The sequence below is a fragment of the Billgrantia antri genome (assembly GCF_019430905.1).
In the GTDB taxonomy this organism is placed as follows: Bacteria; Pseudomonadota; Gammaproteobacteria; order Pseudomonadales; family Halomonadaceae; genus Halomonas; species Halomonas antri.
Genome location: NZ_JAHYCA010000003.1, coordinates 167,414 through 223,000, shown reverse-complemented (window position 1 = coordinate 223,000; position 55,587 = coordinate 167,414). Strand labels below are relative to the sequence as shown.

General features: G+C 65.3%; 53 protein-coding genes and 1 pseudogene (1 of these 54 running past the window's edge). 24 read left to right on the top strand and 30 right to left on the bottom strand.

The window, feature by feature from the left end:
* The 5 genes and pseudogenes from KPL81_RS09110 to KPL81_RS09095 all read left to right on the top strand — a co-directional run.
* A protein-coding gene (locus KPL81_RS09110) for a DNA glycosylase AlkZ-like family protein (RefSeq protein WP_219791563.1) crosses the window boundary here: on the top strand, window positions 1-64 show its final stretch. Its footprint begins 968 nt before the window's first position; the window shows 64 of its 1,032 coding nt (coding positions 969-1,032); its start codon lies beyond the left edge, outside the window; it ends in the stop codon at window positions 62-64.
* Window positions 65-324: 260 nt separating this feature from the next.
* Window positions 325-2,310 (top strand): annotated as a pseudogene (locus KPL81_RS20600) (type VI secretion system Vgr family protein); the annotation flags it as partial.
* Between the two features lie 75 nt (window positions 2,311-2,385).
* On the top strand, window positions 2,386-6,105 hold the full coding sequence (locus tag KPL81_RS20595; RefSeq protein WP_240549183.1) for an RHS repeat-associated core domain-containing protein: 3,720 nt from the start codon (window positions 2,386-2,388) through the stop codon (window positions 6,103-6,105).
* A gap of 25 nt (window positions 6,106-6,130) precedes the next feature.
* On the top strand, window positions 6,131-6,658 hold the full coding sequence (locus KPL81_RS09100) for a hypothetical protein (RefSeq protein ID WP_219791560.1): 528 nt from the start codon (window positions 6,131-6,133) through the stop codon (window positions 6,656-6,658).
* 326 nt (window positions 6,659-6,984) lie between these two features.
* Window positions 6,985-7,362, top strand: coding sequence for a hypothetical protein (locus KPL81_RS09095; RefSeq protein ID WP_219791558.1), 378 nt, complete (start codon window positions 6,985-6,987; stop codon window positions 7,360-7,362).
* A 105-nt stretch (window positions 7,363-7,467) separates the two neighbouring features.
* On the opposite strand, the gene KPL81_RS09090 is transcribed toward KPL81_RS09095, so the two are convergent.
* From KPL81_RS09090 to KPL81_RS09065, 6 genes are all read right to left on the bottom strand, one after another.
* A complete protein-coding gene (locus KPL81_RS09090; RefSeq protein ID WP_219791556.1) occupies window positions 7,468-8,367 on the bottom strand; it encodes a hydroxymethylglutaryl-CoA lyase in 900 nt (299 codons plus the stop codon).
* 165 nt (window positions 8,368-8,532) lie between these two features.
* A complete protein-coding gene (locus KPL81_RS09085; RefSeq protein WP_219791555.1) occupies window positions 8,533-10,572 on the bottom strand; it encodes an acetyl/propionyl/methylcrotonyl-CoA carboxylase subunit alpha in 2,040 nt (679 codons plus the stop codon).
* Window positions 10,569-11,396: an enoyl-CoA hydratase-related protein gene (locus KPL81_RS09080; protein ID WP_240549149.1), complete on the bottom strand. Its 828-nt coding sequence runs from the start codon at window positions 11,394-11,396 to the stop codon at window positions 10,569-10,571. The genes KPL81_RS09085 and KPL81_RS09080 overlap by 4 nt, the downstream gene beginning before the upstream one ends.
* 178 nt (window positions 11,397-11,574) lie before the next feature.
* Window positions 11,575-13,182 carry a carboxyl transferase domain-containing protein gene (locus tag KPL81_RS09075; protein ID WP_219791554.1) on the bottom strand — a complete coding sequence of 536 codons (1,608 nt, stop codon included), beginning with the start codon at window positions 13,180-13,182 and terminating at the stop codon, window positions 11,575-11,577.
* 9 nt (window positions 13,183-13,191) lie between these two features.
* Window positions 13,192-14,361: an isovaleryl-CoA dehydrogenase gene (locus KPL81_RS09070; protein ID WP_209472364.1), complete on the bottom strand. Its 1,170-nt coding sequence runs from the start codon at window positions 14,359-14,361 to the stop codon at window positions 13,192-13,194.
* A 228-nt stretch (window positions 14,362-14,589) separates the two neighbouring features.
* The gene (locus tag KPL81_RS09065) at window positions 14,590-15,531 is read right to left on the bottom strand and encodes a sodium-dependent bicarbonate transport family permease (RefSeq protein ID WP_219791552.1); all 942 of its coding nucleotides are present in this window, start codon (window positions 15,529-15,531) and stop codon (window positions 14,590-14,592) included.
* A 132-nt stretch (window positions 15,532-15,663) separates the two neighbouring features.
* On the opposite strand from KPL81_RS09065, the gene KPL81_RS09060 reads away from it, so the two are divergent.
* The gene (locus KPL81_RS09060; RefSeq protein ID WP_219791551.1) at window positions 15,664-16,632 is read left to right on the top strand and encodes a LysR family transcriptional regulator; all 969 of its coding nucleotides are present in this window, start codon (window positions 15,664-15,666) and stop codon (window positions 16,630-16,632) included.
* Window positions 16,633-16,635: 3 nt separating this feature from the next.
* On the opposite strand, the gene KPL81_RS09055 is transcribed toward KPL81_RS09060, so the two are convergent.
* The 4 genes from KPL81_RS09055 to KPL81_RS09040 are packed head-to-tail and all read right to left on the bottom strand — an operon-like array spanning window position 16,636 to window position 20,432.
* Window positions 16,636-18,141: a tripartite tricarboxylate transporter permease gene (locus KPL81_RS09055; RefSeq protein ID WP_209472358.1), complete on the bottom strand. Its 1,506-nt coding sequence runs from the start codon at window positions 18,139-18,141 to the stop codon at window positions 16,636-16,638.
* Window positions 18,142-18,155: 14 nt separating this feature from the next.
* Complete coding sequence (locus KPL81_RS09050) at window positions 18,156-18,635, bottom strand: tripartite tricarboxylate transporter TctB family protein (RefSeq protein ID WP_219791549.1); 480 nt, start codon at window positions 18,633-18,635, stop codon at window positions 18,156-18,158.
* Window positions 18,636-18,658: 23 nt separating this feature from the next.
* Complete coding sequence (locus KPL81_RS09045; RefSeq protein ID WP_219791548.1) at window positions 18,659-19,618, bottom strand: Bug family tripartite tricarboxylate transporter substrate binding protein; 960 nt, start codon at window positions 19,616-19,618, stop codon at window positions 18,659-18,661.
* Window positions 19,619-19,673: 55 nt separating this feature from the next.
* Complete coding sequence (locus tag KPL81_RS09040; protein ID WP_219791546.1) at window positions 19,674-20,432, bottom strand: GntR family transcriptional regulator; 759 nt, start codon at window positions 20,430-20,432, stop codon at window positions 19,674-19,676.
* 203 nt (window positions 20,433-20,635) lie between these two features.
* Between KPL81_RS09040 and KPL81_RS09035 the strand changes: the two genes are divergently transcribed.
* Complete coding sequence (locus KPL81_RS09035) at window positions 20,636-21,433, top strand: amidohydrolase family protein (protein WP_219791545.1); 798 nt, start codon at window positions 20,636-20,638, stop codon at window positions 21,431-21,433.
* 82 nt (window positions 21,434-21,515) lie between these two features.
* Here the strand turns inward: KPL81_RS09035 and KPL81_RS09030 are convergent, their stop codons facing one another.
* From KPL81_RS09030 to KPL81_RS09015, 4 genes are all read right to left on the bottom strand, one after another.
* Complete coding sequence (locus tag KPL81_RS09030) at window positions 21,516-22,772, bottom strand: NAD(P)-binding domain-containing protein (protein WP_219791544.1); 1,257 nt, start codon at window positions 22,770-22,772, stop codon at window positions 21,516-21,518.
* Window positions 22,769-23,329, bottom strand: coding sequence for an OsmC family protein (locus KPL81_RS09025; RefSeq protein WP_219791543.1), 561 nt, complete (start codon window positions 23,327-23,329; stop codon window positions 22,769-22,771). The genes KPL81_RS09030 and KPL81_RS09025 overlap by 4 nt, the downstream gene beginning before the upstream one ends.
* 106 nt (window positions 23,330-23,435) lie before the next feature.
* On the bottom strand, window positions 23,436-23,987 hold the full coding sequence (locus KPL81_RS20830) for a DUF4242 domain-containing protein (protein ID WP_219791542.1): 552 nt from the start codon (window positions 23,985-23,987) through the stop codon (window positions 23,436-23,438).
* The gene (locus tag KPL81_RS09015; protein WP_219791541.1) at window positions 23,984-26,236 is read right to left on the bottom strand and encodes an ATP-binding protein; all 2,253 of its coding nucleotides are present in this window, start codon (window positions 26,234-26,236) and stop codon (window positions 23,984-23,986) included. Before KPL81_RS09015 ends, KPL81_RS20830 begins: the two co-directional genes overlap by 4 nt.
* A 120-nt stretch (window positions 26,237-26,356) precedes the next feature.
* On the opposite strand from KPL81_RS09015, the gene cysK reads away from it, so the two are divergent.
* On the top strand, window positions 26,357-27,847 hold the full coding sequence (gene cysK / locus KPL81_RS09010; RefSeq protein ID WP_219791540.1) for a cysteine synthase A: 1,491 nt from the start codon (window positions 26,357-26,359) through the stop codon (window positions 27,845-27,847).
* Window positions 27,848-27,862: 15 nt separating this feature from the next.
* Window positions 27,863-28,447, top strand: coding sequence for a peroxidase-related enzyme (locus KPL81_RS09005; RefSeq protein WP_219791539.1), 585 nt, complete (start codon window positions 27,863-27,865; stop codon window positions 28,445-28,447).
* Window positions 28,448-28,457: 10 nt separating this feature from the next.
* Here the strand turns inward: KPL81_RS09005 and KPL81_RS09000 are convergent, their stop codons facing one another.
* The 7 genes from KPL81_RS09000 to KPL81_RS08970 all read right to left on the bottom strand — a co-directional run bounded on the left by KPL81_RS09000 (window position 28,458) and on the right by KPL81_RS08970 (window position 36,480).
* A complete protein-coding gene (locus tag KPL81_RS09000; RefSeq protein WP_240549148.1) occupies window positions 28,458-28,811 on the bottom strand; it encodes a Na+/H+ antiporter subunit G in 354 nt (117 codons plus the stop codon).
* Window positions 28,808-29,077, bottom strand: a complete 270-nt coding sequence (locus KPL81_RS08995) for a K+/H+ antiporter subunit F (protein ID WP_209472345.1) — start codon at window positions 29,075-29,077, stop codon at window positions 28,808-28,810. Before KPL81_RS08995 ends, KPL81_RS09000 begins: the two co-directional genes overlap by 4 nt.
* Window positions 29,074-29,583, bottom strand: a complete 510-nt coding sequence (locus tag KPL81_RS08990; RefSeq protein ID WP_219791538.1) for a Na+/H+ antiporter subunit E — start codon at window positions 29,581-29,583, stop codon at window positions 29,074-29,076. The genes KPL81_RS08995 and KPL81_RS08990 overlap by 4 nt, the downstream gene beginning before the upstream one ends.
* Window positions 29,580-31,103, bottom strand: a complete 1,524-nt coding sequence (locus KPL81_RS08985; protein WP_219791537.1) for a monovalent cation/H+ antiporter subunit D — start codon at window positions 31,101-31,103, stop codon at window positions 29,580-29,582. The genes KPL81_RS08990 and KPL81_RS08985 overlap by 4 nt, the downstream gene beginning before the upstream one ends.
* Window positions 31,100-31,438, bottom strand: coding sequence for a Na+/H+ antiporter subunit C (locus KPL81_RS08980; protein ID WP_219791536.1), 339 nt, complete (start codon window positions 31,436-31,438; stop codon window positions 31,100-31,102). Before KPL81_RS08980 ends, KPL81_RS08985 begins: the two co-directional genes overlap by 4 nt.
* The gene (locus KPL81_RS08975) at window positions 31,438-34,230 is read right to left on the bottom strand and encodes a monovalent cation/H+ antiporter subunit A (protein ID WP_219791535.1); all 2,793 of its coding nucleotides are present in this window, start codon (window positions 34,228-34,230) and stop codon (window positions 31,438-31,440) included. Before KPL81_RS08975 ends, KPL81_RS08980 begins: the two co-directional genes overlap by 1 nt.
* A 270-nt stretch (window positions 34,231-34,500) precedes the next feature.
* Window positions 34,501-36,480: a sigma-54-dependent Fis family transcriptional regulator gene (locus KPL81_RS08970; protein ID WP_219791534.1), complete on the bottom strand. Its 1,980-nt coding sequence runs from the start codon at window positions 36,478-36,480 to the stop codon at window positions 34,501-34,503.
* Window positions 36,481-36,804: 324 nt separating this feature from the next.
* On the opposite strand from KPL81_RS08970, the gene KPL81_RS08965 reads away from it, so the two are divergent.
* The 11 genes from KPL81_RS08965 (at window position 36,805) to KPL81_RS08915 (ending at window position 45,226) form a co-directional block, all read left to right on the top strand.
* Window positions 36,805-37,314: a twin-arginine translocation signal domain-containing protein gene (locus tag KPL81_RS08965; RefSeq protein WP_219791533.1), complete on the top strand. Its 510-nt coding sequence runs from the start codon at window positions 36,805-36,807 to the stop codon at window positions 37,312-37,314.
* 61 nt (window positions 37,315-37,375) lie between these two features.
* Window positions 37,376-38,956, top strand: coding sequence for a GMC family oxidoreductase (locus KPL81_RS08960; RefSeq protein ID WP_219791532.1), 1,581 nt, complete (start codon window positions 37,376-37,378; stop codon window positions 38,954-38,956).
* A 13-nt stretch (window positions 38,957-38,969) separates the two neighbouring features.
* Window positions 38,970-39,968: a thiamine pyrophosphate-dependent dehydrogenase E1 component subunit alpha gene (locus KPL81_RS08955; protein WP_219791531.1), complete on the top strand. Its 999-nt coding sequence runs from the start codon at window positions 38,970-38,972 to the stop codon at window positions 39,966-39,968.
* Window positions 39,965-41,053, top strand: coding sequence for a 2,3-butanediol dehydrogenase (locus KPL81_RS08950; protein ID WP_276314034.1), 1,089 nt, complete (start codon window positions 39,965-39,967; stop codon window positions 41,051-41,053). The genes KPL81_RS08955 and KPL81_RS08950 overlap by 4 nt, the downstream gene beginning before the upstream one ends.
* Entirely contained in the window at window positions 41,050-42,087 is a 1,038-nt protein-coding gene (locus KPL81_RS08945) for an alpha-ketoacid dehydrogenase subunit beta (RefSeq protein WP_219791530.1), read from the top strand. Before KPL81_RS08950 ends, KPL81_RS08945 begins: the two co-directional genes overlap by 4 nt.
* Window positions 42,088-42,098: 11 nt before the next feature.
* Window positions 42,099-42,335: a biotin/lipoyl-containing protein gene (locus tag KPL81_RS08940; RefSeq protein ID WP_209472336.1), complete on the top strand. Its 237-nt coding sequence runs from the start codon at window positions 42,099-42,101 to the stop codon at window positions 42,333-42,335.
* A 10-nt stretch (window positions 42,336-42,345) separates the two neighbouring features.
* Window positions 42,346-43,116 (top strand): 2-oxo acid dehydrogenase subunit E2, encoded by a 771-nt coding sequence (locus tag KPL81_RS08935; protein ID WP_338035601.1) that lies wholly within the window; start codon window positions 42,346-42,348, stop codon window positions 43,114-43,116.
* A gap of 14 nt (window positions 43,117-43,130) precedes the next feature.
* Complete coding sequence (locus KPL81_RS08930) at window positions 43,131-43,856, top strand: lipoate--protein ligase family protein (protein WP_219791529.1); 726 nt, start codon at window positions 43,131-43,133, stop codon at window positions 43,854-43,856.
* Window positions 43,853-44,209, top strand: a complete 357-nt coding sequence (locus KPL81_RS08925; protein ID WP_219791528.1) for a TfoX/Sxy family protein — start codon at window positions 43,853-43,855, stop codon at window positions 44,207-44,209. Before KPL81_RS08930 ends, KPL81_RS08925 begins: the two co-directional genes overlap by 4 nt.
* A gap of 100 nt (window positions 44,210-44,309) precedes the next feature.
* Window positions 44,310-44,753 (top strand): antitoxin Xre/MbcA/ParS toxin-binding domain-containing protein, encoded by a 444-nt coding sequence (locus tag KPL81_RS08920; protein ID WP_209472333.1) that lies wholly within the window; start codon window positions 44,310-44,312, stop codon window positions 44,751-44,753.
* Window positions 44,753-45,226, top strand: a complete 474-nt coding sequence (locus tag KPL81_RS08915) for an RES family NAD+ phosphorylase (protein ID WP_219791527.1) — start codon at window positions 44,753-44,755, stop codon at window positions 45,224-45,226. The genes KPL81_RS08920 and KPL81_RS08915 overlap by 1 nt, the downstream gene beginning before the upstream one ends.
* A 63-nt stretch (window positions 45,227-45,289) precedes the next feature.
* Here KPL81_RS08915 and KPL81_RS08910 read toward each other — a convergent pair whose 3' ends face one another.
* Window positions 45,290-45,874, bottom strand: a complete 585-nt coding sequence (locus tag KPL81_RS08910; RefSeq protein ID WP_219791526.1) for a VOC family protein — start codon at window positions 45,872-45,874, stop codon at window positions 45,290-45,292.
* 298 nt (window positions 45,875-46,172) lie between these two features.
* Between KPL81_RS08910 and corA the strand changes: the two genes are divergently transcribed.
* On the top strand, window positions 46,173-47,258 hold the full coding sequence (gene corA, locus KPL81_RS08905) for a magnesium/cobalt transporter CorA (protein WP_219791525.1): 1,086 nt from the start codon (window positions 46,173-46,175) through the stop codon (window positions 47,256-47,258).
* A 17-nt stretch (window positions 47,259-47,275) separates the two neighbouring features.
* Window positions 47,276-47,509 carry a cupin domain-containing protein gene (locus KPL81_RS08900; RefSeq protein ID WP_219791524.1) on the top strand — a complete coding sequence of 78 codons (234 nt, stop codon included), beginning with the start codon at window positions 47,276-47,278 and terminating at the stop codon, window positions 47,507-47,509.
* Window positions 47,510-47,834: 325 nt separating this feature from the next.
* On the opposite strand, the gene KPL81_RS20880 is transcribed toward KPL81_RS08900, so the two are convergent.
* The 6 genes from KPL81_RS20880 to KPL81_RS08875 form a co-directional block, all read right to left on the bottom strand.
* Window positions 47,835-48,185, bottom strand: coding sequence for a DUF6647 family protein (locus KPL81_RS20880; RefSeq protein WP_422674118.1), 351 nt, complete (start codon window positions 48,183-48,185; stop codon window positions 47,835-47,837).
* 197 nt (window positions 48,186-48,382) lie between these two features.
* Window positions 48,383-49,444: a patatin-like phospholipase family protein gene (locus KPL81_RS08895; protein ID WP_219791523.1), complete on the bottom strand. Its 1,062-nt coding sequence runs from the start codon at window positions 49,442-49,444 to the stop codon at window positions 48,383-48,385.
* A 63-nt stretch (window positions 49,445-49,507) separates the two neighbouring features.
* On the bottom strand, window positions 49,508-50,098 hold the full coding sequence (locus KPL81_RS08890; RefSeq protein WP_219791522.1) for an NADPH-dependent FMN reductase: 591 nt from the start codon (window positions 50,096-50,098) through the stop codon (window positions 49,508-49,510).
* Window positions 50,099-50,145: 47 nt separating this feature from the next.
* A complete protein-coding gene (locus tag KPL81_RS08885) occupies window positions 50,146-51,087 on the bottom strand; it encodes a pirin family protein (RefSeq protein ID WP_219791521.1) in 942 nt (313 codons plus the stop codon).
* A gap of 135 nt (window positions 51,088-51,222) precedes the next feature.
* A complete protein-coding gene (gene ycaC, locus KPL81_RS08880) occupies window positions 51,223-51,843 on the bottom strand; it encodes an isochorismate family cysteine hydrolase YcaC (protein ID WP_219791520.1) in 621 nt (206 codons plus the stop codon).
* A 70-nt stretch (window positions 51,844-51,913) separates the two neighbouring features.
* Window positions 51,914-52,783 carry a pirin family protein gene (locus KPL81_RS08875; RefSeq protein WP_219791519.1) on the bottom strand — a complete coding sequence of 290 codons (870 nt, stop codon included), beginning with the start codon at window positions 52,781-52,783 and terminating at the stop codon, window positions 51,914-51,916.
* A 124-nt stretch (window positions 52,784-52,907) separates the two neighbouring features.
* Here KPL81_RS08875 and KPL81_RS08870 point away from each other — a divergent pair, with 124 nt between their 5' ends.
* A complete protein-coding gene (locus tag KPL81_RS08870) occupies window positions 52,908-53,855 on the top strand; it encodes a LysR substrate-binding domain-containing protein (protein WP_219791518.1) in 948 nt (315 codons plus the stop codon).
* A 12-nt stretch (window positions 53,856-53,867) separates the two neighbouring features.
* Here KPL81_RS08870 and KPL81_RS20735 read toward each other — a convergent pair whose 3' ends face one another.
* On the bottom strand, window positions 53,868-53,993 hold the full coding sequence (locus KPL81_RS20735; protein WP_276314033.1) for a hypothetical protein: 126 nt from the start codon (window positions 53,991-53,993) through the stop codon (window positions 53,868-53,870).
* A complete protein-coding gene (locus tag KPL81_RS08865; RefSeq protein WP_219791517.1) occupies window positions 53,990-55,198 on the bottom strand; it encodes an MFS transporter in 1,209 nt (402 codons plus the stop codon). Before KPL81_RS08865 ends, KPL81_RS20735 begins: the two co-directional genes overlap by 4 nt.
* Window positions 55,199-55,364: 166 nt before the next feature.
* Here KPL81_RS08865 and KPL81_RS08860 point away from each other — a divergent pair, with 166 nt between their 5' ends.
* Window positions 55,365-55,544 carry a hypothetical protein gene (locus KPL81_RS08860; protein ID WP_219791516.1) on the top strand — a complete coding sequence of 60 codons (180 nt, stop codon included), beginning with the start codon at window positions 55,365-55,367 and terminating at the stop codon, window positions 55,542-55,544.
* Window positions 55,545-55,587 lie beyond the last annotated feature (43 nt).

The following is a 55,587-nucleotide window of genomic DNA, read 5'->3' as shown; positions in this document are numbered from 1 at the left end:
TGCGGCGTTCGAGCCCGCGTTGGAAGAAGAACGGGCGCGCTTCGAACGGTTTCTCGGGCTGTAAGCGCTTCGGCGACGGGCTGAGCGTCGGGTCTTGGGCTGACTAACATCTCCAGAGCCCCCGAGCCTCATCAGGCTCGGGGGCTTTTCGTTTCCGAGTTAGTGGGGGGCAGGCTGTCCGCCTCCTTTGTAAGTCTTTTCTTACACGTTTATCGGCGATGTGCCACAGATGCCCGCCGCTGCGCTTGGTATCCTCTCTGCGCGAGAAATTGCGATTCCCCTAATGGATTAATAAGAGCAATACCTTTCACGCAGGGAGGCACCATGGCCGATGCAAGCGGATGGCAATTCACCCTGGCCCTGGCCGGGGCCGACGACCTGGCGGTCATCGAATTCACGCACAAGGAAGCGCTGTCCCAGCCCTTCGAACTGACGGTGCGCTTCGCCAGCCGCGACGGCAGCCTCTCCGCTAGCGATATCCTCGACCGCGAGGCCACCCTGACGATCTGGCAGCAGGGCGAGGCGCTGCGCCGCGTCCACGGCATCGTCAGCGAGTTCGCCCGCGGCGATCGTGGCCACCGCCGCACCTTCTATCGGGTGACGATCCAGCCCGCGCTGTGGCGCCTCTCGCTGCGGCAGAACTCGCGCATCTTCCAGGAAGTCTCGCCGCTCACGGTGCTCAATACCCTGTGCGACGAACACGACCTCACCGATATCGCCTTTGCCGCCACCCGGGAACCCGAGTCCCGCGAGTACTGCGTGCAGTACCGCGAGACCGATCTCGCCTTCGTCCAGCGCCTGGCCGCCGAAGAGGGCCTGTTCTACTTCCACGAGTTTTTCCAGGTCAGCGGTGAAGAGGGCGCCAGCGCCGCCCATCGCCTGGTCTTCGCCGACGCCCCCCAGGTGCTCACCCACCTGGGCAGCCGCAGCTACCACAGCCGCGCCGGGGGCACGCCACCGCGCCGCCACGTGCGCAAGCTGCAGCAGCACGCCCGTGTCGCCCCGGCCTCGACCACGCTCAAGGACTACTCCTTCAAGCGCCCGGCCTACGGTCAGCTGCACGGCCACCTCGCCGACGGGCTGGAAGAACACGCGCAAAGGGTCGACTACGAACACTACGACTACCCCGGCCGCTACAAGGCCGACGCCTCCGGCCAGGCCTTCACCCGCATTCGCCTCGAATCCCTGCGCCGCAGCGCCAACACCGCCGACGCCGAGAGCGACCTGCCCGAGCTTGCCCCGGGGCTGCGCTTTACCCTGACCGATCACGATCTCGACGAGCTCAACCAGGACTGGCAGGTGCTCGGCGTGGTGCACCACGGCAAGCAGCCCCAGGCCCTGGAAGAGGACGGCATCGTCCAAAGCCAGACCGAGGGCGGGAACAGTGGCGGCATGACCACGTACCACAACGACCTCGTGCTCATGCCCGCCGACCTGGCCTGGCGCCCCGAGCCCAACCCTCGGCCCCGCGTCGACGGCCCCCAGGTCGCCTTCGTCGTCGGCCCCGAAGGCGAGGAGATCCACTGCGACGAGCATGGCCGGGTCAAGGTGCAGTTCCCCTGGGATCGCTACGCCGAACCCAACGAAACCGCCAGTGCCTGGCTCCGAGTCAGCCAGGACTGGGCCGGCGGTGGCTACGGCAGCATGGCGATTCCGCGGATCGGCCACGAAGTGATCATCAGCTATCTCGAAGGCGACCCCGACCAGCCGCTGATCACCGGGCGGGTCTACAACGCCGTCAACACGCCGCCCTACGAGCTCCCGGCCCACAAGACCCGTACCGTCATCCGCACCCAGAGTCACCAGGCCGAAGGCTTCAACGAGCTGCGCCTGGAAGACCAGGCCGGCCAGGAACAAATCTGGCTGCACGCCCAGAAAGACCTGGAACTGCTGACTAACAACGACCGCACCGAAGAGATCGGCAACGACAGCCACCTCACCGTGCACCATAACCGCATCAGCGAGATCCACAGCAACGATCACCTCACCGTACACGGCCAGCGGCATACCCAGGTCGACGGCGACGACCACCTCATCGTCGGCACCACCCGCCACGAGAAGACCGCCCGCGCCCAGCTCGTCGAAGCCGGCCAGGAGGTGCACCACAAGGCCGGCAGCAAGACCGTAATCGACGCCGGCGCCGAGATCACCCTCAAGGCTGGCGGCAGCTTCCTCAAGCTCGACCCCAGCGGCATCACCATCGTCGGCGCCCAGGTCAGGATCAACTCCGGCGGCAGCCCGGGTTCGGGAAGCGGGCAGGGGGCGGTGACGGCGCTGCTGCCGGGTGCCGCCACGCCGGAAGCGAGCGAGGACTTGACGCTCAAATCGATCGGCGCGGGCCTGTTTTCTCAGCTAGGTAAGCTGCTAGATCTCAACAACCCCGCCATGCTCGATGGACTGGCTAACCGTTGCAGCGCCTGCGAGCCTGCCGTGGGCAGTCCGGTCAATCCGCTGCTGGGCGCCAAGCTGCTGCCCGCCGAAACCGACTTTGCCCTGCCGGCACCGCGGCCTTTCGTGTTCTCGCGCGGCTACCTCTCCGCCAATGCCCGTATCGGCGTGCTGGGGCAGGGGTGGTCGGTACCCGGCGATGAACTCTCGCTCACTCTGCGCGACGATGCCTGTGTGATCCACGATGCCCAGGGCCGCGACATCACCTTCGGCGCCCTGGCGCCGGGTCAGTCGCGTTACTCGCCCACCGAGCAGCTTTGGCTGCGGCGCGGTGGCGAGCCGGCCGAGGATGGTAGGGATGAGTTAGGCAAGGATGGCGAAAGCGTCCGCTGGCAGGCCTTGCCCGAAGCCCTGCGCCACGACCCGCAGACCATCGTGCTGAGCGATGCCGGTGGTCTCTACTACGTCTTCGCACCGATGCAAGAGGCATCGCCCACCTGGCGCCTCGCCCAGGAACTGGACCGCAACGGCTATGCCACCACCTACCGCTGGGAAGCCGAGCTGCTCGTCCAGGTCGAGGACAGCGCCGGGCGCCACTTCCACTTCGACTACGAAGCGCTGTCGCCGGCGGGCGAGGGTGACAGCGGCCAGCGCCTCAGCGGCGTACGCTTGGTGCGTGAGGCCGATGGCAGCGCCCAGGACAACTGGCTGGTGCGTTATGCCTACAGCGAGGAAGGCGATCTGATCAGCGTGCGGCTGCGTCATGGCGAGGTCGTACGCGAGTTCGAATGGCAGAACCACATACTCACGGCCCACCGCGTGCCCGGCGGTATCGAAGCCCGCTACACTTGGGATCGTCATGCCCCGGAGGGCCGGGTCATTGCCCAGGAGGAGAGCGGCGGGCTAAAGCGTACCTATGCCTACCATCCGGACCACACCCTGGTGACCGACAGCCTCGGCCGCGAGGAGCGCTACCACTTCAGCGGCACTGGCCCCGGCCAGCGTTGGACGGCTCACACCCGTGCCGATGGCTCGGTCATGCAATACCGCTACGATCACGCCGGGCAGCGCATTGCCACCGTCGATCCGCTCGGCCGAGAGACAGCGCTCGAAAGAGATGAAAGCGGGCAGGTCATCGCCCAGATAGGCCCCGACGGCAGCCGCTGGGAAATCACCCGCGACGCCCAAGGGCAGCCCATCGCCGTGGCCGGCCCGGAAAACCATCGTTGGCAGCTCGAGCGCGATGCCCGCGGCAACCTCATTCGTGTCACCGGTCCCGAGGGCACCGCCACCTTCGCCTTCGAGAATGAAGCGCTACCCGATCGTCCTACCGCCGTCACCGACGCCGGTGGTAGCACCCGCCGACTCGAATGGAACGCCCTTGGCCAGCTCGTTTCCGAGACCGACTGCTCCGCCCAGACCACCCGCTACGACTACGACAGCCGTGGCCACCTGCTGGCCGTGACCAACGCTCTGGGTGAAACCACCCGCACCACCCACGACGAGATGGGCCGGCGCATCGCCACCCAACTGCCTGACAGAAGCCGCTGGCAGCATCACCACGACCGGCAGGGCAGGCTAGTCGAGCAAGAGGGACCGCAAGGCTACCGGCATCAACTCCACTACGACGCCCACGGTCGTCCTGTACTGCGAATCGACGCCGACGGCGGCCGCGAGCATTACGCCTACGACGAAGCTGGCCGACTCAGTGAACTGACCCTTGCCAACCGCGCCGGCTACCGATTCGAGTACGACGAGATGGATCGTCTCGTCAGCGAGACCGGTCCGGACGGCCGCGAGCAACGCTACGCCTACGACGCTGCAGGCCAACTGAGTACTCGTACCGAAGCCCACCGGCTTGGTCCCGACGGGCAGCCGCTCGCCATTCGTTATGACTACGATGCCAATGGTCGCCTCGCTGCCCGGCACCTGCCCGCAACCGAGTCGGCCCCGGCCAGCACTGAGCGCTATCAGTGGCGCGCCGATGGCCAGCTCAGCGGTGTCGTCAATCCTGAGAGCGAGGTCACCTTCGCTTATGACACTGCCGGTCGTCCCATTGGCGAACGGCAGCGCCATCATGCCGATGGCGACATCGCTGCCTGGCAATGGCAGCACCAGCAGCGCCTGACCGCCACCGGCGCGCCCCAGGCCAGCCGCTATGGCGATCTGCCCGAACTCGCCTGGCACACCTACGGCAGCGGCCACCTGCACGGCCTCAGCGCTCCCGGGTTGGGCCTCGAACTCGCCCTCGAGCCCGACGCCCTTCATCGTGAAACCGAGCGGCGCCTGAGCAGCGCCGATCAGCCCCAACCGCTGATCCTCGAGCGAGGCTACACGGCACTTGGCCAACTGGATCATCTCAGCCTGCGTGGCCCCGGTAGCGCTCAGAACGAGCAGCACTATCGCTACGACGCCCTCGGCAGGCTCAGTTTCCGCAGCTCAGGGCAGGGCAGTGGCAGCCCGATCATCGCCTACACCTATGACGCGTCAGGGCGCCTGATCGCCAGCCAGCACGGCGACAGTGCCCACCGCTACCCGGTGGACGCGGCTGGCAATCGACTAAATGCCCAGCCGGGTGAATCTACACGCCCGAACGCCGCCAACCAGCTCAGCGAACTCGACGGCAGCCGCTACCGCTATGACGGCGCCGGCAACCTGATCGAGCGGGAACAGCCCAATGGTGAACTACTCCACCTCGGCTACGACGGCGCCAACCGCCTGGTGCGGTTGACCCGTACCAGCACCCAGGGAGCTACCGAAGAAGCCCGCTACCGCTACGACGCCCTGGGGCGGCGCATCAGCAAGACCGTCCATCACGCCAACGGCACCACCGCCACCACCCACTACGGCTGGGATGGCGATCGGCTCGTGCACGAAGCGAAAGAGCGCCACCAAACCACCGTGGTCTACGAGCCCGGCAGCTTCGTACCCATGTTCCGAATCGACCAGGCCGGCGATGGCGCAGCCAAGCAGATCAGTGCCTATGTCACCGATGCTCTCGGCACACCCATGCAGCTCGTCACGCCACGGGGCGACACCCTGTGGCAAGCCCAGCCCGACGACTGGGCCGCGGTAACCAACGAGCAGGGTAGAACAGCACAGCCCATCCGCTTCCAGGGCCAGTGGTACGATGAAGAGAGTGGTCTGTACTACAACCGCCACCGCTACTACGACCCGCAGCAGGGCCGGTACATCAGCCAGGACCCGATTGGTCTGAAGGGTGGCAGGAATCTGTATGGTTATGTCAGCAACCCGACCGGGATGGTGGATCCGCTGGGGTTGTTTGAGTGTACCAATGACCGACCTGCAGATGATGGTTTCATTTCAGGGCTTTGGAGGAGTTCAACGTCGTGGCACTTCGCAGGGAGAGCATGCAATAATATTGGCTTGCCTGATTATTCCGAAGTAAATGCCCACAACTCCGAGTGGCAGCTTTTGAGCCCTGCACAATCTATTTTTCATGACAACGGAATTGGGTTGCCAGAGCAGAAGTTTATCCACCCGGATGGAAGAGAAGTGGTCTTTGATGGGGATACCCTTGAAATTATCACTGATCCCAGGTATGTCGGAACATATAATTACGTTAATCCTGCACCCATTCCAAATGAATGGTATGACGTTAAGGGTTGGGGGGCTTGGGCTGGAAAAGGCCTAGGGCATGGTGTTTTAGACGTTTTGCCGTATGCACTGGGAGGTAATGTGAGAGGTCCCCACTAATGGACATGACCGATGAGGTTAGAGGATGAATATGAGGTTCTTATTTATGGCTGGTTTTTTTTCTATTATTATGAGTTCGCTCACTGGCTGCAAGACCGCAGAAATAGTTCATTATGAGCACCGTCCCTCTAAAGATTTTTATGACGAGTTAAATTTTGATTCACATGAGCTTGAAGAATATAAAGATGGGGAGGTTCTCTTTACTATTTCTGTAAAGCAGGCGTCGTTTGAGGAGTATTGGGCATGGTTGGGGTTGTATGCAGAGGAGGTGCCTGATATACCTATCTATGTGTTGGGGGCTAATTTTCTCGGAGATGGGTGGGAGGAGAACTACCAAGTCGATAGTGAGGCTTTGTTGAGGGAAGAAGTTGCTGGTAGTGGGCTGGTGACGGAAGGGGTGTTGCTTCACAAAATAAATGGTGAGCTGTTAAAGCGCTTCGAGAAAGCATCAGCAATAACATTGGAAGTGATTTATTCAATAGATGGTGAGGAAAAAGTAATGCATTTTCTTCTAGAGCGGCGAGTGGAAAGGCAAACGGTTTTTCCAACTTGATTCGGTTTGTTATATTTTTTGTTTTTATTGCATATGCTACGGGTGTAATGGCCTCTCCTCTGGATGATAGTCGAGAGGCGCGATCTGAATCTGGAGGCATGGAAGGCTGGCGAGGGTGCAGATCACCTCAAGGCGCAGATTGACTTCCCCTGGTCCCGTCAGCGCTGCCAGCTCACCCCCCAGCTCGGCAAGGTGGAGATGACTACTTACCGTGAGCAGCGGGAGGCTGCAGTGGCATGAGGGAAGCGGTTACTACTTACTATTGAGCCCGGTTTAACTGGGATCATCCCACGGCAAGAAAGAAAAATGGATTATAGGAGATATCCATGCGTGACTTCATCGCCATGACGTTCGGTGGCCTTTCGCTGCGCTACTTCCTGCGTCAGCTATTCTTCGGTGCCGGTATGTCGGCTCTGATCGTATTCATGGTTGTGCAGGGAGACGCGCAGCTACGAATGGATCAACTGGTGCTGCTGATGGTAAACGCCTTGCTGTACCCCTATTCACGCTTCGTCTATGAACAGGTGATAGGCTTCTTGATAGGAGACAATGTGTTCTTCGTCAATGCCGTGATGATGCTGGTCGTCAAGATGTTCACCATGACGCTCTGCTGGGGCTTCGCAATTTTCATTGCACCGCTGGGGCTTGCATATTTGTACTTCTACCATCGCCGGGCGCAGAGGCAGGAAAACCTCGAGGGGTAAGAAAAACCAGGGAAGCCATAGCAAGCCCACTCCCAGCGCCGCCCACAATTAAGGAGCCCCTGAGCCAGTCACCTGGCTCAGGGGCTTTCCGTTTCTACCACCTACTTACTTCGCTGCCAGCGCCACGCCTACCTTCGAGCGGTTCGGTCGGCCGATGGTGCGGGTAATCCAGGTGCCGGTGTCGGCGAGCTTGTCGAGGTCGATGCCTGTCTCGATACCCAGGCCGTTGAGCAGATAGACCACGTCTTCACTTGCCACGTTGCCGGAGGCGCCCTTGGCGTAGGGGCAGCCGCCGAGGCCGGCGACGGAGCTGTCCACCACGCTGATGCCTTCTTCCAGCACGGCGTAGAGGTTGGCCAGCGCTTGGCCGTAGGTGTCGTGGAAGTGGGCGGCGAGCTTTTCCATGGGGATGTCGCGGCTCACGGCTTCGATCATGCGCTTGGCGGCGAGCGGGGTGCCGACGCCGATGGTGTCGCCGAGCGAGACTTCGTAGCAGCCCATCTCGAACAGCGCCTTTGAGACTTCGGCCACCTTGGCCGGGGCGATTTCGCCCTCGTAGGGGCAGCCGAGCACGCAGGAGACGTAGCCGCGCACGCGCAAGTTGGCCTCTCTGGCTCGCTCCAGCACGGGGGCGAAGCGCTCCAGGGATTCGGCGACGGAGCAGTTGATGTTCTTCTGCGAGAAGGACTCACTGGCGGCGCCGAATACCGCCACTTCCTCCACGCCGCACTCCAGCGCCGCTTCCAGCCCCTTGAGGTTGGGGGTGAGGGCGGCGTAGGTCACGCCCTGGCGGCGCGTGAGGCCGGTCATCACTTCACGATGGTCGGCCATCTGCGGCACCCACTTGGGCGAGACGAAGCTGGCCGCTTCGATGTAGCTGATACCGGCGGCGCCCAGGCGGTCGATCAGTTCCAGCTTGGTGGCCGTGTCGATCGGGTTGGGTTCGTTCTGGAGCCCGTCGCGGGGCCCGACCTCGACCAGGCGCACATGCTTGGGAAATGCCATCTTCTACACTCCTATCCTGTCTCGGCCGTGGTCATGATCCGCGGCTGAACCGTCGACAGGTCTCCGAGGGGGCGCTGTAAACCCATCCTTGGGCGCTACCGATGCCATCCCTGGCATCGGACCCCCTCAACGACCTGTCCCCGGCGCCGCTCGCCATGGCTACTGTTACTCTACCGGGGCGAATTCGAGCAATACGTCTCCCTGTCCCACCGTATCGCCGGCATTGAAGTGGAAGCTTTCCACGTGGCCGTCGGCGGGGGCGGTCATGGTGTGTTCCATCTTCATGGCTTCCATGACCATCAGCGGCATGCCTTTCTCCACCTTCTGGCCGGCTTCCACCAGCAGCGCGACCACGGTGCCGTGCATCGGCGCGGTGAGGGTCGATTCGGCTTCGTGGTGGCCATGGTCGATGGCGTCGATGCGGCGCCAGAACAGGCGGGTTTCGCCACGCGGGTCGACCATCACGACGACGTTGCCGTCACGCCGCGCCTGCAGGCGGCGGCGGTGGCCATTGAGGGTGACGGCCACGGCGTCGCCTTCAAGGTGCTGCAGGCGGGCGGTGAGCGTCTCGCCGCCGATGGTCAAATCCCACGGGTCGGCGCCGCTGGCGCGGGTGCCTTCCACGACTACTACGCTCGCTTCATCTTGCACGTGCGCAGGGTCGCAGAGCGAGATGCGGATGGTGTGCGGGGCGTTGAGGCGGAAGCCGTCGTGGCGGTCCCACGGCGAGTCGCTCTCGCACTCGCGGGCGAGCTGGTTGAGGCCGATCAGCGCGGCACCGGCGTACTCTTCGATGCTGTACTGCTTGGGGGCGAAGAGGGTGGCTTCATTCTTCTCGATGAAGCGGGTGTCCAGCTCCGCGTTGCGGAACGCCGGGTGGGTGGCCAGCCGCTGCAGGAAGGCGCGGTTGGTCACCACACCCTGGACGTCCAGCGCCGCCAGTGCCCGGTTGAGGGTGGCCAGGGCCTGCTCGCGGTCGTCGCCGTGGACGATCAGCTTGGCCAGCATCGGGTCGTAGTGCATCGAGACCGCGTCGCCGGTTTCCACGCCGCTGTCCAGGCGTACTTGACGCGGGTCGAGTCCGGCACCCTTGAGGTCCATGGCGAAGCGCTCGAGCTTGCCGGTGGCGGGCAGGAAGTCCTGCTCCGGGTCTTCGGCGTAGAGGCGCGCCTCGAAGCTGTGACCGGTGATAGTCAGCTCGTCCTGCTGCAGCGGCAGCGCTTCGCCCATGGCCACGCGCAGCTGCCATTCGACCAGATCCTGGCCGGTGATCATCTCGGTGACGGGGTGCTCCACCTGCAGGCGGGTGTTCATCTCCATGAAGTAGAACGAGCCGTCCTTGTCGAGCAGGAACTCGACGGTGCCGGCGCCGACGTAGCCGATCTCTTTGGCGGCGCGCACGGCGGCTTCGCCCATCTCGCGGCGCAGCTCGGCGGTCATGCCGGGGGCGGGGGCTTCCTCGAGTACCTTCTGGTGGCGGCGCTGCACGGAGCAGTCGCGCTCGAACAGGTAGACGCCGTTGCCGTGGCTGTCGCAGAACACCTGCACTTCGACGTGACGCGGCTGGGTCAGGTACTTCTCGATCAGCATGCGGGTGTCGCCGAAGGCGGCCTGGGACTCGCGTCGGCAGCCGTCCAGTGCGGCCTGGAACTGCTCAGGGGCTTCGACCACGCGCATGCCCTTGCCGCCGCCGCCGGCACTGGCCTTGAGCAGCACCGGGTAGCCGATCTTGTCGGCCTCGGTCTTGAGCAGGGCGTCGTCCTGGTCGTCGCCGTGGTAGCCCGGCACCAGCGGCACACCGGCGTTGGCCATGCGCGCCTTGGCGGCGGACTTGTCGCCCATGGCGGCAATCGCCGAGGCGGGCGGGCCGACGAAGGTGATGCCCGCGGCGTCCAGCGCTTCGACGAAGGCGCCGTTCTCGGAGAGGAAGCCGTAGCCGGGGTGAATGGCACCGGCGCCGGTGCGCTTGGCGGCTTCCACCACCGCTTCCACCTTCAGGTAGCTCTCGCGGGCGGCGGCCGGGCCCAGGCGGACGGCCTCGTCGGCTTCGCGCACGTGTCGGGCGTTGGCGTCGGCATCCGAGTAGACGGCCACGGTGCGCAGGCCCATGGCGCGGGCGGTACGCATCACGCGGCAGGCGATCTCGCCGCGGTTGGCCACCAGCAGGGTGTCGAAGGGCGTGGTGCGGGAATCGTTCTGACTCATGAGCGGCGCTCCGAGGAATTCGTGTTGTCGTCGGCCCAGGCGGGGCGGCGCTTCTCGAAGAAGCTGGCGAGGCCTTCCTGACCTTCGGCGCTCACGCGCAGCTCGCTGATCACACGGCAGGTATGCTCGCGGGTGGCCTTGCTGTCGGAGTCGCGGGCCACTTCGGCCAGCAGCGCCTTGGTGGCGCGCTGGGCCTGGGGTGAGCCGGCCAGCAACGTCGCGATCATCTCTTCGACCGCCTCGTCGATGTGGTCGTGGCCGACGATCTGGTGGGCCAGGCCCAGTTCCAGCGCCTGATCGGCGTCGATCACTTCGGCAGTCAGCGCGTAGCGGCGCATCTGGCGCGCGCCCAGGGCGCGCTGCACATAGGGGCTGATCACCGCCGGGGAGAGGCCGATCTTCACCTCGGAGAGGCAGAACCTGGCCTTCTCGCTGGCGATCACCACGTCGCAGCAGGCGGCCAGGCCCACGGCACCGCCGAAGGCAGCGCCCTGCACGCGACATACGGTGGGGCAAGGGAGGGTGTCGAGGCCGTGCATCAGCTGCGAAAGCTTGCGCGAGTCGGCCAGGTTGCCCTCGAAGTCGTACTCGACCATGCGCTTCATCCAGCCGAGATCGGCCCCGGCGGAGAAGCTCTTGCCCTCGGAGCCCAACACCACCACGCGCACCTCGCCGTGGCGGGCGGCGTCGTGCAGCTTGTCGAGGTGCTCGTTGAGCTCGGCGATCAGGCTGTCGTCGAAGGCGTTGTGCACGTCGGGACGATTCAGCGTCAGCCGGGCGACGCCGCGGTCATCAATGCTTAGCTGTGAATAGGTTATTGCCATTTCACTGCCTCATGAATTCGGTTCTGGGTGGCTTCCCGCGGCTCTCCGCAGGCAGAAAACGCGAAGACGCTGTAAACCCTTCCCTGGGCGCTCCATTTTTCTATCCCTGAAAAATGAGCTTCGCTTGTTTCTGCCCCGGCGCCGCTAACGCCGGTTACCCTTCAGGCCGTGAAGCCGTTTACATTCTAAATACGCCGAAGCGCGTCTCTTGAACCTCGGCGTTCATGGCGGCGGCGAGCGAGAGCCCCAGCACGTCGCGGGTCTGGGCCGGGTCGATCACGCCGTCGTCCCACAGCCGGGCGCTGGCGTAGTAGGGGTGACCCTGGCGCTCGTACTGCTCGCGGGTGGGCTGCTTGAAGGCTTCTTCCTCTTCCTTGCTCCACTCGCGGCCTTCGCGCTCGTACTGCTCGCGCTTGACCTGGGCCAGCACGCCGGCGGCCTGTTCCCCGCCCATCACCGAGATGCGCGCGTTGGGCCACATGAACAGCAAATTGGGATCGTAGGCGCGACCGCACATGCCGTAGTTGCCGGCGCCGAAGCTGCCGCCGATCAGCACGGTGAACTTGGGCACCTTGGCGCAGGCCACGGCGGTGACGAGCTTGGCGCCGTGCTTGGCGATGCCTTCGTGCTCGTACTTGGAGCCGACCATGAAGCCGGTGATGTTCTGCAGGAACACCAGCGGGATCTTGCGCTGGGCGCACAGCTCGATGAAGTGGGCGCCCTTGACGGCGGATTCGGAGAACAGCACGCCGTTGTTGGCGACGATGCCCACCGGGTAGCCGTGGATGTGTGCGAAGCCGGTGACCAGGGTGTCGCCGTAGTAGCGCTTGAACTCGTCGAAGTCGGAGTCGTCGACGATGCGGCCGATCACTTCGCGCACGTCGAACGGCTTCTTGAGGTCGGTGCCGACGATGCCGTAGAGCTCGCTGGGGTCGAGCTTGGGCGGCTTGGGTTCCTGCATCTTGAGCTGGCCGCGCTTCTGCCAGTTGAGCCGCGACACGCAGGCGCGGGCGAGCTGCAGGGCGTGGGCGTCGTTCTCGGCGTAATGGTCGGCCACGCCGCTCTTCTTGGCGTGCACGTCGGCACCGCCCAGGTCCTCGGCGCTGATGCTCTCGCCGGTCGCAGCCTTCACCAGCGGCGGGCCGCCGAGGAAGATGGTGCCCTGCTGCTTGACGATGATCGACTCGTCGGCCATGGCCGGCACGTAGGCGCCGCCCGCGGTGCACGAGCCCATCACCACGGCGATCTGAGGAATGCCTTCGGCGGAGAGGGTGGCCTGGTTGTAGAAGATGCGGCCGAAGTGTTCGCGGTCGGGGAACACTTCGTCCTGGCGCGGCAGGAAGGCGCCGCCGGAGTCGACCAGGTAGATGCACGGCAGGCGGTGCTTACGGGCGATCTCCTGGGCGCGGATGTGCTTCTTCACCGTCAGCGGATAGTAGGTACCGCCCTTGACGGTAGCGTCGTTGGCGACGATCACGCACTCGACGCCACTGACGCGACCGATACCGGTGACCACGCCGGCAGCGGGTACGTCGCTCTCGTAGACCTCATGGGCGGCCAGCGCCGAGAACTCGAGGAACGGCGAACCTTCGTCGATCAGGTGGTCGATGCGGTCGCGCACGAACAGCTTGCCACGGCTCTCGTGGCGGGTGCGGGCCTTCTCGCCACCGCCCTGGCTGATCGCCGCGGTCAGCTCGCGCAGCTTCATCACCTCGTGGCGCATGGCCTTGTCGTTGGCCTGGAAGCCGTCGCTGCGCGGATTGACTTGTGTCGTCAAGGTAGCCATGGGTTCCCCTTATTTCGACTCGGCAAAGATTTCACGGCCGATCAGCATGCGGCGAATCTCGCTGGTGCCGGCGCCGATCTCGTAGAGCTTGGCGTCGCGCAGCAGGCGGCCGGTGGGGTACTCGTTGATGTAGCCGTTGCCGCCGAGCAGCTGGATGGCATCCAGCGCCACTTGGGTGGCCTTCTCCGCACAGTAGAGGATCACCCCGGCGGCGTCCTTGCGCGAGGTCTGGCCGCGGTCGCAACCGGCTGCCACGGCATAGAGATAGGCGCGGCAGGCGTTCAGCGTGGTGTACATGTCGGCGATCTTGCCCTGCACCAGCTGGAACTCGCCGATGGACTGGTCGAACTGCTTGCGCTCGTGAATGTAGGGCACGACGACGTCCATGGCTGCCTGCATGATGCCGATGGGGCCGGCGGCGAGTACGGTACGCTCGTAGTCCAGGCCGCTCATCAGCACGCGCACGCCCTTGCCTTCGTCACCCAGCACGTTCTCGACCGGCACTTCGCAGTCCTGGAACACCAGTTCGCAGGTGTTGGAGCCGCGCATGCCCAGCTTGTCGAGCTTCTGGGCGGTGGAGAAGCCGGGCATGCCTTTCTCGATGATGAAGGCAGTGATGCCCTTGGAACCGGCATCCGGGTCGGTCTTGGCGTAGACCACCAGCACGTCGGCGTCGGGACCGTTGGTGATCCACATCTTGTTGCCGTTGAGCACGTAGTGGTCGCCTTCACGCCGTGCGCGCAGCTTCATCGAGACCACGTCGGAACCGGCGCCCGGCTCGGACATGGCCAGCGCACCGACATGCTCGCCGCTGATCAGCTTGGGCAGGTACTTGGCCTTCTGCTCGGCATTGGCGTTGATCTTGAGCTGGTTCACGCACAGGTTGGAGTGGGCGCCGTAGGAGAGGCCCACCGAGGCGCTGGCACGTGAGATTTCCTCCATGGCGATGCAGTGGGCGAGATATCCCATGCCGGTGCCGCCGTCCTCCTCAGGCACGGTGATACCGAGCAGGCCCATGTCGCCGAACTTCCGCCACAGGTCGTTGGGGAACTCGTTCTTCTCGTCGATCTCGGCGGCGCGCGGCGCGATCTCGTCGCGGGCGAAGGCGTTTACCTGATCGCGCAGCATGTTGAGTTCGTCGTCGAGGCCGAAGTCGAGGGGCTTGTAGGACGTGAACATGGCGGCGGAACTCCCTAGTGTCAGTGGTAGACCAGCTGTCGGGTGATGCGGGCAAGCAGTCTCGATCCCGCAGAGTCGTCAAGATGCTACAAGACTAGGCGAGGTTGACGTTAACGTAAAGTGCAGCTTTGGGGCGTTCTACGAATGTCGAACAACAAGGGGCAGGGGGCCGTGAGCCACAGCAGGGCACCACCGAGAAGCTGGTGGCACCCTGTGACAGCGGATCGCCTAGAGGGCGATCCATTCGATGATCTGGTGGTAAAGCGGAATACCGACGATCACGTTGAGTGGGAAAGTAAAGCCGAGGGAGGCGAGCATTGCCAGGCCGATGTTGGCCTCCGGAATGGCGGTACGCATGGCCGCCGGCGCGGCGATGTACGACGCACTGGCGGTCAGCGCCGTGAGGATCAGCACCGAGCCGGTGGGCAGGCCAAGCAACAGGCCGACCGACATCCCGACCAGTGAGAGCACCAGCGGCGCGATCAGGGCGAAGGTGAGCAGCCGCCAATGGAACCAGGGAATGGGGCGCAGGGTGTCCGCTGCGGTCAGGCCCATCTGCAGCAGGAACAGGGCCAGTACTGCATGGAAGGCGCCCATGAACAGCTCGGTGACCTTGGCTCCCTCGCCGGGGCCGTACATGGCGCCGATCACCGCGCCGCCGGCCAGCAGGATCACGCCGCGGTTGGTCAGTGTCTCGTGCCAGATGCCCTGCATGGCCTCGCCGGAGTTCTTGCCGGCGTGGCGCCGAAACAGGGCGATGGCGACCATGATGGCCGGCAGTTCCAGCATCACCAGATAGAGGGTGACTTCGGCGCCAATGACCAGGTTGCGCCCCTCGGCGAAGGCCAGCGCCACGGCAAAGGTACCGGCGCTGACCGAGCCGTAGTGGGCGGCTATGCTGGCGCTGTCTGCCGCCGAGAGTCTTACCAGGCGGCGCAGCACCGGCATCAGGGCCAGGGGAATCAGGCCGCCCAGGGCCGCTACGCCGAGCAGTTCCGGAATCAGCGACCAATGAAGATTGCCGTAAAGCGACATGCCGCCCTTGAGGCCGATGGTCAGCATCAGCAGCAGGCTCAGGGTGTCATAGGCGGCCTTGGGTATGTTGAGGTCGGACTTGACCAGCCCGGCAAGCAGGCCGAGCAGAAAGAACATCACGACGATATCGGGCATGGGTCTCTCTTCTTGCTGGAGATGCACTGGCAGGATAGTCGCGGATTGTGAGGAGTAACGGATATTGATTCCAATAGAATGTAACTGGATCTACTATAGTTAATTCTCTATGGGTTGAGCCGGAGCCACGTAATGAACGTTCGCCACCTGACGTTTCGTCTGCTGCAGGTCTATGTTGCCGTGGTGCGCAGCGGCTCGGTCAGCGAGGCGGCGCGCCAACTCCACCTGACCCAGCCTACGGTGTCGCAGCAGCTGCGACGTCTGGCAGAGGCAGTGGGCGAGCCGCTGCTGAAGAGCGGCCATGGGCGGTTGAACACCACCGAGGCGGGGCGCGAGCTTTATCGCGCCAGCCGTGAGGTGCTGAGCCGCTTCGACGACTTCGAGGATTATCTGGAGGCGCTGCGTGGCGGTAAGCGTGGCCGCTTCAGCATTGCCCTGGTCAATACCGCCCAGTACGTGCTGCCACGCCTGCTCGGGCCATACAGTCACGCCTTTCCCGACGTCGACGTGACCCTCCACGTGGGGAACCGCCGCCAGATGCTGACGCGTTTCGAGCGCCAGGACGACGATCTCTACGTGTTCAGCCACCCGCCGTCCCTGGCGCATGCCCTGGCCGGGCGTTTCCTGCGCAATCCGCTGGTGGTTGTGGCCCCGCAGGGGCATCCGCTGGCACAGCGCGAGCGCATCGGCATGGGGGAATTGCTGGAAGAGCGCTTCCTGCTGCGCGAACCGGGCTCGGCGACGCGCATGATGTTCGAGAGCTGGCTGCAGGAGCACGGCTTGTCGCTGGGGCCCACCTTGCAAATGGCCAGTAACGAAGCCATTCGCGTCGGCGTCGCTGCCGGCATGGGGCTGGCCGTGCTCTCCGAGCACGTGCTACCGCCGGAGCACCCTGATATTGCGATCCTGCCGGTGGCAGATTTCCCCATCGAGAGCCACTGGCAGTTCATCGTGCGCCGCGATCGCCGCCTGCCTCATGCCGCGTTGGGCTTTTTGAGCTTCGCGGCGGGGCATCTCGACGAGTGCGTCGAGACGCGCTTCGTGGCCAATGAGCTGGCAGGACTGCTGATGGGGTTGGAAGCTGCCTCCGAGCCTTCTTGAGAGTCAAGAGCCTTGATACTGCGATTGGCGCCGCTGGCGCAGTGCCTTCCACAGCTGTGAGAGCAGCACCACGGCCAGCAGGGCAATGATGCCCAGCGATATGGGGCGGCTGAACAGCACCGTCCAGTCGTTCTGGGCGATCAACATGGTCAAGCGGAAGTTCTGCTCAGCCATGGGGCCCAGCAGCACGCCCAGCACCACGGGCGCCAGCGGGAAGCCGAGCCGGTTGAGCAGGTAGCCGGCCAAGCCGAAGGCCAGCATGACATAGAGATCGGTGACGTTGCCGTTCACGGTATACACGCCTACCGCCATCAGCACCAGGGTAGTGGGAACCAGCAGGGCGGAGGGCATGCGCAGCACCTGGGCGAACAGGCGCGTCGCCACCATGCCGCCGAGCAGCAACAACAGCATGGCCGTCAGCAGCATCTGCCACATGAAACCGAACACCACGTCGGGGGAGCGGGTGAACAGCTGTGGGCCGGGCTGCAGGCCATGGATCATCAGCGCGCCCAGTACCAGTGCCGCGACCAGATTGCCGGGAATGCCCAGCGTCAGCGAGGGGATCATGGCCGCCGCGTTGTCGGCGCTATTGCCGGACTCCGCCGCGGCGACGCCGACCGGGTTGCCGCTGCCGAAGGACTCGGGATCCGGCGCCTTGCGCTTGGCCTCGTTATAGCTGAGCAGGGCGGCCAGGTTGCCGCCGGCGCCCGGCAGGATGCCCACGGCCACACCTATCAGCGATGAACGGCTCCAGGTACGCCAGTGGCGGCGCAGCAGGCCCAGACTGCCGCCGCTCGGCTTGGCGCGGAAACTGTCGCTGTCGAAGTAGGATTCGTTGCGCTTTTCCGCCATCTCGAGCACTGGCGGCACGGCATACAGCCCGATCAGCACGATGAGCAGCTCGAAGCCGCCTGACAGGTAGAGCGAATCGAACGTGAAGCGCTCTTCCCCGCTGATGGTGTCGATGCCCACCAGGCCTATGATGACGCCGAGCAGGGCGCTGAGCATGCCCTTGCTCACATCCTTGCCCACCAGCACGGCAATGCTGACGAGGCCGAACACGGCCACCCAGAAGTACTCCGCTGGGCCGAACGCCAGGGTTACCTTGGCCAGCATGGGGGCCAGTGTCATCAGGGCCAGGGCGCTGACGATACCGCCGATGGCGGACGACCAGCAGGCCGTCTTCAGGGCCAGTCCACCCTCGCCCTTGCGCGTCATCGGGTAGCCGTCGAAGGTGGTGGCGATGGCGGCAGGCGTGCCGGGAATGTTGAGCAGGATGGCGGGAATGGCGCCGCCGTACATGGAGCCGTTGTAGATCCCTGCGACCAGCCCCAGGGCAATGATGGGATCGAAGCCGTAGGTCAGCGGCAGCATCAGGGCAATGGCCATGACCGGGTTCAGGCCGGGCAGCGCGCCGATCAGGATGCCAATCAGCGTGCCGACGAACAGGCTGATCAGCGAGCCGAACTGCAGGGCCACCGGGAGTGCATTCAGGAGCGATTCGAACATGAGCTGGGCCCTATCTAGGAAGCGAGGAAGAACTCGACGGGCAATGGGCGCTTGAGCACCACGGCGAACAGGGCGTACAGCAGCGTGATGAAGCCCAGGGTGATGCCCGCTATCACGGCGGGTCGCCGCTCTCCCAGTAGCACCGCCAGCAGCGTGATGAACAGGGCACTGGTGGTGTAGAAACCGACGATCGGCAGGGTCGCGTAGTACACCAGGGAGCAGCCTAGCGTCACCGAGAAGCGTCCCGGATGGTCGACCAGAGCGGGAGCAGGCTGGGTCGTCATATGACTACTGGCGGCGGCATCGGTCGTGGTGCGCACGGCCAGCACGCTTTTCATGCCTCGCCAGATCAGCGGCAGGGAGAACGCGCCCATCAGGGTGCCGACCCCGATGGGAACGTAGGCGGCATCGGCAAAGAAGCCTTTCCCCATCCAGACGGTGCTGACGCCAATGATGAGGAAGGCAATGCCAGAGAAGAGATCTCTGTAGTTCATGGTCTTATCGATGCCTTTGCCGGTTACTGTTGCTTGAGGCCGAGGTTTTCCAACGTCTCGCCGATGGCCTGGGTTTCCTGCTCCAGGCGCTCGCGCAGTGCTTCGCCGCGCACCAGGTTGAGGGTCTCGCCCTGGGCGGAGAGGAACTCCTGGAACTCCGGGTGCTCCACGGCGCGGGCCACGGCATCGGCGACCGCTTCGGCGCGCTCTTCCTCCATGCCTTCCGGGCCCAGCATCATGCGCCAGAGCACGGTCTCGAGCTCGGGATGCCCCAGGGCGGCGAGGCCGGATGCCTGGGGCAGGGCATCGTTGTCGTCGGCGGAGGTCACCAGCAGGCACTTGGCCTGGCCTTCTTCCACATAGGGCAGCACCGGGGTGATGGAGCCGCCGTAGATGTCGACGTGACCGCCGAGGAAGTTCTGCAGGGTCTCGCCGGCGCCGCCGAAGGGAATCGGGCGGGCGGTGATGTCGTAGGCTTCGAAGATCCGCTCCGCCGCCAGGCGCATGGTGCCGCCGACGCCATCGTTGCCATAGGTGTACTTGCCAGGGTTGGCTTGCAGCTCGGCAAGGAACTCCTCGCCGCTTTCGGCCGGGAAATCAGGCGCGACACAGAGGGTGTAGGCGCTCTGGGAGGTGCTGGTGATGGGAGTCAGCGTCTCGTAGGAGTACTGCACGCGCTGCATGTGCGGCACCGTGGTGATGGGGCTGTTCCAGGTGGAAAGCAGGGTATAGCCATCGGGACGCGCACGGGAGAATTGGTTGACGCCGATGGCGCCGCCGCCACCCGCCACGTTGAGCACGGCGACGGGCTGGCCCAGTTCCTCCTCGAGATACTGGTTGAGCATGCGTGCCACGTTGTCGGTGCCGCCGCCTGCGGGTGCCGGCACGATGAGCTCGATGGGACGCTCCGGATACTCGGCCATGGCCGGGGTGAAGGCAAGGGCCGAAACGGTAGCAGTGGTGAGGAGCAGCGTGGTTTTCATTTGTCGTACCTGTCGTTGGAGTCGTTGGGACATGGGGCGGGCATCGAGGCCCGCTTCAGGCGTTGTGTTCGCCAAGGGTGACGCGATAGCGGAAGCGTTCGGGTCGGCCATGCACGCGGCGATATTCGATGACCCGACCCACGGGGTTGCGCGCGATGCGCTCGATAACGGCAACCGGCGAGTTGGCAGGCAGTTCAAGGTGCCTGGCACTTGCCTTGGTGGCGGTGCCGAATGAAAGCTCATCCGTCGCTGACGTGATGAGAATCCCGAATTCCTGGAGGAAGACGGGGTAGAGCAGCGGTCCCATGTCCTTGGGATCGAGCGCCAGCAGCCCCTTGAAATCGGGCAGGCGCAGGTAAACCTCCTCGAACAGCATCGGTTCGCCGGACCACAGGCGAACACGCTCGAGCTTGAGGCAGCGTGTCGCCTCCGGCTCGCCGAATGCCAGCCGGACCTCGGCAGGCGTTTCGACCTCCTCGCGGCTGAGAATGCGGCTCTCCGGAATCATGGAGCCGTCGGGATCGTCGGCGTCGTGAACATGGAAGAAGCGGAACAGATCGGCGCGAAACGCCGGCTGCTTGACGAAGGTGCCGGTGCCGCGGCGACGCTCCAGCAGGCCTTCGTCGACCAGTTGCTTGAGTGCCATGCGCATGGTGGCCAGTGCCACGCCGTACTCCTCGGCCAGCCGGTTCTCCGAGGGGATCGTGTCGCCCGGTGACCACTCGCCATTGGCGATCCGCGACGCCAACTGGTCGCGCAGCCGGGCATAGAGGGGAAGGCGCCCGTCGGCTTGGGGCATGCGCAATGCACACATGGGTTCGATCTCCTGGATTCACTGTCTTGTTGCTGTCACTAAAGACCAGTGTATACTTCTAGTCAACCAGTTCTCTAGAGAACTAGACGTAAGTCTAAGCAAGGCATCCTCGAGTATTCAGCCAAGAGCCAGGCGATGGGCAGGCTCGGGTAGGAAAGCCCGGGAGAGGGAGCCAAGATGAGGAAACCAGGGTGGGAGCCAAAGTGAAGCAAGGATTCGACTGTCACGCCCATGTCTATCCGCAGGTGGATGAGATCGAGGGCTCAAACTATCGTCCGTCACGGCCGGCGCCCCTGCATGAGTGGCAGGCACATCTGGCGGCATGCGAGTTGCATGGTGGCGTACTGGTGCAGCCGAGCTTCCTCGGCCACGACAATCGTGAGCTGCTGCGGATCCTCGGTGAACTGGGGGGAAACTACCGTGGAGTGGTGCAGCTGCCCAAGGAGGCCAGCCTGACCGAGATGCGAAAGCTCGATGCGGCCGGCATCGTCGGCGTGCGCTGGAATCTCATCGAACGGCGCCGCGAACTCCCCGACCTGAACGATCCGCAATGGATCGATTTCCTCGACCGGTTGAAGGCGCTGGACTGGCACCTGGAGCTGCACCTCGAGGGAGATCGCCTGCCCGAACTCTTTCCCGCACTGCACGAGCACGGCGTCATCCTGGTGATCGATCACCTGGGGCTGCCCGTCGAGGCCGACCCCGCCGCCGATGCCGGTTTCCGCCTGCTGCTGGAAGCCGGCCGCTACGGCCGCACCTGGGTCAAACTGTCGGCGCCGTATCGATCGCCGGTGGCTGATCTGCGACCTCATGTCCGAACGCTACTGGAAGAGTTGGGGCGCGAGCGGCTGGTATGGGGCAGCGACTGGCCCTGGACCCGCCATGAAGGCAAGCACAGCTATCGCGACACCTTCGACTGGCTGGCCGAGTGGGTCGGCGATGAGGATGACCGGCGCGTGATCCTGGACCATTCCCCGCGGGAGCTGTTTCGCCTCGATTGAGTGTCGCCAGCTGGCGAAAGCCTGGCTGGATGAGAGCCCGGCCGCTCGGTGCGAGCGACCGGGCTTCTGTGCTGGTCGTGCGTCAGGCGAAGCTGGCGTGGCGTCGACCCGTTCGGGCCAGCCAGGCGGCCAGGTGAGCGCTGAGCTCTCGCGCATCGTCGTCGGCGCCGTGGATGGCGCCCGACTTGCGTCGCCGCATGAAGGGCAGCCCCATGGCATAGAGACCCGGCGCCACTACGCCGCCATCATGTAGCAGGCGACCTCGGGCATCGAACACCGGCACCTCGAGCCAGCTGAAATCGGGGCGAAAGCCGGTGGCCCACAGCACCGTCTTGATCTCGCCGGCGGCCAGGTCGAGCCCGAGACAGGGGCGTTGAGGCACCCGGGTGGGCGCAGGGCGCTCCGGAGCGGGCAGGGCAGCGTGACAGTCGTGGACGCTGGCCCAGGCATCGAGATTGTCGAGTAGCCGAGCGAGCTTGAGGTCCGCCGCCTGGCAGTGTACCGCAAGCGCCCCGGAGAACTGCAGCCGGGTGCCGGCCAGGCCCACGAGGCGCCCGACCATGCGGACGCCGCGCTCGCTCAGGGCGTTGAGGTCCAGGTCCAGCGACTCGGTGCTGCCCAGCAGCTGCGGCGAAGGCTGGCGCCGGGCACGGGCCAGGTCTTCCACCTCGTCGAAGCGCTGATCGAGCATCCCCGCCTGCTCCAGCCACCACTGGATGTCGCGACCGCGGTAGCGCCGCGGCAAGCGCAGATGCTCGCCCACGGCCAGCGTCACGGGCCACCCGCTGCGCTGGATCTCGTCGGCCAGTTGCACGCCGGTGGCCGAGGCACCCACTACCAGCACGCCACCCGGAGCCAATTGGCCGGGGTTGCGGTAATCGAGGGGTGTCAGGCTGTTGACCCAGGGCGGCAGGTCCGCGGCCAGGGCGGGCACGACGGGAAGCCGGCAGGCGCCGGTGGCCATCACCACCGCCCGGCAGCGCCAGTCGCCCTGATTCGTGACCACAAGGTAGCCATTCTCGGCCTGGCGCACCGAGATCACCTCGGTGCCGGTATGCAGCGGGGCCGAGAGGCCCCGGGCATAATCATCGAGAAAGGCGATCAGTTCCGCCATGCCCATGAAGCCATGCGGCTCCGGTCCGGCATAGGCCTGGCCGGGTAGCCGCGTCTGCCAGTTGGGCGTGAGCAGGCGCAGCGAGTCCCAGCGCTGGTGCCGCCAGGCATTGGCCACCTCGCCGCGCTCCAGGATCACGTGGTCGATGCCGTGCCGGGCCAGGTGGTGGCTCATGGCCAGCCCGGCGTGCCCGGCGCCGACGACCACGGCAGTCACCGTCTTCACTTGACCTCGACCTTGACGTGGGTGGGGTTGGTGAGCAGGTCGTAGACCGCCGAGCGTTTCTGCGACTGGGCGACCAGGGCCTCGATGTCGGCACGGCTGGCATCGGCATCGATCTCGAACCCCACGCGGATGTCGTCGAAACCGCTGCGCACTTCGGGGTCCATGCCGAGGATGCCCTGGATGTCCATGTCCCCCTCCACCGTGGCCTTGACCGAGCGCAGTTGGATACCGCGGTGCTGGGCCACGGCGGCCACTCCCGCGGTGAGGCAGGCGGCCAGGCCCACCAGTACGTACTCCACCGGGGTGGGGCCGTGGTCCTCGGCGGCGAACACCTCGGGGTGATCGGCCTCGAAGGTGAAGCGTGAGCGGTGCTGCTGGGTTTCGCCGAGGCCGTGGAAGTCCTCAATGGCAATCCGGCTGTGAGTGCCGCGGACCCAGTCGCAATGTGCACGCCAGGTGAAGCGTGCGGCGGCGGGGGCCTGAGCCAGCGCCTCGCGAGCGCCCAGCAGGGCGGTGACGTTGACGCCATTGTCGATCGGTTGAGTGGCGGTGTGCATTGACGCTCTCCTTTTATCGTTGTGTCTCGTCAGGATTGACCGTTAGCGGTCAGCTGCGAGATTCGCGGGGGCGCGTGGGACCCAGCGTGGGAGAGCGCGTGGTTTTTCAGGCTGGTGGCGTGGAATCCGCCGCGGGAGCGATACGCTGGAAGGCCCAGATGCGGCTGACCGGCATGTCGGCCTGGTGCTGGGCCCGGCGTACCGACTCGGCGTCCGGAGCGCGATAGAGGCAGAGCATGCGCTGGCGGTCGAAGGAGAACAGGGTGCGCAGGAAGTGCACTTGATGGTTGTGCAGGCAGGCTGCGCCGGCATCTTCCAGCGACTGGATGGCCTGGAAAGTCACCGGGGCGCCGAAGTGGCGCTCCACCATGACGTTAGCAGTGGCCAGCTCCGCGGCGCTGAGGGCGGGGGCGTCGTGCAGGCTGCCGCCCCACATCGAGCTCACTTCGGCGCCGGCCTGGCGCAGGCCGATGCGTGCCGATTCGAGATCCGGGGCGTGGAAGTGGCACACCAGGCGGTATCCATCGCGTGCCAGGAAGCTCTCCTGCCAGCCGATAAGGTACAGATCGAAGCAGGGCTGGGCGGCCTCGGTCAACGAGCGCACCAGTGCCGATTCGAGGGGAGCGTCGAAGCGCCGCTCCAGAAAGATATCGATCACGTTTCGTCCTCCGCGGCGGGGTGTTCCCGCAGGGCTTGCCAGCGGCGTCGGGCCCAGCCGGCTACCGGTGCCTCGGCCAGCGCTTCGGCGGCCTGGGCGTGGTACTGCAGTTCGGTGACATCATCGCGGCGACGAGCGGCCTCGGCCAGCAGGGCATGGGCTAGCAGCTGTTCGGTACGTCGCTCCAATACCCTGGCATGCTCGAGGGCTTCGCCGGCTCGCTGGCGGGCGCTTTCGATCCGCCCCCGAGTCAGGTCGAGGCGCGCCGCCTGGAGCAACAACACGGCAAGGCGATGGCGGGCGTCGGCATGGCGCAGCGTGACCAGGGCGACCCCGAACGGGTCGGGATCGTCTTCCAGCGCGTAGCGACACAGGGCCTCGGCGGCAGCGGCATAGGGGGCCTCGCTGCCATCGCGCAAGCGTTCGCCAAGCTCGCGCAGTTGCTTGCAGTGCCTGCCCGCCCCGACATAGTCGTCCCGCTCCAGGTCCATCAGCAGCAGCAGCTCCTGTGCCTGAAACTCGCCCAGACGATCGCCCATGGCCTTGCACAGGGTACGGGCTTCCTTGAAGTAGGCCTCGGCCGTGTCGAAGCGATCCTCGTGCAGGCTGAGCAGGCCCTGGGCCAGGGGGATGGCAGGGTGAGCGAGACGCTGCTCGATGGCCTGCTCGCGAGCCTGGGCGAGCAGCTCGGTCGCCTGCTCCAGGTCGCGTTCCAGCATGGCCAGGCAGCGAGCCGTCTCGGCCATGGCGATGACTTGCTCGCGCCCCTCGCTGCAGCGCATCGCACGTTCTGCCTGCAGTGTCTCTTCGTGGGCATCGCTCCACTGGCCGTGAGCCCAGCGGATGTGGCTCGCCAATTGATAGCCGAGCCGCGCGTGGGCCAGCGCACCATGCTCCAGCGCCTGCTCGGCCAAGGCCACCACGTCGCGGGCGCCGTTGTCCCAGTCCGCCAGCGGGGCGGCACGGTAGAGCACGTCGTGCAGCTCGAGAGCCAGGCAGACGCGTCGAATGTCGGCAATCTCTTCGGCCAGCGCCAACCCGCGTTGGGCATAGTGCTGGGCCTGCTCGTTGGCGCAGATCCTCAGGCAGAAGCGTCCTGCCTCGACGGTTGCCCGTGCGGCCAGGTCCAGATCGCCGCTGGCCTGGGCGTGGTGAGTCAGCTCTTGTGCCTGGCTCAGGTCGGTGAGCGGGGACTCGGCCAGCCATTCGGCGATGCGTCGATGCATGGCTTGGCGCCGAGCCGGCGAGATCGCGGCATAAAGCTCGGTAGCCATGTCGCTCTGGGTAAAGCGTAGTTCGCCGCCTTCGGCGGTGAGCCAATGGCGTCGTTCGGCGACTTCCAGCGCCGCGCCGATACGGTTGGTATCGAGTCCCGAGACGTGACTCAAGGTCGCCGGGCTGGCGGTGGGGGCAAGCAGTGCCGCCCAGCGCAGCACCTCCAGGGTGTCGCTGTCCGGCAGCGTCAGTTCGCCAACCGCAGGGAGGGACAGCGTCTCCGGGGCGGCATTCGTTGGCGTGGCGGCGGCAAGTCGTTTGGTGTCGCGCCAGGCACGCAGCAACTGGCCATTGAGCGGCAGTCCCGCCTCGCGGATCAGTCTCACGCCTAGTTGCAGCTGTTGCTCGGCTTCGCGCGGGCGGTGCTGCGCCAGCAATAGGCTGACCAGCCGGGCACGGGCAGTTTCGTCGAAGGGGGCGATCCTTACCCAGGCGTGGGCATGGGGCAGGGCGCGCTCGGGGGTATGTGCCAGGCGCGTGACCAAGGTGGCGAGCAGGGTCGTCTGGGCGCGCAGGGCCGTCTGGCGCTCGGCCAGGCACCAGCCGTTGAAGTCGGCGAAGCGATCCAGCTCCAGGCCCTCCAGGAAGGGCCCGCGATAGCGAGCGGCGGTGAGTTCGAGTCGTTCGACATCGGCTGTCTCCAGGCACTCGCCATGCAGCGCGTGCAGGGTAACCACATCGATGTCGATATCCGTGGTGTCGAGCCCCACAACGCTGCGATCGGCCCGCAACCGGGTGCGGCCCGGCGTGTCCACTAGGCGGCGCAGCTTCGACAGGCTCCAGCGCAGCGAGCCACGCGGATCGTCGGGCATTTCCCATAACAGGTCGCACAGGTGTTCACGGCTCAGGGAGCGGGTATGCAGCGCCAGATAGGCGAGCAGGGCCCGGGTCTTGCGGGAGGGTGGCAGCGCCAAGACCTGCCCGTCTCGAATCACTTCGAGGTCGCCGAGCAGGTTGAGGGTCAGCGCGTTCATCGTCTGCCCCAGTGGTAGGGAACGGTTCAAGTATAGTCCGTGAAAAACCACGCTGGCTTCCACGCTCGCTTCCTCGGCGCGGGCCAACCCTGTCGGCATAGCCACCCGAGGAGATTCACCATGACCCGCTACGCCAGCATTCTGGAAACCGTCGGCCGTACGCCGCTGGTGCGACTTGCCCGGCTTGCGCCGCCGGACGTCAACGTGCATGTGAAAGTGGAAGCCTTCAATCCCATGGGCTCGGTGAAGGATCGCATGGCCTTGGCGGTGATAGAGGCGGCCGAGCGTAGCGGAGCGCTGCGTCCGGGCCAGACGGTGATCGAGGCCACCAGCGGCAATACCGGCATCGGCCTGGCCATGGTGTGCGCGCGCAGGGGCTACCCGCTGGTAGTGACCATGGCCGAGAGCTTCAGCCTGGAGCGGCGTCGGCTGTTGCGCTTCCTCGGGGCCCGCGTCGTGCTGACGCCGGCTTCCGAGAAGGGCAGCGGCATGCTGGCCAAGGCCATCGAGCTGGCCGAAGCGCATGGCTACTTCCTCTGTCGCCAGTTCGAGAACGAGGCCAATGCCGAAGTACACAGCCGCACCACGGCGCGGGAGATCCTCGACGACTTCCAGGGCGAGCCGATTCATGCCTGGGTGACGGGCTTCGGCACTGGCGGCACGCTCAAGGGCGTATCCCGGGTGTTGAAGGCGGCCGATCCGCGCATCCGCATCGTGGTGGCCGAGCCCGACAACGCCCCGCTGCTGGGCAGCGGCGAGACGCAGCCAGTGGGAGCCAGCCATCCGCGTTTTCGCCCGCACCTGATGCAGGGCTGGAGCCCGGATTTCATCTCGCCGTTGACCCAGCAGACGGTGGCAGCCGGCATGGTGGACGAGATCGTGCCGGTGGCGGGAGAGGAGGCGCTGCGCCTGGCCCGAGAGCTGGCCCGCAAGGAGGGTATCTTCGTCGGTATCTCGGCCGGCGCGACCCTGGCCGCGGCGCTGGACGTGGCACGTCGGGCACCTTCCGGCAGCCATGTCGTGTGCATGCTGCCCGACACGGGTGAGCGCTACCAGTCCACACCGTTGTTCGAGGGCATCGAGGACGAGATGAACGAGGAGGAACTGGCCCTGTCGCGCTCGACGCCGGGCTGTCGTTTCGACGTGCCCGCACCACGTCCGGCTGCCGCCAGCGTGCCACGGGTTGCCGAGCCGGCGGAACTGGAGCGGGATGCCGAGGCCGAGCGCAGGCTGGAAGAGTGTCTGGCCCAGGCGACGGTGGTGATGTTCTCCCTCGCCTGGTGCGAGTTCTGCTGGGCGGCACGCAAGCTCTTCGCCCGGCTGGGGGTTGATTACCTGAGCGTGGATCTCGATTCGCCTGCCTATCAGGAGTACGACATGGGCGTGCGCCTGCGTCCGGTGCTGGCGCAGCGAACCGGGGCGCCCACCATCCCGCAGATCTTCATCGGTGGTGAGCCGCTCGGTGGCTGTGGCGAGCTGTTCGAGGCTTGGGAGAACGGCAGCCTGGGAGAGCGCCTGGCAGCGTGTGGTGTCGCCTACGACCGTGAGGCGAGAATCGATCCCCGGCTCCTGTTGCCGGCCTGGTTGCACCCACGCTCCGCCACGGCCTGAGACGGAGATGTCGACATGAGCTATATCGAGACGATTTTCCCGGAACAGGCCGAGGGTGAGGTCAAGGAGATGTACCGGCGCCAGGAGGCTCATTTCGGATTCTTGCCCAACTATGCCCGGGTCTTCTGTCACCGCCCCGAGGTGATGAAGTGCTGGGCGGCGCTGATCGCGGCCATTCGACGCCCCATGGAGGCGCGCCGCTACGAGCTGGTGACGCTCGCCGCCGCCCGGGCCCTGGGCAACTCCTACTGCTCGCTGGCCCATGCCAAGGTTCTCGCCGAGCTGATGGGCATGGAGGCCACTCAGGCCATGGTGGCGGGCGAAACGGGGCCGCTCAGCGAGGCGGAGCGCAAGATGATGGCCTTCGCCGCCAAGGTGGCCTGCCGCGCCCAGGAGGTCGGCGCCGAGGATATCGAAGCGCTGCGGACGCATGGGTTCGCGGATGAGGAGATCTTCGACATCGTCGCCGTGGTGGCCGGGCGCGCCTTCTTTACGCGCATTCTCGACGGCCTCGGCGCCGAGCCCGACGCGGCCTTCGGTGAACTGCCCGCCAACCTGGTCGAGGCACTCAGCGTGGGCAGGCCGATCGCCTCGGCGTAACTTCGCCTCGCTATTTCTCGGACAAGTCGGGCATGTTGCGCGTGCGGGTCACGCCCGGAAGCCGGCGGCGCAGTGCGGCCTTGCCCATCATGTGGGCGCTGACCGGGGCGGTGACGAACAGGAAGATCGTCACCAGGGCCTCCTGGAACGAGACACCGCCCTGCTGGTAGCTGAAATAGAGCAGCGACCCGATCAGCGTGCAGCCGACGCCCAGGGTGCTGGCCTTGGTGGGGCCGTGCAGGCGAGTGTAGAAATCGGGCAGCTTGGCCAGCCCCCAGGAGCCGATCAGCGCCACCAGGGCACCGAACAACAGGAAGGCGGCGACGATGAGCTGCAGCAACCCCGGCATGTCGATGCTGGTCATTCGATCACATCCCCCCGCAGCAGGTACTTGCTCATGGCGACGGTACTGACGAAACCCATCAGCGCTATCAGCAGCGCCAGCTCGAACAGCACGCCCAATCCCATCCGGATATCCGCCAGCACGATCAGCGCGATGCTGTTGATCATCAGGGTGTCCAGCGCCAGGATCCGATCGACGATATCCGGGCCGACGGCCAGGCGGTAGAGATTGAGCAGGGCGGCGATGGCGAAGAGCGTCATGGCGATCGTGATGACGATGGCGATCATCGGAAGATCTCCTCGAGTGGCTGCTCGTAGCGTTCACGAATGGTGGCGATGGCTTCGGCCTCGTCCTCCAGGTGCAGGGCGTGCACCAGCAGGGTATTGGCCTTGGCATCGTAGTGGATCGAGACGGTGCCCGGCGTCAGTGAGATGGTGCTGGCCAGGATGGTGATGGCGAAGTCATCGTCCAGGCGCAAGGGGTAGAGGAAGAAGCCAGGCTGCAGGTGTCGGGCGGGGCGCAGGATGCGCAGGGCCACCACCAGGTTGGAGCGCAGGATGTCCACCAGCAGTACCAGCAGGTAGCGCAGCAATGGTAGGGGGCGCTTGATTTTCGCCTCCTCGGCCCAGAAGGCGTGGGTCACGAAGGGGATGACCACGCCCAGGGCCAGCCCCAGCAGGGCATGGCCCACGCTGAAGTCATTGACCATCAGCAGCCACAGCAGTGCCAGGAACAGCGAGAACAGGGGATGCGGCAGCCAGAACTGGCGGGTGCGCAACTGTGATGGCGTCATGGTGCGATCTCCTGTGCCGAGGCGATGGCCTGCGGCAGCACGGCGGCAATATAGGCCTGTGGGTCGAGCAGCTGCTCCGCGGTCAGTTCGAGATAGCCCATCACCGGCTCGCCGAATGCCGCCAGCAGCCCGTTGAGGCCGACCATGGCAAACACCAGCGCCAGCGGGCCGCGCTCGAGCGGGTATGGCCTGGCCATGTCGTCGGGGCGCCAGAACCAGTTGCTGCCGGTACGGCTGATGGCGATCAAGGTCAGCAGCGCGGCGGCCAGCAGCACGCCCCACAGCCATAACCCCTGTGGCTCCTGCGCGCTGGCCTGGAGGATCCAGGCCTTGCTGACGAAGCCGCTGAACGGTGGCAGGCCCACCATGGCGATGCCGGCGACGAAGAACAGAGTGCCCAGGAGCCAGCGATGCCCGATGGGGCCAACCGCCGAGAAGCGGTCGTAGCCCGCCTCGCGCTGCCGGCCCAGCAGGTCGGCCAGCAGGAAGAACACTGCGGTCATGGCAGTGCTGTGGATCAGGTAGAAGAGGGCTGCGCCGAGGGAGCCCGGAGTGACGAGGCTTATCGTGGCCAACAGGGTGCCCACTGAGAGAATCACCAGATAGGCGGTGAGGGTGCGCAGGCTGTTCGAGCCCAGCACCCCGACGCCGCCCAGTGCCAGGGTCAGCAGCGCCAGCGGCCACAGCCAGCCCCAGGCGGTTGCGTTGACCGGGGCCTCGCCCAACGCGAAGACCAGCAGGAACACGCGCAGAATGGCATAGATGCCCACCTTGGTCATGATGGCGAAGAGCGCGGCCACCGGTGCGCTGGAGGCGGAATAGGCGCGGGGCAGCCAGAACAACAGCGGCAGGACGGCGGCCTTGATACCGAACACGACCAGTAGAATCAGGCTGGCCGCGGCGAGCAGCGGCGCATCTTCCGCTGGCGCCTCCGCCACCCGCAAGGCCAGGTCGGCCATGTTGAGGGTGCCCGTTAAACCGTAGAGAGTCCCCAAGGCGATCAGGAACAGTGCCGAACTCACCAGGTTGATGATCACGTAGTGCAGCCCGGCGCGGCTGCGGGCGCGGCCGCCGCCGTGCAGCAGCAGGGCATAGGAGGCGATCAGCAGGATCTCGAAGAACACGAATAGGTTGAACAGGTCGCCGGTCAGGAAGGCGCCGTTGAGGCCGGCCAACTGGAACTGGAACAGGGCGTGAAAATGCGCGCCGCGCTTGTCGGTGCCGCTACTGGCGTAGAGCAGACAGCAAAACCCCAGCACGGCGGTAAGTGCCAGCATGATGGCGGAGAGCCTGTCCAGGACCAGCACGATGCCGAAGGGGGCGGGCCAGTCGCCGGCGTGGTAGAGGTGATACTCCCCCGAGCCCGCTATGACCAGGGCCCAGAGGCCCAACAGCACCAGGCCCAGGGTACTGGCGATGCCCATCAGGCGCTGCACGCCGAACGGCAGCCGGTAGAGCAGCAGCTGGCCCGCCCCGGTAACCAGCGGTAGCAGTATCGGCAGGATCAGGGCGTGGCTCATGCGCGGTCCTCGTCCGGGTTCTCGCCGTCGACGTGGTCGTTACGCAGCTCCACCGCCGCCTTGAGTGCCAGCACGACCACGAAGGCGGTCATGGCGAAGCCGATGACGATCGCGGTCAGCACCAGCGCCTGAGGCAACGGGTCCGCGGAGCGCTCGCTTAGGCCGACGATGGCCGGCGCGCCGGCAACCAGGCGGCCCGAGGCGAACAGGTAGAGGTTGACCGCGTGAGAAAGCAGGGTGAGCCCCAGGATGACCGTGAAGGTGCGCGCCCGCAGCACCAGGTAGATCCCGCAGGTGGTCAGCACGCCCAGGGTTATCGCGTAGAGCAGCTCCATCAGCCAATCTCCTTGCCGGGGCCGGCCACGGTCATCAACTTGCCGAGGTTGGCCAGTATCAACAGCGTTGCCCCGACCACGGTGGCATAGACACCTAGGTCGAAGAGCATGGCGGTGGCCAGCTCGATGTCGCCGATCAACGGCAGGTGCAGATGGCCATGGGCCGAGGTAAGGAACGGATAGCCGAACAGCCAACTGCCGAGGCCGGTGAGCACGGCGATCAACAGGCCGGCACCGATCAGCGGTCGGAACGCTGTCAACATGCGTGCCTGCGCCCACACCAGACCGCCCGCCATGTATTGCAGGGTCAGTGCCACGGCGGTGATCAACCCGGCGATGAAGCCGCCCCCGGGCAGGTTGTGACCGCGCAGGAAGATATAGGCCGAGACCAGCAGGGCGACCGGCAGCACCAGTCTGGCCACGGTGCCGAGCATGATCGGGTGCGGCTCGGCGACCCAATGCCCGGGATTGGTGTCGACCACCCGTTCCTTGAGGTGCAGGTCGCGAGTAAAGGCGAAGACTGCCAGCGCCGCGATACCCAGCACGGTGATCTCGCCCAGGGTATCGAAGCCGCGGAAGTCCACCAGGATCACGTTGACCACGTTGGTGCCGCCGCCGCCGGGCAGGCTGTTGGCAAGGAAAAAGTCGGAGATGCTCTGCTGCGGCCGGGTCAGGATGGCGAAACTGAAGGCCGCCACGCCGCAGCCCATCAGTCCGGCAATGGCGAGGTCGCGTGTCATTCTCCTGCGCGAGGACTCCCTGGGCGACTGCTGGGGCAGGAAGGAGAGCGCCAGCATCATGATCACCACCGCCATCACTTCCACCATCAGTTGGGTCAGGGCGAGATCCGGCGCCGAGAAGCGGGCGAAGGCGACAGTGACGAAGAGCCCGGTCACCCCGAGCAGCAACAGGGCCGGCAGCCGATAGTGATGGAACACGACCACGCCGATGGCCGCCAGACACAACAGGATGGCGGCCAGCACGGTCAGTGGGTCGATCGGTCCCAGCACCATGCCGCCGTGCCAGCGTGCCACGCTGAGCAGTTCCATGCCGACCAGCACCACCACGGTGATCATGATGAAGGTGAGGTAGCGTTGCTGCGAACCGTTCTCGAGCTGGAACACGCGCTGCTGGGAGAGGGTAATGATGCGCAGCATGATCCAGTCGAAGATCTCCTTGGCATCCACCTCGGGCAGTTGGGCGTGCAGACGGAACAGCGGATCGCGAATGTGATAAAAGAGCGCGCCGCCCGCCAGCGCGACGAGGCTCATGATCATGGGCAGGGCGCCGCCCAGTACCGCGAAGTCGTAGGCGGCAAGTTCGGCCTGCCGAGATGCCTGGAACGCCGGGTGGACCAGGTAGGTATAGAGGCCCGTCGGTGCCAGGCCCACATAGAGCGTGGCCAGAGCCAGCAGGGCAATGGGCGTGAGTGCCGCCGGGCGGGGCTCCTTGGGTGGCCATACGAGCAGGTCGACGGGCCGGCCGTTGAAGTAGACGTTATGGAAGATGCGAATCGAGTAGGCCACCGAGAACAGCCCCGCCAGGGTCACCCAGACGGGAATCACCAGTGTCGCCCAGGCGGGCGTAGCCACCAGCAGGCTCTCGCTGAACAGCATCTTCTTGCTCAGGTAGCCGCTCATCAGCGGCAGGCCGGCCATGGCGGCGGCGGGGATGGCTGACAGCGCCATCAGCCCCGGCATGAAGCGCCACATGCCGTTGATGTGGCGCATGTCGCGGGTTCCGGTGGCGCGGTCGACGTAACCCGCCATCATGAACAGCGGCGCCTTGAACAGTGCATGGCACACCAGGTGGAAAAGCGCCGCGGCTACCGCCATGGGCGTGCCCAGGCCCAGCAGCAGCATGATCAGCCCCAGGTGCGAGACCGTGGAGTAGGCCAACAGCCCCTTCATGTCGTGCATGAACATGGCCACGAAGGCGCCCACCATCAGTGTCAGCATGCCGGTCAGGCTGACCAGGTGGAACCACAGGTCGGTCTCCGCGAGGGCCGGATGCAGCCGGGCGAGCAGGAACAGCCCCGCCTTGACCATGGTGGCGCTGTGCAGATAGGCGGAGACCGGCGTCGGCGCCGTCATGGCGTGGGGCAGCCACAGGTGGAAGGGGAACTGGGCCGACTTGGTGAAGGCCCCGAGCAGAACCAGGTTGAGCATCAGGGCGTAGTGCTCATGTGCGCGGATGCGGTCGCCGGCCTCGAGGATTATCGAGAGTTCATATCCGCCGGCGGCCTGGCCCAGCAGCACGATGCCGCCCAGCAGCAGCAGTCCACCGCCGCCGGTGATCACCAGCGACATCCGAGCGCCCAGTCGGGATGCATGGTGGTGGCTGTGAAAACCGATGAGCAGGAACGACACCAGGCTGGTCAGTTCCCAGAACACCAGCATGAACAGCAGGTTTTCGGACAGCACGATACCCAGCATGGCCGCCATGAACAGCAGCATCAGCGTGTAGAAGCGCGCGGCCGAGGCGCTGCCCTCGAAGTAATAGCGTGCATAGAGCAGGATCAGGCAGCCGATGCCGGTAATCACCAGGCCGAACAGCAGGCCCAGGCCGTCGAGGCGCAAGGCCACGTTCAATCCCAGCGAGGGCAACCAGGTCAGCTCGCGAATGATGATTTCGCCGCTCGAGACTTGCGGCAGCCAGCTCAGCAGCAGGGCAAAGCTCGAAAACGCGGGCAGGGCGGCGAGGCATGCGAGCTGCCGAGACGTGCCGCCACGGCGAAGCGCAGGAAGCACCGCGCCCAGCAGCGGTAGCAGGATGACGAGGGCAAGGGCCATGCGGTCAGTTACCGCTGTCGTCGTGTGCCAGCGACCGGACCGTTGCTTCGGCGTGCGGCCAGCCGGGTTGCGCGTCGCTGCTCGGCGATTGTTCTTCTCATATCGACTCCCTGAACACGGCGTGAGTCCGATGCGCTGCCGATTTCACTATAGTGTGCGCGTTCAGGGAGGGCATTTCGGCGCGTCAACGCTTGGCGTGAGTGGTGCGCCTGAGGTACGTCTTGCAGAGAGGGCCTGGCGCTCAAGGGACGCCGGGCCCTCGGGAGCGACTTAACTGGCTGGTTGCTGGTTTGGCGGCACGATGCCCAGCCGCTTCATGCGCCGGTAGATGGTGGGGCGCGACAGCCCCAGCTCCCGGGCGACGGCGCTGATGTTCCAGTGGTGGCGGCACAGGGCGCGGTAGAGGAGGTCCTGCTGGATTGGCGGCTCGGATGGGCTTGTCGTGGCAAGAAGCGTCATGCCCTGGCTGGCGCCGGGGTGGGCCAGCCGGCCGTGAACGCACTCCTCGGGCAGGTCGCCGACGACGATCTCGTCTCCTTCGCAGGTGGCCAGGGCGAAGTGCAGCGCGTTGTGCAGTTCGCGGATGTTGCCGGGCCAGGGGTAGGCGAGCAGGGCACTCATGGCGTCGCCGCGCAGGCGCACTCGTGAGCCGCGCTGCTCGTTCAGTTCGGCGAAGATGCGGCGAATCAGGTAGCCCTTGTCGGCCCGCTCGCGCAGCGGTGGCAGGCGCAGGCTGGCACCGTTGAGACGATAGAAGAGGTCCTCTCGGAAGCTGCCCGTCTGCACCCGTTCGCGCAGGTCGCGGTGGGTGGCGGCTACCACGCGCAGATCCACCTTGATCGGCCGGCTGGCGCCGATGGGCAACACCTCCTGTTCGGCCAGCACGCGCAGCAGGCGGGTCTGCAACTGCAGAGGCATGTCGCCGATCTCGTCGAGAAACAGCGTGCCGCCGTCGGCCTGCACGATCAGCCCTTTCATTCCCTTGCTGCGGGCGCCGGTGAAGCTGCCCGGCTCGTAGCCGAACAGCTCGCTCTCGATCAGCGATTCCGGCATGGCGGCGCAGTTGATCGCCACGAACGGCTTGTCTCGGCGCCGGCTGGCGTCGTGCAGCGCACGGGCCATGCGCTCCTTGCCGGTACCGGTCTCGCCGACGACCAGGATATTGATCGGTTCGTTGCGCAGGCGCGCGGCCCGGGTCAGCGTATCACGCATGCTGGGATCGTCATCGGCCAAGGCTTCGAGCGGTGCCAGGCTCGAGTCGCGCGAGACTGGCTGGCCGACCGACGGTCGGCGGGGCGGCTCGATCAGGGTGGCGAAGTGGATCTCGCGGTGGCGCCGGGTGTGGAAGGCCTGCACCCGGTCGTCGCTGTGGTGAGGAATCGCCAGGATCTCCTCCACCTCGCTGTCGAGCAGGTCACGGACGTTCCAGGCCTGGAAAGGGCGTGCCTCGCCGGCTTCGGGTAGCGGCAGGCCGTGATGCCGCAGCAACTTGCGCCCGGCAGTGTTGGCGGCCACCAGGGTACCGTCCTCTTCCATGGCCAGCAGGTAGCGGCGATTGATCTGCACGAACTCCCGCGAGCGATCCAGGCAGACGATATGACGGTCGCCGTAGCGCTGCAGGAAGTAGGCGTCCTCGATCATCTTGGCGGTGTACTTCACCAGTTGCAGGGCGAAGGTCTGCGACTCCTTGCCGGTGGGGGAACGGTAGGCGGAGATGTCGAGTACCGCCAGCAGCTGGCCGTGGGGATCGAAGACCGGCGCCGCCGTGCAGGTCAGCTGGATGTGGTGGGCGCTGAAGTGGTCGCTGTGATGGCAGGTGAGGGCGGTGCGCTCGTGAATGCAGGTGCCCACGGCGCAGGTGCCGGCGTGGGATTCGCTCCAGTCCGATCCCAGGTAGAGGCCGGTGCGCTGGTGCTCGCGCTGGTTGTTCTTGGCACCGAGGAACTGCACGGCGATGCCGCGTGCGTCGGTCAGCAGTACCACATAACCCAGCGGCGCCACCTGGCGGTAGAGCTGCTCGACGCCGGCGCGCGCCACCTGCAGTAGTGCGTCGGCCTGGTCCTGATGCTCGCGCAGGGTGGAGCCGGGGACATAGCGGGCCGGCGAGGGGCGAGAGGGATCGAGGCCGTAGCGGTCGATGCAACGCTTCCAGGAGCGTTCGATCAGTGCCTCTTCACCCGTCGGCGCTGGATTGGCCAGAGCGCTGAGGATCGTCTCCACATGCTGGCGCTGGCTCAGCGTAGTGGTCATGGCGTGCCTCCCCGATTGGGGTCGTTGTGCTTGTTCTCTCAAGGTAAAGGGAAGAAAAGCCCGCGGTCATACGACCTTCGTCGCCCCCGTTACACCTGTAAATCCCCTGTAAACGCCCTGTAGCGGGCGTACGTCCCGTTCACCTCCCATCTGTCACGTTGCGGCGATGGCGATCGGCTGAGAGTGTCTGCGTGGTTCCGAGTTTTCTCAAACCTTTCAATTGATTGGGTGTTAATTCCGTGATTTTGGCACGGAAGCTGCCAAGCACTGGGCGTGATCGTCACCGCGACGTGACGGCTTCCAATAACAACCGAGGGCACGCCCATGACCACGACCTCATCCACGACGCTCAGCCGTCGTCGCTTCCTCACCCTGACCGGCACCCTGGCCGCCGGCAGTCTGGCGTTCAGCGCCTCGACGCTGTGGCCGCGCTGGGCCCGGGCCGAGCCGGAGCTCGCCGCTCGGCTGCTGCGCCTGGGGCGCGACATCTATCCCCACGAGGCGATCGCCGATCGCTACTACCTGGCCCCACTGACGCCGCTGCTCGAGTCGCAACGCGAGTTGATCGCCGCCGGGCTCGACGATCTAGATCGTCGCGCACGGGCGGCACACGGCCGTGACTACGCCGCGATCGAGAGCGGTGTCGAGCGCGAGACGCTGCTGCGCGAGATCCAGGACGGTGAGTTCTTCCAGACCGTGCGCAACACCCTGGTGGTGGGACTCTACGACAACCAGGAGGTGTGGCAGCCGTACTTCGGCTACGAGGGCTCGTCGTGGGAGAAGGGCGGCTACATCGGGCGGGGTTACAACGACCTGGTCATCGACTGGCTGTGATCCACGTCCGGGAGCGTGAGCGACAGGACAGAACAACAAACGACACATGAGGAGAGACGCCATGAGCACCCGATTCGAACACGATGACGACGGGGTGGTGGTGATCATCGGCTCCGGCGCTGGCGGCGGTACGCTGGCCCACGCCCTGGCCCGCAAGGGGATCAAGAGCGTGGTGCTGGAGGCAGGAAAACGCTACGCCATGGAGGACATCGAGAACGACGAATGGGCCATGTTCGAGAAAATCTCCTGGCTCGACGAGCGCATTACCGCCGGCCCGCGCCAGTTGACCGAGACCTTTCCCAACCTGCCGGCGTGGATCGTCAAGGGCGTGGGCGGCAGCACCATTCATTGGGCCGGGGTGGCGCTGCGCTTCCAGCCCCACGAGTTCCGCCTGCACAGCGAGGTGGGCGACATCGCCGGCGCCAACCTGCTGGACTGGCCTATCTCGTATGACGAGCTGGAGCCCTACTACGTGCAGGCCGAACGGCACATGGGCGTTACCGGCGAAGTCACTGGCATGCCGCTGCACGACTGGAACAATAACTTCATGGTGCTGGCCGAGGGAGCCAGGCGGATGGGCTACGAAAAGCTGCGCGCCGGCCCCATGGCGATCAACACCCGACCCTACGACGACCGCTCCCAGTGCATGCAGGCTGGGTTCTGCATGCAGGGCTGCCGCTTCGGCGCCAAGTGGTCGACCATGTACACCGACATCCCCCGCGCTGAGGCCACCGGCTACTGCGAAGTTCGCCCCAACGCCATGGCCTTGACCATCGAGCACGACGAGCGTGGCCGGGCCAACGCCGTGGTCTACGCCGATGCCGAGGGCAACGTGCAGCGGCAGCGAGCCCGGGCAGTTTGCGTGGCGGGCAATTCCATCGAGTCGCCCCGGCTGCTGCTCAACTCGCACTCCTCGCTGTTTCCGGATGGCCTGGCCAATTCCTCCGGCCAGGTGGGGCGCAACTACATGACTCACGCTACCGCCTGCGTGTTCGCCGAGATGCCCAAGCCGGTGAACATGCATCGCGGCACCACCTTCGCCGGAATCATCTCCGACGAGGCGCGGCTCGACCGCTCCCGCGGCTTCGTCGGCGGCTACACCCTGGAGGTGATGTCGCTCGGCCTACCGTTCTTCGCCAAGTTCATGGATCCGGCCAACGGCGGCTGGGGGCGCGACTACGCCGCGATCCTGGAGAAGTACGATCACCTCTCGGGGGTGTGGATCTGCGGCGAGGATCTGCCCATGGAGCAGAACGGCATCAACCTCCACGACACCCGCAAGGACCAATACGGCCTTCCGGTGCCCATCGTCTACAAGGGTGATCACCCCAACGACGAGGCGCTGCGTCGCCATGGCCAGCAGCAGGCACGCAGCTGCTACGACGCGGTGGGCGCGGTGCAGGTGTTCGACGTGCCCGACTTCCCCACCAGCCACAACGTGGGCACCAACCGCATGAGCGCGCGCCCCGAGGACGGCGTGGTGAACAAGTGGGGCCAGACCCACGACATCGACAACCTGTTCGTCTCCGACGGCAGCCAGTTCACTTCGAGCGGCGCCGAGAACCCGACCCTGACCATCGTCGCTCTGGCCCTGCGCCAGGCTGACCACATCGCCGAGCGCATGTCGCGCGGCGAACTCTGACAGGAGCCATCCCATGCTACCGACTGCCGAACAGCGGCGCTGGATGTACCGCCACATGGTACTCAGCCGCTATCTCGAGGAGCGCATCGAGGCGCTCTACATGGAGGGCAAGACCCCGGTCTTCAACATGGCCAAGGGGCCCATCCCCGGCGAGATGCACCTCTCCAACGGCCAGGAGCCTTGCGCCGTGGGAGTGTGTGCGCACCTCACCGCCGACGACATCGTCACCGCCACTCACCGGCCACACCACATCGCCGTGGCCAAGGGCGTCGACCTCGACGCCATGGTCGCCGAAATCTTCGGCAAGGCCACGGGGCTCGCCGGCGGACGCGGCGGCCACATGCACCTGTTCGATGCCGCGGTGAACTTCTCATGCTCCGGCATCATCGGCGAGGGCCTGGGCCCGGCGGTGGGCGCGGCGCTGTCGAGAAAAATGCAGGGCAAGCCTGGCGTGGCGGTAGCCTTCATGGGCGAAGGGGCCGCCAACCAGGGCGCCTTCCACGAGGCGCTCAACCTAGCCGCGGTCTGGCAGCTGCCGGTGGTGTTCGTCATCGAGGACAACGCTTGGGGCATCTCCGTGGCCAAGCAGGCCTCCACCGCGGTGCCGCGCAACGACCTGCGCGCCGCCGCCTATGGCATTCCCGGCCATCACGTGGCCGACAACGACGTGGAGGGCGTGTATGCGGCGGCTGGCGAGGCCATCGCCCGTGCCCGCGAAGGACAGGGGCCGAGCCTGATCGAGATCGAGACCGCACGGCTCGCCGGCCACTTCATGGGCGACGGCGAGGACTACCGGCCCAAGGGCGAGAAGGAGGGGCTCCAGGCCCGCGACCCGATCCCGCGCTACCGCCAGGCACTGCTCGATGCCGGTGTGCTCGACGAGGCCGGCGACGCCGAGCTGGTGGCCGAGGCCCACTCCCGGGTCGAGGCGGCCATCCGCTTCGCCCAGCAGAGCGAGTTCCTGCCGCCCGAGGCGGCACTCGAAGCCGTCTTCGTAGGGGAGCCATCATGAGCACTATGCAAGCGGCAGTCTGGTACGCCGCCAGGGATCTGCGCGTCGAAGCGGTCGAGGCTCCGACGTTGCAGGACCCCCATCAAGTCAAGGTGAAGGTAGCCGCCTGCGGAATCTGCGGCAGCGACCTCCATGAATACAGCGCCGGTCCTATCTTCATCCCGGTCGAGGCGCCGCACCCGCTCAGTGGGCAGCAGGCCCCCATCATCATGGGGCACGAGTTTGCCGGCGAAGTCGTCGAGGTGGGTGAGCGCGTTACCCGGGTCAAGCCCGGCGATCGCGTCGCCATCGAGCCGATCCTGTCGCCCAACCAGGATGGCCGCTACCTGATGGAGCGCTACAACCTGACGCCGCTGCTGGGATTCCACGGGCTTTCGGGCGGTGGGGGCGGTTTCGCCGAGTACACGGTCGTCGGCGAGCACATGGTGCATCTCTTGCCCTCCGACCTCAGCTACGAGCAGGGCGCGCTGGTCGAGCCGGCCGCCGTGGCGCTGCATGCCGTGCGCCAGAGCGCGCTGAAGGCGGGCGACAGCGCCGTGGTGTTCGGCGCGGGCCCCATCGGCCTGATGGTCATCGAGGCGCTCAAGGCTGCGGGAGCCGCGCGCATCGTGGCGGTAGAGCCTTCGAACTCGCGGCGGGCCAAGGCGGCCGAGCTGGGCGCGTTGGTCGTGGATCCCCGCGAACAGGACGCGGTGACCGCAGTGCACGAGCTGACCGACGGCGGCGCCGACTTCGCCTTCGAGGTGACCGGCATACCCGCCGTGCTCAACCAGGCCATCCATGCCACCCACGCCGGCGGCGAGACCGTGGTCGTCAGCATCTGGGAGAGCGAAGCGGCATTCCAGCCCAACGACCTGGTGATCCGCGAGCGCACGCTGAAGGGGATCATCGCCTATCGCCACGTCTATCCCGCGGTGATGGCGCTGATGCAGCGCGGCTACTTCCGCGCCGAGGACCTGGTCACCGCGCGCATCCCTCTCGCCGCAGTGGTCGAGGAGGGCTTCGAGACCCTGCTCGAGGACAAGTCGCAGATCAAGATCATCGTACGACCCGGCGATCAGCCGGGCCAAGGAGTGATGCCATGAGCACCAACGCAAGCACTGCCACGGCCACCCGCAAGCTGACCATAGCCCGGGCCATGGCCGAGGCCACTGCGCAAGAGATGCGGGCCGATCCGCGTGTCTTCGTCATGGGCGAGGACGTCGGCCCGCTGGGCGGCGTGTTCGGCAACACGCGCGGGCTGTTCGACGAGTTCGGCGCCGAACGGGTGCGCGATACGCCTATCTCCGAGACCGCCTTCATCGGCGCCGCCGTGGGGGCTGCGTCCGACGGCATGCGCCCCATCGTCGAATTGATGTTCGTCGACTTCTTCGGCGTGTGCATGGATGCCATCTACAACCTGATGGCCAAGAACACCTACTTCTCCGGTGGCAAGGTCAAGGTGCCGATGGTGCTGATGACCTCTACCGGCGGCGGCTATTCGGACGCCGGCCAGCACTCGCAGTGCCTCTACGCCACCTTCGCCCACCTGCCCGGCATGAAGGTCGTGGTGCCGAGCAACGCCTTCGATGCCAAGGGGCTGATGACCGCCGCCATCCGCGACGACAACCCGGTGGTGTTCATGTACCACAAGGCGCTGCAGGGCATGGGCTGGCTGGGCACCGAGAAGGGCGCCACCGTGCCGGTGCCCGAGGAATCCTACACCGTCGAGATCGGGAAGGCCGCGGTGGTGCGCGAGGGCCACGATGTCACCCTGGTCAGCCTGGGCGTCGGGGTGCATCACTGCCTGCGTGCGGCCAAGGCGTTGGAGGAGGAGGGCTTCTCCGCCGAGGTGGTCGACCTGCGCAGCCTGGTGCCGCTCGACCGCGATACCGTGCGGGCCTCGGTGGCCAGGACCGGGCGCCTAATCGTGGTTGACGAGGACTACCACAGCTACGGGGTCAGCGGCGAGATCATCGCCAGTGTGGCCGAGCACGCCGACTGCCGGCTCAAGGCCGCCCCCAAGCGGGTGGCCTACCCGGACATTCCGATTCCCTTCGCGCCGACCATGGAGCAGTGGGCACTGCCCAACGCCGACAAGGTCGTCGCGGCCTTCCACCAGATGATGAAAGAAAGTTGAGGAGAGACAGCATGACGACTGACATAGCCGTGCCCCAAGACCTGTGGGAAGGCGATACCGAAGGGGTGATCACCTCCTGGCTGGTAAACGACGGCGCCGAGGTGGCACAGGGCGACCTGATTGCCGAAGTTATGGTGGAAAAGGCTCAGTACGAGATCGAGGCACCGCTCTCGGGCAAGCTCGGCATCGTCAAGGAGGAGGACGAAGTGGTGGAAAAGGGCAGCGTGATCGCCACGCTGGAGAGCTGAGGAGATTGGCGTGAAACTCACCACGACACCACATGACGAGGCCCGTCCCTCAGGGACGGGCATGCCACTAACACCGGTGAGGGAGATCCCGCTGAAAGGCATGCGCGGCATGATCGCGACCAGGATGCTGCAGAGCCTGCAAACGACGGCGCAGTTGACCCACCATGCCAGTGCCGGGCTCGGCGCCCTCGAGTCGCTGCGCTCACGCTGCCGCGAACGGGGGCAGGTCGTGCCCTCGTTGCAGGATCTGTTGCTGCGCCTGGTGGTGCAGACCCTGGCCGACTTCCCTGCGCTCAATGCCACACTGGAGGAGAATCGCATCGTCCAGCACGGTGCGGTGCACCTGGGGCTGGCCATACCGCTGCCCGACGACCTGCTGGTGGCACCGGCGCTGTTCGACGCCCAGAACCTGAGCCTGGGACAGTTGCCCGCGGCACGCCGGACGCTCACTGAAAGAGCGCAGGCCGGAAAGCTCGGGGTGCGTGAGCTGACCGGGGCCACCTTCACCGTCTCCAATCTCGGACGCTCGCGGGTGCACCACTTTACGCCGATACTCAACGTGCCCCAGGTGGCGATTCTCGGCATCGGTGGGATGGAGCGGCGCGCCGTGCCATCATCTCAGGGGTGGCGAGAGGAGACGCTCATCGGCTTTTCGCTCACCTTCGATCATCGTGCTGTCAACGGCGCGCCGGCGGCGGCCTTCCTCGATGCCCTGTGCGAGCGTATCGAGGGGCTGCCATCCGATGCGTTCGACAGCGAACTGAGCGTCAACGACGACTAGATGGAGGAAGCCACATGACGGCGCTTTCGCCCGGATTGGATCGCGCGCTCCAGCGGCTCAGCGTCGAGCAGGGCCTGGCCGCCGAGGAGGCCAGGCTCGACGCAATCTGTCAGGGCGAAAGTGAGTTCGAACTGCTGGCCTGGCAGCCGATGGATCGTGCGCTGGTGATGCCACGCCGCCACGAGCGCAACGAGGGTTTTCCCGAGGCGCGCCACACCCTGCGCAAGCTGGGCTGGCCGATACTGTTCCGCGCCACGGGCGGCACGCCGGTGCCGCAATGCGCCGAGGTGATCAACGTGACCCTGGCGCTGCGCTGTCGCGTGGGCAGCTCCGCGGCCCATCTCGAGTGGGGCTATCATCGCCTGGGCAACCCCTGGTGCGAGTGGCTTGCTGCGCTCGGCGTCAGCGACGCCGACCTGGGCTCGGCGCCCGGTGCCTACTGCGACGGGCGCTTCAACGTGCGTATCGGCGGGCGCAAGCTGGTGGGCACCGCCCAGCGCTGGCGGCGGGTGCGCGGTTGTCGCGACATGGCGCTGTTGGTCCACGGCGCCATGCAGGTCGATGGCGATCCGGCCGAGCTGGTCGGCATCGTCAATGCCTTTCAGGAGGCCGTCGGCGATCCCCAGCGCTTCCTCCCCGGGAGCCATGTCGCGCTCACTCAGGCGCTGCCGGGGTTGGAAGTAGAGTCAGTGCTGCCGGACCTGCTGCATCGGCTGGCCGATAGGGAGGAAGCGGCGTGAGCGAGTACACGGATTCGCTTCGCGATGTATTCGAGCTGTTCGGCCCTATCACCGCGCGGCGCATGTTCGGCGGGCATGGCATCTATCACGACGACCTGATGTTCGCACTGGTGGCCGACGAGACGCTCTATCTCAAGGTCGATGCGCACAACCTCGGCGACTTCGAGCGCGAGGGGCTCGAGCCGTTCGCTTATGACAAGGGCGGCAGGGTGGTGCAGATGTCCTATTACCAGGCGCCGGAAGAACTGTTCGAGGACCGCGAGTTGGCTGCGGCCTGGGCACGCCGCTCCTTCGAAGCCGCCTTGCGCGCCCAGGCGGGCAAGCGCAAGAAGAAATCCATGAGCACCGGTTAGCCTCGCCTTACCGGTCACATTCCCTCTGCGTTTTGATGATGTCATTGCATCAAAGTGATGTAGAATAGACAGTGTTAAAACCGCAATGAGGGGCTTGGCCATGGAAGCGCTGAAGAGAAACGGCGATGGCGAGGAGGGTATCCGCGGGGTCAAAGTGCCGCCCGAGGTGTATCGCAACAAGGTCGCCTTCATCCAGACGGTGCGCGAGGGAATCTCGGGCAGCGTGGTCAAGCAGGCCATCCATGCCCTGGGCGACAACCGGGAACTGTTCGTCAAGCTGCTGGAGACCACGCCGGGCAACCTGCACCGCTTCTACAAGCGCAAGGCGTTGAGTCGTGCCGATAGCGAGGAAGTTCTGGATGTGCTGCGGGTCTTCTATCACACCCGCCAAGTGTTCGGTGACGGCGACAAGGCGCTGCGCTGGCTCAACACGCCCATTCCTGCCCTGTCTGGGGAGAAGCCGCTCGACCTGTTCGACACCTTCGAGGGGCGCTGCCTGGTTCGCGAAGTGCTGCGCAAGGTCGAATACGGGGAATTCAGCTGATGAGGCTGTTTCGTATCGGGCCTGAACAGCACATCGAGAACATGAGCGGCATGGGCGCAAGCTATCGGGACGGCGCCAGATGGAATACTGCAGGCGTGCCGGCGCTTTATTTCGGCACGACACCGAGTGTGGCCATGCTGGAACTCGGCAACTATGTCCCTTCGCCGCGCGACCTGCCCGACAGCTACCGGCTGGCGGTCTTTGAGGCGCCGGACGAAGCCATAGAAACCTGGCCGGTCGATCGGCTGCCGGACGAGTGGGCCGAGTTTCCCTATCCCGCTTCCACCCAGCAGATGGGCACGCAGTGGCTCCAGCGCCGGGAACGGCTGATATTGCTGGTGCCGAGCTGCGCCGTGGCGGGCGGCATGGAAAATATCGCGGTCGTCAATCCCTTGCACCCTGACGTCTCGAAGATCCGGCTGCTTGAAAAGCACGGCACGATCTACAGCGAAAGAATGTTCAAAGGAATCTGACTTGACGGCTCCTGATCGGAGGTTGATCGACAGCGGCGCCGCCAAGGCGCCGCTGCCATGCCTTCAGTGGCGCGGATCCCACAGCCGGCTGCCGGTCTCGGCCTCGTAGCCCATGCCGTGGGGCGAGCTCACCAGCTCGAGCTGCATGCCCCAGGGCGCCATGAAGTAGACCCAGGTCAGCCCCTCCATGGGGCCCTCGGTGAAGGTCTTGGGTTCGCCCAGCACATCCAGTCCTTGCGCCTGCAGATAAGCCACGGCCTCGTCCATGTCGTCCACGTAGAAGGCGATATGGTGACCGCCGATGTCGCTGTTGCGTGGCTGCTCGGTGCGCTGGTCCGGTGCGGTGTACTCGAATATCTCCAGGTTGGTGCCGTTGCCGCAGCGCACCAGATGCGCAGCGGGAATGGTCGCTTCGCGATGCACGTCGAGGTTCTGTGTCATCCAGTCATCTTCGAAGGGCCCGAACGGGCCGATGGTGAAGAAGGCCTCACAACCCATGACGTCGACGAAGAAATCCACCGCCGCCTGGCGGTCGGGCACGGTAAAGCCGAAGTGCTGGGTGCCGCGCACTCCCGGGACTTCGGCTTGGGCGGTATGACTCGTCAGTAGCGCTGCCAGGGCAGCCCCCACCCAGTATGTCTTGTTCATGGCATGTCTCCTTGTTATTGCCGTTACTTGGCGGTGGCATTGCCACCGAGTTGAAGATGGCAAGGAGCATGCCAAGGCGAAGATCCTAGATAAGCTGCTGTTTTCTATGCCTTGGACGAAAAAAGCGGGAGGGAAAGGGTGACCATGGCGATACAGTGCCTTGACAGCTGTCACGTTACGCATGGGCCACTTGCGTGCCACGTTTCCGCCAGCCTCGCCGGGCGTAGGCATGAGGCGGGTGCGAATGATGGCTGGAGCATGCCAGTATTGTCGGATCGAATTGCCAGGGACGCTCTTCATGACCCGACTGTTCAAGAAGCACTACCATCCAGCCGGTACCGCACCAGGTACCCTGCGCGAGGTCTCGCTCGAGCAGGCCGGCCTGCTCGGTCCTGCTACGTTTCGCCTGGCCCGTCGCGAAGCGGGGCGCTGGGGCGCGATGCAGGAGATCTCGGTCGCCGAGATTCCCGAGGCCGCCGCGGAAGGGCCGCTGTGCTGGCTTCACGTGCAGGGGCTGCCCGTGGCCGAGGAGCTGGAACTGCTCGGCGAGCGGGTGGGCCTGCATCCGTTGGCCCAGGAGGACATCCTCAATGGCGGCCAGCGACCCAAGGTCGAGCGTTTCGACGACGGTCTGGTGGTCATTCTGGGCATTCCCGAATTCGACGAAGAAGGCGATCTGCATCTTTACCAGCTGTCGCTGTTCATGGGGGCAAACATCGTCGTCAGCGTGATGGGCGAAACGCTGGATCCCTTCGTGGTCTTTCGCCGACGGCTCAAGGAGAGCGGTGGTCGCGCCCTGGGCGAGCCGGACGACCTGCTCTACGGCATGCTCGATGCCGCCGTCGATCATGCTTTCCCGGTACTCGACAGCGTGGGTGAGCGAATCGAGGAACTGGAGCTCGAGATACTCAACCAGCCGGACAGCTCGACGCTGGAGCGCCTGCACGGCCTGAAGCGAGAGCTGATCATGCTGAGGCGTTACCTCTGGCCCACCCGCGAGGTCATCAACCAGCTGTTGCGCGATCACAACGACCTGTTTACGCCCGATACGCGGCTGTGGATGCGTGACGTCTACGACCATACGGTGCAGGTGATCGACCTGGTGGAGAGCTATCGCGACATGACGGCGAGCCTGCTCGACGTCTATCTTTCCAGCATGAGCCACCGGCTCAACGAGAGCATGCGCAAGCTCACTATCGTTGCCACCGTGTTCATGCCACTGACCTTCATCGTCGGCGTCTACGGTATGAACTTCGCTCATCCCACTAGTCCCTTCGCCATGCCAGAGCTCGGCTGGTACTGGGGCTACCCTGTCGTATGGGGGGTAATGATCGCCGTCGCCGTCGGCATGGTGGTTTGGTTCAAGCGCAAGCGCTGGTTCTAGGCTCTTCTGGGTAAGTCATGGACAGCCCCGTCATCGAGACACGCCACTACCCCGATCGCGTGCTGACCGACCGCCACGGGTTTCACCAGCTGCTGCTGGGACTCGACGGTGCGCTGGAGCTCGAGTCGGCGGGTCGGCTGGTGCATGTGACCCGCGGTGTGTTGGCCCCGTTGGCCAGTGGTGACGTGCATCACTATCTGGCGCCGGGCGACAACCGCGTAGTGGTGCTCGAACTGCCCGAGGCTTGGTGAGAGACGTTGGCCTTCGAAGAACTGATCGTAGGACAGGCGCGGCGCTTGTTGCGGCGACCTGCACCTGCTCGGGCTGCTGGCCTATGCCACACCGCTGCTCTCCACACTGGTACTGATCGTGGCCGGCTATGCCGAGGCCACGCCGTTGCTGGCGCTGGCGGCCGGTGTGATTACCTTTGGCATGCTGATCGGCAGCGGTGCGCTGAGGCATGGCAGGGCAAGAAGCTCGAGGGCACGACGAGCCTCGACTCAAGCTGCTGACGTAGCTGACCGACAAGTCCAGAGGCATATACGTTCGAATCTATACGGGAGAAGCCGGGTCCGACTATCTTGGACACGCCTCAATAATGCGGATCGTCCGCTCATCGATGCCCAGAAGGGACATCGGATCGGCTACGCCTTGCTCTCGTAGCCATGCCAATTGCAGTCGCAATGCTTGTCCTTCGAGATACCCTTTCGACCGCGACCGGACCATGGAACCGTTAGAAAGCTGTACGTGATGCACCAGTTCGTGAAGCAGATAACTTCGATCAAGAAGGTTCGCCGTGTTAAAAGATTGATCGAGATAAATGGTGCTTGTGGCTGGGTCATAGACGCCCAGTACCCTGGGTGGCAGTCCTGCGGTCCAGCCTGGAAAGCATCGTTTCTGAAGAGCTTCTTGGCTTTCCTTATTCACCGCGACGGCGGCGGCGTTCGATATTCCGTCTGAGAGACGACCCAGTCGACCAACTCCTCCAGCAAAGAAGTAACCTCGGAAGAGGGGACCCCGGGCTGCGCGATAGCCAGCTTGACGCCGACAACCGCGAGAAAAGCTGCACTGAACAGTACACGCCGTTTCGATTTCATGTCAGTCACCCAGGGGTTTTAATGTACTCATCGCTTTCCTTGCCTACGTGTTAGGGGACGAAAGCCGTCGCCGAAAACGGTATTGAGGTCGAAGGTAGAGTGTTGGCCGATCGCGTCGAAGTTCTGCTCGAGCCACATGTCGGCCCAGCCGCGCCCCTGGTGAAACAGCCGCGAGACGAAATCCCACTGGGCGTTGAGCTTGCTCGAGGCGGTAAGTTGCTCGACTTCCTGCTCGGCGTGGATCAGATGCAGGCGCATGGAGCGGTAGCGCTCCACATCGAGGTCTTCGGCATCGATCAGTTGTTGCAGCAGCTGGATGCTGCGCAGCTCCTTGATCAGGCTGGAGTTGAAAGTGATCTCATTGATGCGGTTGACGATGTCGCGGGCGCTGTCCGGCAGCCGTCTGCGCTCCAGCGGGTTGACCTGAACGACGACCAGATCCTGACAATCCATGTCGTCAACGAGCGGGAAGAGCGCAGGATTCCCGCTATACCCGCCGTCCCAGTAGGCCTCACCGTCGATCTCCACCGCCGGGAACATGAACGGCAGGCAGGCCGAGGCCATCACCGTATCGACGGAGATCCCGGGCTGGCGAAAGACCGTGGCGCGACCGGTCCTGACATTGGTGGCGGTGACGTATATCTTGGCCCTGCGGCAGGCGTTGACGCGCTCGAAGTCGACCAGCTCACAGACCAGGTCACGTAGTGGATTGAAGCCCAGGGGATTGAGCCTGGCCGGTGCAACGAGCTGGGTCAGGCTTTCGAACATCAGGTAGCTGGGTGAGTAATCGAGGCTGCCGGTACCCGTCAGCCAATCCCAGGGGGTGGGCTGGATGGGCGAGAAGCGTGCCGCATCGCTGACCCCACGCCAGAAGTGGCCAAGGGCGTCGCGCGCCCCCTGGCGGCCGCCGCGGTGTAGCCCGTCTGCCAGCACCACGGCATTCATTGCCCCGGCGCTGGTGCCGCTGATGCCATCGATCTTCAACCGTTCTTCTTCCAGCAGTCGATCGAGTACACCCCAGGTCAACGCACCATGGGATCCACCGCCTTGCAGGGCGAGGTCAATGTGCTTGCGTTCTTCCTTGGGCATGCCATCTCCTGTGTCATCGATGTTGCGTCGCAGTGTAGATACCACATCGACGACTGTCCCGGCTCATGACATGTGCAGTTTGGCCAACATCGTGACCAGCCGCTGGCACAGCGCGTCCAGTCGCTCACGCTGGTTCTCGTCCACCAGCTCGCCATTCTCGCCGAAGGCCTGAGCAGCGCGAGGTATGGCCAGTGGACTGGGCAGCACGGTCACGCCGAGATTGCCGAGCAGTTGGCGGATCAGTGCCAGGCTGCGCATGCCGCCCAGTGCGCCCGGTGAGGCGGAGACCACTGCCGCCACCTGGTCGGTGAACAGGGCCAGGCCACTGCGCTCGCCGTCCGAACGTGACATCCAGTCGAGTGTGTTCTTCATTAGCGGGGTGATGAACCCGTTGTACTCCGGTGAGGCCAGCAGCAGGCCCTGGTGCTCGCCCAGCAGTGCCTGCAGGTGGCGGGCGTTGGCGGGCAGACCCTCGCGGTTTTCCAGATCGCCATCGTAGAGCGGCAGGGGATAGTCGCGTAGGTCGATGAAGGTCGCTTGGCCGCCGGCATGCTCGACTCGTTCGGCGGCAAGGCGGGCAAGACGCTTGTTGAAGGAGTTTTCTCGGGCGCTGCCGGCGAAAACCAGGATGCGCGGTGGGGTGGAGGTCGTCATGGAAGAAGCGTTCCTTTTTGCGAGTGGTCGTCGGTGTCTCTCGGCAGTCATTCCCGCCAAGGCAGGGGCGGCGGCTCCAGGCGCTTGCCGTCGAACTGGGGGATGCTGCCGAAGCGTTCGCTGCCGGCTTCCCAGTCGCGCTGGGCCTCGATGATCTCGGCCTTGCTGTGGCCGACGAAATTCCACCAGATCAGGATCTCCTCGCCCAGCGGTTCGCCGCCGACCAGGATCGCGCGTCCGCCTGCCGGCAGTTCGAGAGCGACCTGGCTGCGCCCGCGGCCCAGATAGGCCAGCTCGTTGGTGGCGAAGCGCTCGCCCTCGATGACGAGTTCGCCTTCCAGCGGCAGCAGGCCGTATTCGAAGTCCTCGGACAGCGGCAGTTGCAGTGAGCCGCCAGAGGTCGCCGCCAGGTCCAGTCCCACCAGCGGCGTGAAGGCGAGCGTCGGCGCACGCTGGCCGGCGAATTCGCCAGTGAGCAAGGTCAACACGACGTCTCCCTCTTGCCACTGTGGCAGCGTTGGGTAGTGGTCGAAGCGCGGGTCGGTGCGACGGTGGGCTTCGGGTAGGGCGATCCAGAGCTGGGCGGCATGCAGGTGTGACTCGCCGGTTACCGACTCCTCGGTATGGCTGATGCCGCGTCCGGCCGTCATCAGGTTGACCTGGCCGGGGCGAATCACCTGCTCGTTGCCCAGGCTGTCACGATGCAGCACCTCCCCCTCGATCATCCAGGTGAAGGTTTGCAGGCCGATGTGGGGGTGTGGGCCGACGCGCAGGCCGCGTGCGTCGCCCTTGAACACTGCCGGGCCGGCATGGTCGAGGAAGCACCAGGCGCCGATCAGGCGGCGATGACGCGAAGGCAGCACCCGGTTGACGGGGATGCCGCCGACATCGGCGGTGCGCGGCGTCACATGCTGCACCTGGCGCTTGCCATCGACGATGGGGCAGTCCAGGGAGGAGGAAAGATCGGCGTCGTTGACGAGGTTGCTCATTGTCATTTTCCCAGGAAGATCGACGTAGGCAGGGCGGTCAGGCCTGTTTCAGCATAGGTACTCACTGGTTGCCCTGCCTGTCGAGATGAGCAAGGGGAACAGGAGGGGCCCGGCCATGGCTGGGCCCGACACCGTTCAGTTCTTCTGGGCGGTGTAACTCTGCAACAGGTTGGCGTAGGCGGGCAGGTGGCCGGCCAACAGACCGCCGAAGCCCTCGATGTCGTTGCGCCAGTCGCGGTGCAGTTCGCAGCCGACACCGAACCAGGTCATCAGTTGGGCTCCGGCCTGTGACATGCGATCCCAGGCAGCGTCCCGGGTGGTCTGGTTGAAGGTGCCGGAAGCGTCGGTGACCACGAACACTTCGTAGCCTTCCTCCAGGGCCGAGAGCACCGGGAAGGCCACACACACCTCGGTGACCACGCCGGCGATCACCAGCTGCTTCTTGCCGGTGGCCTTGACCGCTGCCACGAACTCCTCGTTGTCCCAGGCGTTGATCTGTCCGGGGCGGGCGAAGTAGGGCGCGTCGGGGAACATCGCCTTCAGTTCCGGCACCATGGGCCCGTTGGGGCCGTCCTCGAAGCTGGTGGTTAGGACGGTGGGGATCTCGAAGAACTTGGCGATATCGGCCAGGGCCAGCACGTTGTTCTTGAAGTCGTCGGGGCTGAAGTCGCGCACCAGCGAGAGCAGGCCGGACTGATGATCGACCATCAGCAGGGCTACATCGTCCTTGTTGAGTCGGTTATAGGTAAAGGACATGGGTCTTTCCTCCAAGGTTGAGTGAAGCGCCCGGTCAGGGGGCCGGGCGCGGTTGGGCGCGGCGGAGCCGCTAACCCTCCAGACGACCGAACTTGCCGGCCTGGAAGTCGGTGAATGCCTGTTGAATCTCGGTTTCGCTGTTCATCACGAAGGGGCCGTACCCCACCACCGGCTCGCCCAAGGGGGCACCGGCGAGCAGCAGCAGCTTGGCGTCGTTGTTGGCTTCAAGCCGTATCTCATCGCCCTGACGCTCGAAGCACACCAGGCCGGCGTCACGCACCACGGCATCGCCATTGACCTGTACGGTGCCCTCGAGGATTACCAGTAGGGTGGTGTGTCCCTCGGGAACTCTCAGAGTCGTTTCGCCGCCCGGCTCCAGGCGCAAGTCCCAGACTTCGATGGGGGTGAAGGTATGGGCCGGTCCTTCATGGCCGCCATACCTGCCGGCGATCACCCGCAGTTCGCCGGCGCGGTCAGGCAGTGCCACGCGGGGAATGTCGGCGTCGAGCAGCGTCTGATAGGCCGCCGGTGCCGACTTGTGCTCGGCCGGCAGGTTGACCCATAGCTGCACCATTTCCAGGGTGCCGCCCTGCGCGGTGAAGTCGCTGGAGTGGAACTCCTCGTGAACGATGCCGGCACCGGCGGTCATCCACTGCACGTCACCTTCGCCGATACGACCACCGCTGCCAGTGGAATCGCGATGCTCCAGTTCGCCCTTGTACACCAGCGTCACGGTCTCGAAGCCGCGGTGTGGGTGAGCGCCGACGCCGCGCGGCCGGCTAGCCGGCGGGAAGTCATGCGGGCCGGCGTGGTCGAGCAGCAGAAAGGGGCTCAGGTGGTCGGCACCGAGGCGGTCGTAGCTGAACAGCGAACGTACGGGAAAGCCGTCGCCGACCCAGTGCCCGCGAGGGGCGCCATAGATGCCGTGAATCTTCTTCATGGTTTGGCTCCTGCATGGATTGGGCTATAGCCCGATACAGGAAGCTTATGAGGAGAACGGAAGAGGCAGTAGAGGGTATAATTCACACTCTGCGTTCCAAAAACAGAACGATAAGGACAAGGGCATGCAGGATCTCAACGATCTCTACTACTTCGTTCAGGTGGTGGACCATGGCGGTTTCGCCCCGGCCGGGCGCGCCCTCGGCATTCCCAAGTCGAAGCTGAGCCGGCGCATTGCCCAGTTGGAGGAGCGCCTCGGTGCCCGGCTGATTCAGCGCTCGACGCGCCATCTCTCGGTCACCGAACTGGGCCAGGCTTACTATCGCCACTGCGCGGCGATGATGGTGGAGGCAGAGGCCGCCGAGGAGCTGATCCAGCGCAACCTGGCGCTACCGCGGGGCACGGTGCGGCTGAGCTGCCCGCCGAGCCTGCTGCACTACCTGATCACACCGCTGCTGGTGCGCTTCATGGCCCAGTGTCCCGACGTGGAGGTGCAGGTGGAGGCCACCAGCCGCCGGGTCGACGTGATCAGGGAAGGCTTCGATATGGCCATCCGCGTGCGCTTTCCGCCGCTCGAGGACAGCGATCTCTCGATGAAGGTATTGTCGCGCAGCCCACAGCGGCTGGTGGCCGCGCCCGCCCTGTTCGAGGCGTGGCCGATACCGCAGGCGCCGGGCGATCTGGCCGGGCTGCCGAGCCTCGACTTCGATCAGGTGAGCCGGCAGCACGACTGGGTGCTGGACGGCCCCGAGGGAGCGACGGCGCAGATTCGGCACCATCCCCGGCTGGTCACCGACAACGCCGAGACGCTGCATCAGGCCGCGTTGGCAGGGCTGGGGGTGGTCAAGCTGGCGCTGCTGGTGGCAGGACAAGACCTGAAGGCGGGGCGTCTCGTCGATGCGATACCCGGCTGGGAGCCGAGGGGAGGGATCCTGCACGCCGTCTTTCCGTCGCGGCGCGGCGTGCTCCCCGCCGTGCGCGCGCTGCTCGACTTCCTGGCCGAGCACATCAACGAGATCGACTTTACCAGCCAGACCGCCCTGGCCGTGGCGATGGATGAAGAGGAGGAATGATGCTGTTGCTGCTCAGCACAGCCGCGTGCCGAGCAGCAGCAGCGAGGCATCGGCGTTCTGCCAGCCCCACCATACCAGGGCCAGAGCGATACCGAGGGCCAGCAGGGCGGCAGCTTTCACTAGTTGGATTCGGCTCATGCCTGGGCCTCCTGAATGGCGGCGCGCTTGATGGGTGCCTCGCTGATGAACCAGTGCAGCAGGGCTGCTGCCACGGAGAGCAGGATGGCCAGCTTCCAGACGACGTCGTAATCGCCATGCAGGTCGTAGAGCTTGCCGCCCAGCCACACGCCGGTGAATGAGCCGACCTGGTGGAACAGGAAGACGATGCCGCCGAGCATGGAGAGGTGGCGCACGCCGAACACCGAAGCCACGATGCCATTCGTCAGCGGCACCGTGGAGAGCCACAGCAGGCCGATGGCGATGCCGAACAGATAGGCGCTGGCCGGGCTCAGCGGCAGGAACACGAAGGCCGCAATCACCGCGCCGCGGGTCAGGTAGAGCCAACTGAGCAGGCGGGGCTTGGAATAGATGCCCCCCAGCCAGCCGGCGGTGTAGGTGCCGAAGATGTTGAACAGGCCCACCAGGGCCAGGGTGGTGCTGCCCACCTGCACGGCCAGGCCGTTGTCGAAGAGGTAGCCGGGCAGGTGCACGCCGATGAACACCACCTGGAAGCCACAGACGAAGAAGCCCAGGCACAGCAGCCAGAAGCCGCGGTGTCCGGCGGCCTCGTCCAAGGCTGCGTGCAGCGAGAGGTCAGTTGCCTGTCGGGCCGAAGGGCGATCCTTCAGCATGGCGCCGAGCGGCACCATCATGGCCGCCAGGGCCCCCATCGCCAGCAGCGCGACCGACCAGCCCAGCCAGCCGAGCAGGCCCAGGGTGCCCGGCAGCATGGCGAACTGGCCGAACGAGCCTGCCGCGCTGACGATGCCCATGGCCATGCTGCGCTTCTCCGGGGCCACGGCACGGCCCACGGCGCCGAGGATCACCGAGAAAGTGGTCCCCGAGAGCCCCAGGCCGATCAGTAGCCCGGCGGAGAGCGACATGCCCAGGGCCGATTCGGAAAGCCCCATGAACAGCAGGCCGAGTGCATAGAGGATGCCGCCGACCGCAACCACCCGGGCCGCGCCGAAGCGATCGGCCAGGGCGCCGGTGAAGGGCTGGGCGAAGCCCCAGACCAGGTTCTGCAGCGCCAGGGCAAAGGCGAACACTTCGCGTCCCCAGCCCAGCTCACTGCTCATGGGTTCGAGAAACAGGCCAAAGCCATGACGCAGCCCCATGGCCAGGGAAATGACCAGACTGCCGAGCAGGATCAGCAGCAGGGAATGGCGGCGAAGGGCGTCCATGGCAAGATTCCTGTTTGCAGGCTAATGAACTTTGCACTATCGCGCTTTATCGACATACAGGCAATGTCGCTAATTGGCGACTGTCCTGTTGCCGCCATGCCACATGTGTAAAGGCAGTGTGATTCGCTATCATGAACAGTGTTCGGAAATTTTTTGGAGATCCGCCATGTCACGGCGCCTGTTGTTTCCCATTCTTCTCGCCCTCGCCGCTATGCTGGTGGCGGGCTGTAGCTACCAGCCGGCACGCATCAAGTCCGAACCGCTGATCGTCATCGACGATGAACGTGGCGGGCATCATGGGCGAGGCTTCTGTCCCCCGGGGCAGGCCAAGAAAGGCCGCTGCTGAAGCGTGATGGGCGAGCCAGGTCCATAATGACTCCATACGGGAA

What these genes read in the sequence shown, in the direction of transcription:
- KPL81_RS20595 (WP_240549183.1), top strand. Translation starts at nt 2,386, where the DNA reads ATGCTCGATGGACTGGCTAACCGTTGCAGCGCCTGCGAGCCTGCCGTG.
- KPL81_RS09100 (WP_219791560.1), top strand. Translation starts at nt 6,131, where the DNA reads ATGAATATGAGGTTCTTATTTATGGCTGGTTTTTTTTCTATTATTATG.
- KPL81_RS09095 (WP_219791558.1), top strand. Translation starts at nt 6,985, where the DNA reads ATGCGTGACTTCATCGCCATGACGTTCGGTGGCCTTTCGCTGCGCTAC.
- KPL81_RS09090 (WP_219791556.1), bottom strand. Translation starts at nt 8,367, where the DNA reads ATGGCATTTCCCAAGCATGTGCGCCTGGTCGAGGTCGGGCCCCGCGAC.
- KPL81_RS09085 (WP_219791555.1), bottom strand. Translation starts at nt 10,572, where the DNA reads ATGAGTCAGAACGATTCCCGCACCACGCCCTTCGACACCCTGCTGGTG.
- KPL81_RS09080 (WP_240549149.1), bottom strand. Translation starts at nt 11,396, where the DNA reads ATGGCAATAACCTATTCACAGCTAAGCATTGATGACCGCGGCGTCGCC.
- KPL81_RS09075 (WP_219791554.1), bottom strand. Translation starts at nt 13,182, where the DNA reads ATGGCTACCTTGACGACACAAGTCAATCCGCGCAGCGACGGCTTCCAG.
- KPL81_RS09070 (WP_209472364.1), bottom strand. Translation starts at nt 14,361, where the DNA reads ATGTTCACGTCCTACAAGCCCCTCGACTTCGGCCTCGACGACGAACTC.
- KPL81_RS09065 (WP_219791552.1), bottom strand. Translation starts at nt 15,531, where the DNA reads ATGCCCGATATCGTCGTGATGTTCTTTCTGCTCGGCCTGCTTGCCGGG.
- KPL81_RS09060 (WP_219791551.1), top strand. Translation starts at nt 15,664, where the DNA reads ATGAACGTTCGCCACCTGACGTTTCGTCTGCTGCAGGTCTATGTTGCC.
- KPL81_RS09055 (WP_209472358.1), bottom strand. Translation starts at nt 18,141, where the DNA reads ATGTTCGAATCGCTCCTGAATGCACTCCCGGTGGCCCTGCAGTTCGGC.
- KPL81_RS09050 (WP_219791549.1), bottom strand. Translation starts at nt 18,635, where the DNA reads ATGAACTACAGAGATCTCTTCTCTGGCATTGCCTTCCTCATCATTGGC.
- KPL81_RS09045 (WP_219791548.1), bottom strand. Translation starts at nt 19,618, where the DNA reads ATGAAAACCACGCTGCTCCTCACCACTGCTACCGTTTCGGCCCTTGCC.
- KPL81_RS09040 (WP_219791546.1), bottom strand. Translation starts at nt 20,432, where the DNA reads ATGTGTGCATTGCGCATGCCCCAAGCCGACGGGCGCCTTCCCCTCTAT.
- KPL81_RS09025 (WP_219791543.1), bottom strand. Translation starts at nt 23,329, where the DNA reads ATGCACACCGCCACTCAACCGATCGACAATGGCGTCAACGTCACCGCC.
- KPL81_RS09015 (WP_219791541.1), bottom strand. Translation starts at nt 26,236, where the DNA reads ATGAACGCGCTGACCCTCAACCTGCTCGGCGACCTCGAAGTGATTCGA.
- cysK (WP_219791540.1), top strand. Translation starts at nt 26,357, where the DNA reads ATGACCCGCTACGCCAGCATTCTGGAAACCGTCGGCCGTACGCCGCTG.
- KPL81_RS09005 (WP_219791539.1), top strand. Translation starts at nt 27,863, where the DNA reads ATGAGCTATATCGAGACGATTTTCCCGGAACAGGCCGAGGGTGAGGTC.
- KPL81_RS09000 (WP_240549148.1), bottom strand. Translation starts at nt 28,811, where the DNA reads ATGACCAGCATCGACATGCCGGGGTTGCTGCAGCTCATCGTCGCCGCC.
- KPL81_RS08995 (WP_209472345.1), bottom strand. Translation starts at nt 29,077, where the DNA reads ATGATCGCCATCGTCATCACGATCGCCATGACGCTCTTCGCCATCGCC.
- KPL81_RS08990 (WP_219791538.1), bottom strand. Translation starts at nt 29,583, where the DNA reads ATGACGCCATCACAGTTGCGCACCCGCCAGTTCTGGCTGCCGCATCCC.
- KPL81_RS08985 (WP_219791537.1), bottom strand. Translation starts at nt 31,103, where the DNA reads ATGAGCCACGCCCTGATCCTGCCGATACTGCTACCGCTGGTTACCGGG.
- KPL81_RS08980 (WP_219791536.1), bottom strand. Translation starts at nt 31,438, where the DNA reads ATGGAGCTGCTCTACGCGATAACCCTGGGCGTGCTGACCACCTGCGGG.
- KPL81_RS08975 (WP_219791535.1), bottom strand. Translation starts at nt 34,230, where the DNA reads ATGGCCCTTGCCCTCGTCATCCTGCTACCGCTGCTGGGCGCGGTGCTT.
- KPL81_RS08970 (WP_219791534.1), bottom strand. Translation starts at nt 36,480, where the DNA reads ATGACCACTACGCTGAGCCAGCGCCAGCATGTGGAGACGATCCTCAGC.
- KPL81_RS08965 (WP_219791533.1), top strand. Translation starts at nt 36,805, where the DNA reads ATGACCACGACCTCATCCACGACGCTCAGCCGTCGTCGCTTCCTCACC.
- KPL81_RS08960 (WP_219791532.1), top strand. Translation starts at nt 37,376, where the DNA reads ATGAGCACCCGATTCGAACACGATGACGACGGGGTGGTGGTGATCATC.
- KPL81_RS08955 (WP_219791531.1), top strand. Translation starts at nt 38,970, where the DNA reads ATGCTACCGACTGCCGAACAGCGGCGCTGGATGTACCGCCACATGGTA.
- KPL81_RS08950 (WP_276314034.1), top strand. Translation starts at nt 39,965, where the DNA reads ATGAGCACTATGCAAGCGGCAGTCTGGTACGCCGCCAGGGATCTGCGC.
- KPL81_RS08945 (WP_219791530.1), top strand. Translation starts at nt 41,050, where the DNA reads ATGAGCACCAACGCAAGCACTGCCACGGCCACCCGCAAGCTGACCATA.
- KPL81_RS08940 (WP_209472336.1), top strand. Translation starts at nt 42,099, where the DNA reads ATGACGACTGACATAGCCGTGCCCCAAGACCTGTGGGAAGGCGATACC.
- KPL81_RS08930 (WP_219791529.1), top strand. Translation starts at nt 43,131, where the DNA reads ATGACGGCGCTTTCGCCCGGATTGGATCGCGCGCTCCAGCGGCTCAGC.
- KPL81_RS08920 (WP_209472333.1), top strand. Translation starts at nt 44,310, where the DNA reads ATGGAAGCGCTGAAGAGAAACGGCGATGGCGAGGAGGGTATCCGCGGG.
- KPL81_RS08915 (WP_219791527.1), top strand. Translation starts at nt 44,753, where the DNA reads ATGAGGCTGTTTCGTATCGGGCCTGAACAGCACATCGAGAACATGAGC.
- KPL81_RS08910 (WP_219791526.1), bottom strand. Translation starts at nt 45,874, where the DNA reads ATGAACAAGACATACTGGGTGGGGGCTGCCCTGGCAGCGCTACTGACG.
- corA (WP_219791525.1), top strand. Translation starts at nt 46,173, where the DNA reads ATGACCCGACTGTTCAAGAAGCACTACCATCCAGCCGGTACCGCACCA.
- KPL81_RS08900 (WP_219791524.1), top strand. Translation starts at nt 47,276, where the DNA reads ATGGACAGCCCCGTCATCGAGACACGCCACTACCCCGATCGCGTGCTG.
- KPL81_RS08895 (WP_219791523.1), bottom strand. Translation starts at nt 49,444, where the DNA reads ATGCCCAAGGAAGAACGCAAGCACATTGACCTCGCCCTGCAAGGCGGT.
- KPL81_RS08890 (WP_219791522.1), bottom strand. Translation starts at nt 50,098, where the DNA reads ATGACGACCTCCACCCCACCGCGCATCCTGGTTTTCGCCGGCAGCGCC.
- KPL81_RS08885 (WP_219791521.1), bottom strand. Translation starts at nt 51,087, where the DNA reads ATGAGCAACCTCGTCAACGACGCCGATCTTTCCTCCTCCCTGGACTGC.
- ycaC (WP_219791520.1), bottom strand. Translation starts at nt 51,843, where the DNA reads ATGTCCTTTACCTATAACCGACTCAACAAGGACGATGTAGCCCTGCTG.
- KPL81_RS08875 (WP_219791519.1), bottom strand. Translation starts at nt 52,783, where the DNA reads ATGAAGAAGATTCACGGCATCTATGGCGCCCCTCGCGGGCACTGGGTC.
- KPL81_RS08870 (WP_219791518.1), top strand. Translation starts at nt 52,908, where the DNA reads ATGCAGGATCTCAACGATCTCTACTACTTCGTTCAGGTGGTGGACCAT.
- KPL81_RS20735 (WP_276314033.1), bottom strand. Translation starts at nt 53,993, where the DNA reads ATGAGCCGAATCCAACTAGTGAAAGCTGCCGCCCTGCTGGCCCTCGGT.
- KPL81_RS08865 (WP_219791517.1), bottom strand. Translation starts at nt 55,198, where the DNA reads ATGGACGCCCTTCGCCGCCATTCCCTGCTGCTGATCCTGCTCGGCAGT.
- KPL81_RS08860 (WP_219791516.1), top strand. Translation starts at nt 55,365, where the DNA reads ATGTCACGGCGCCTGTTGTTTCCCATTCTTCTCGCCCTCGCCGCTATG.